This is a genomic window from Spirochaeta isovalerica (assembly GCF_014207565.1).
Lineage (GTDB): Bacteria > Spirochaetota > Spirochaetia > DSM-2461 > DSM-2461 > Spirochaeta_F > Spirochaeta_F isovalerica.
Genome location: NZ_JACHGJ010000003.1, coordinates 284958 through 342628 on the forward strand (window position 1 = coordinate 284958; position 57671 = coordinate 342628).

At 48.0% G+C, this 57671-nt stretch carries 53 protein-coding genes (2 of these 53 cut by a window edge); 30 read left to right on the forward strand and 23 right to left on the reverse strand.

Annotated features, from left to right (window positions below; translation table 11 throughout):
• Positions 1 to 640, reverse strand: the 5' portion of a protein-coding gene (locus HNR50_RS10895) for an ABC transporter ATP-binding protein (RefSeq protein WP_184746796.1). Its footprint begins 350 nt before the window's first position; only the first 640 of its 990 coding nucleotides appear in the window; the start codon lies at positions 638 to 640; the stop codon falls past the left edge of the window.
• Positions 641 to 922: 282 nt separating this feature from the next.
• On the opposite strand from HNR50_RS10895, the gene HNR50_RS10900 reads away from it, so the two are divergent.
• The 3 genes from HNR50_RS10900 (at position 923) to HNR50_RS10910 (ending at position 4250) form a co-directional block, all read left to right on the forward strand.
• Positions 923 to 3139, forward strand: coding sequence for a bacteriohemerythrin (locus HNR50_RS10900; protein ID WP_184746797.1), 2217 nt, complete (start codon positions 923 to 925; stop codon positions 3137 to 3139).
• Between the two features lie 163 nt (positions 3140 to 3302).
• Positions 3303 to 3671 (forward strand): response regulator, encoded by a 369-nt coding sequence (locus HNR50_RS10905; protein ID WP_184746798.1) that lies wholly within the window; start codon positions 3303 to 3305, stop codon positions 3669 to 3671.
• 6 nt (positions 3672 to 3677) lie between these two features.
• Complete coding sequence (locus HNR50_RS10910; protein WP_184746799.1) at positions 3678 to 4250, forward strand: chemotaxis protein CheD; 573 nt, start codon at positions 3678 to 3680, stop codon at positions 4248 to 4250.
• Positions 4251 to 5084: 834 nt separating this feature from the next.
• On the opposite strand, the gene HNR50_RS10915 is transcribed toward HNR50_RS10910, so the two are convergent.
• The 7 genes from HNR50_RS10915 to HNR50_RS10945 form a co-directional block, all read right to left on the reverse strand.
• Complete coding sequence (locus HNR50_RS10915; RefSeq protein WP_184746800.1) at positions 5085 to 6020, reverse strand: sensor domain-containing diguanylate cyclase; 936 nt, start codon at positions 6018 to 6020, stop codon at positions 5085 to 5087.
• On the reverse strand, positions 6020 to 6667 hold the full coding sequence (locus tag HNR50_RS10920) for a hypothetical protein (RefSeq protein WP_184746801.1): 648 nt from the start codon (positions 6665 to 6667) through the stop codon (positions 6020 to 6022). The genes HNR50_RS10915 and HNR50_RS10920 overlap by 1 nt, the downstream gene beginning before the upstream one ends.
• A complete protein-coding gene (locus HNR50_RS10925; protein ID WP_184746802.1) occupies positions 6664 to 7038 on the reverse strand; it encodes a response regulator in 375 nt (124 codons plus the stop codon). The genes HNR50_RS10920 and HNR50_RS10925 overlap by 4 nt, the downstream gene beginning before the upstream one ends.
• A gap of 172 nt (positions 7039 to 7210) precedes the next feature.
• Positions 7211 to 8083 (reverse strand): DUF4340 domain-containing protein, encoded by an 873-nt coding sequence (locus HNR50_RS10930; RefSeq protein WP_184746803.1) that lies wholly within the window; start codon positions 8081 to 8083, stop codon positions 7211 to 7213.
• A gap of 2 nt (positions 8084 to 8085) precedes the next feature.
• Positions 8086 to 10209: a Gldg family protein gene (locus HNR50_RS10935; RefSeq protein WP_184746804.1), complete on the reverse strand. Its 2124-nt coding sequence runs from the start codon at positions 10207 to 10209 to the stop codon at positions 8086 to 8088.
• Positions 10210 to 10218: 9 nt separating this feature from the next.
• On the reverse strand, positions 10219 to 10929 hold the full coding sequence (locus HNR50_RS10940) for an ABC transporter permease subunit (RefSeq protein WP_184746805.1): 711 nt from the start codon (positions 10927 to 10929) through the stop codon (positions 10219 to 10221).
• The gene (locus HNR50_RS10945; RefSeq protein ID WP_184746806.1) at positions 10929 to 11858 is read right to left on the reverse strand and encodes an ABC transporter ATP-binding protein; all 930 of its coding nucleotides are present in this window, start codon (positions 11856 to 11858) and stop codon (positions 10929 to 10931) included. Before HNR50_RS10945 ends, HNR50_RS10940 begins: the two co-directional genes overlap by 1 nt.
• A gap of 193 nt (positions 11859 to 12051) precedes the next feature.
• On the opposite strand from HNR50_RS10945, the gene HNR50_RS22730 reads away from it, so the two are divergent.
• Positions 12052 to 12993 (forward strand): LuxR C-terminal-related transcriptional regulator, encoded by a 942-nt coding sequence (locus tag HNR50_RS22730; RefSeq protein WP_184746807.1) that lies wholly within the window; start codon positions 12052 to 12054, stop codon positions 12991 to 12993.
• A 119-nt stretch (positions 12994 to 13112) separates the two neighbouring features.
• Entirely contained in the window at positions 13113 to 14849 is a 1737-nt protein-coding gene (locus tag HNR50_RS10955) for a serine hydrolase domain-containing protein (RefSeq protein WP_184746808.1), read from the forward strand.
• A 73-nt stretch (positions 14850 to 14922) separates the two neighbouring features.
• Here the strand turns inward: HNR50_RS10955 and HNR50_RS10960 are convergent, their stop codons facing one another.
• Both HNR50_RS10960 and HNR50_RS10965 read right to left on the reverse strand, forming a co-directional pair.
• Positions 14923 to 15258, reverse strand: coding sequence for a thioredoxin family protein (locus tag HNR50_RS10960; RefSeq protein WP_184746809.1), 336 nt, complete (start codon positions 15256 to 15258; stop codon positions 14923 to 14925).
• Positions 15255 to 15611: a P-loop NTPase family protein gene (locus HNR50_RS10965; protein WP_184746810.1), complete on the reverse strand. Its 357-nt coding sequence runs from the start codon at positions 15609 to 15611 to the stop codon at positions 15255 to 15257. Before HNR50_RS10965 ends, HNR50_RS10960 begins: the two co-directional genes overlap by 4 nt.
• A gap of 204 nt (positions 15612 to 15815) precedes the next feature.
• Between HNR50_RS10965 and rimJ the strand changes: the two genes are divergently transcribed.
• Positions 15816 to 16370 carry a ribosomal protein S5-alanine N-acetyltransferase gene (gene rimJ / locus HNR50_RS10970; RefSeq protein ID WP_221439857.1) on the forward strand — a complete coding sequence of 185 codons (555 nt, stop codon included), beginning with the start codon at positions 15816 to 15818 and terminating at the stop codon, positions 16368 to 16370.
• Here rimJ and HNR50_RS10975 read toward each other — a convergent pair.
• Positions 16367 to 17626, reverse strand: a complete 1260-nt coding sequence (locus HNR50_RS10975) for a sugar phosphate nucleotidyltransferase (RefSeq protein ID WP_184746811.1) — start codon at positions 17624 to 17626, stop codon at positions 16367 to 16369. The genes rimJ and HNR50_RS10975 overlap by 4 nt on opposite strands.
• 76 nt (positions 17627 to 17702) lie before the next feature.
• Positions 17703 to 18092 carry a response regulator gene (locus tag HNR50_RS10980; protein WP_184746812.1) on the reverse strand — a complete coding sequence of 130 codons (390 nt, stop codon included), beginning with the start codon at positions 18090 to 18092 and terminating at the stop codon, positions 17703 to 17705.
• 129 nt (positions 18093 to 18221) lie between these two features.
• Here HNR50_RS10980 and HNR50_RS10985 point away from each other — a divergent pair, with 129 nt between their 5' ends.
• Entirely contained in the window at positions 18222 to 18605 is a 384-nt protein-coding gene (locus tag HNR50_RS10985) for a desulfoferrodoxin (RefSeq protein ID WP_184746813.1), read from the forward strand.
• Between the two features lie 57 nt (positions 18606 to 18662).
• Here the strand turns inward: HNR50_RS10985 and HNR50_RS10990 are convergent, their stop codons facing one another.
• Positions 18663 to 20216 (reverse strand): sensor domain-containing diguanylate cyclase, encoded by a 1554-nt coding sequence (locus HNR50_RS10990; RefSeq protein ID WP_184746814.1) that lies wholly within the window; start codon positions 20214 to 20216, stop codon positions 18663 to 18665.
• 68 nt (positions 20217 to 20284) lie between these two features.
• Between HNR50_RS10990 and HNR50_RS10995 the strand changes: the two genes are divergently transcribed.
• Positions 20285 to 21151 carry an aldo/keto reductase gene (locus HNR50_RS10995; protein WP_184746815.1) on the forward strand — a complete coding sequence of 289 codons (867 nt, stop codon included), beginning with the start codon at positions 20285 to 20287 and terminating at the stop codon, positions 21149 to 21151.
• Between the two features lie 13 nt (positions 21152 to 21164).
• The gene (locus HNR50_RS11000; protein ID WP_184746816.1) at positions 21165 to 23267 is read left to right on the forward strand and encodes a methyl-accepting chemotaxis protein; all 2103 of its coding nucleotides are present in this window, start codon (positions 21165 to 21167) and stop codon (positions 23265 to 23267) included.
• Here HNR50_RS11000 and HNR50_RS11005 read toward each other — a convergent pair.
• Positions 23264 to 24058, reverse strand: coding sequence for a hypothetical protein (locus HNR50_RS11005; protein WP_184746817.1), 795 nt, complete (start codon positions 24056 to 24058; stop codon positions 23264 to 23266). The genes HNR50_RS11000 and HNR50_RS11005 overlap by 4 nt on opposite strands.
• Before the next feature lie 72 nt (positions 24059 to 24130).
• Between HNR50_RS11005 and HNR50_RS11010 the strand changes: the two genes are divergently transcribed.
• Positions 24131 to 24736: a Crp/Fnr family transcriptional regulator gene (locus tag HNR50_RS11010; protein WP_184746818.1), complete on the forward strand. Its 606-nt coding sequence runs from the start codon at positions 24131 to 24133 to the stop codon at positions 24734 to 24736.
• A gap of 66 nt (positions 24737 to 24802) precedes the next feature.
• Positions 24803 to 25627, forward strand: coding sequence for a DUF5692 family protein (locus tag HNR50_RS11015; protein ID WP_184746819.1), 825 nt, complete (start codon positions 24803 to 24805; stop codon positions 25625 to 25627).
• Here HNR50_RS11015 and HNR50_RS11020 read toward each other — a convergent pair.
• Positions 25624 to 26937, reverse strand: coding sequence for a two-component system sensor histidine kinase NtrB (locus HNR50_RS11020; protein ID WP_343060174.1), 1314 nt, complete (start codon positions 26935 to 26937; stop codon positions 25624 to 25626). The two genes, HNR50_RS11015 and HNR50_RS11020, sit on opposite strands and share 4 nt — an antisense overlap.
• Positions 26901 to 28061 carry an alcohol dehydrogenase-like regulatory protein ErcA gene (gene ercA, locus HNR50_RS11025; protein ID WP_184746821.1) on the reverse strand — a complete coding sequence of 387 codons (1161 nt, stop codon included), beginning with the start codon at positions 28059 to 28061 and terminating at the stop codon, positions 26901 to 26903. Before ercA ends, HNR50_RS11020 begins: the two co-directional genes overlap by 37 nt.
• Positions 28062 to 28172: 111 nt before the next feature.
• Between ercA and HNR50_RS11030 the strand changes: the two genes are divergently transcribed.
• Positions 28173 to 28931, forward strand: coding sequence for a PilZN3 domain-containing protein (locus HNR50_RS11030; protein WP_184746822.1), 759 nt, complete (start codon positions 28173 to 28175; stop codon positions 28929 to 28931).
• A 44-nt stretch (positions 28932 to 28975) separates the two neighbouring features.
• Positions 28976 to 29299, forward strand: coding sequence for a thioredoxin (trxA, locus tag HNR50_RS11035; RefSeq protein WP_184746823.1), 324 nt, complete (start codon positions 28976 to 28978; stop codon positions 29297 to 29299).
• A 132-nt stretch (positions 29300 to 29431) separates the two neighbouring features.
• On the opposite strand, the gene HNR50_RS11040 is transcribed toward trxA, so the two are convergent.
• The gene (locus HNR50_RS11040) at positions 29432 to 30796 is read right to left on the reverse strand and encodes a family 4 glycosyl hydrolase (protein ID WP_184746824.1); all 1365 of its coding nucleotides are present in this window, start codon (positions 30794 to 30796) and stop codon (positions 29432 to 29434) included.
• Positions 30797 to 30948: 152 nt separating this feature from the next.
• On the opposite strand from HNR50_RS11040, the gene HNR50_RS11045 reads away from it, so the two are divergent.
• Genes HNR50_RS11045 through HNR50_RS11060 form a run of 4 tightly spaced genes read left to right on the forward strand, consistent with a single transcriptional unit; the run spans position 30949 to position 34074 of the window.
• Positions 30949 to 31803: a helix-turn-helix transcriptional regulator gene (locus HNR50_RS11045; protein ID WP_184746825.1), complete on the forward strand. Its 855-nt coding sequence runs from the start codon at positions 30949 to 30951 to the stop codon at positions 31801 to 31803.
• A 33-nt stretch (positions 31804 to 31836) separates the two neighbouring features.
• Positions 31837 to 32418 (forward strand): DNA-3-methyladenine glycosylase I, encoded by a 582-nt coding sequence (locus HNR50_RS11050; RefSeq protein ID WP_184746826.1) that lies wholly within the window; start codon positions 31837 to 31839, stop codon positions 32416 to 32418.
• 55 nt (positions 32419 to 32473) lie between these two features.
• Positions 32474 to 33436 carry an HD-GYP domain-containing protein gene (locus HNR50_RS11055; RefSeq protein ID WP_184746827.1) on the forward strand — a complete coding sequence of 321 codons (963 nt, stop codon included), beginning with the start codon at positions 32474 to 32476 and terminating at the stop codon, positions 33434 to 33436.
• Between the two features lie 23 nt (positions 33437 to 33459).
• On the forward strand, positions 33460 to 34074 hold the full coding sequence (locus tag HNR50_RS11060) for a fumarylacetoacetate hydrolase family protein (protein ID WP_184746828.1): 615 nt from the start codon (positions 33460 to 33462) through the stop codon (positions 34072 to 34074).
• A gap of 52 nt (positions 34075 to 34126) precedes the next feature.
• On the opposite strand, the gene HNR50_RS11065 is transcribed toward HNR50_RS11060, so the two are convergent.
• Genes HNR50_RS11065 through HNR50_RS11080 form a run of 4 tightly spaced genes read right to left on the reverse strand, consistent with a single transcriptional unit; the run spans position 34127 to position 40234 of the window.
• Entirely contained in the window at positions 34127 to 34363 is a 237-nt protein-coding gene (locus tag HNR50_RS11065; RefSeq protein WP_184746829.1) for a hypothetical protein, read from the reverse strand.
• 53 nt (positions 34364 to 34416) lie between these two features.
• Entirely contained in the window at positions 34417 to 36102 is a 1686-nt protein-coding gene (locus HNR50_RS11070; protein WP_184746830.1) for a histidinol-phosphatase HisJ family protein, read from the reverse strand.
• 53 nt (positions 36103 to 36155) lie between these two features.
• Positions 36156 to 39182 carry an efflux RND transporter permease subunit gene (locus tag HNR50_RS11075; RefSeq protein WP_184746831.1) on the reverse strand — a complete coding sequence of 1009 codons (3027 nt, stop codon included), beginning with the start codon at positions 39180 to 39182 and terminating at the stop codon, positions 36156 to 36158.
• Positions 39182 to 40234, reverse strand: coding sequence for an efflux RND transporter periplasmic adaptor subunit (locus tag HNR50_RS11080; protein WP_184746832.1), 1053 nt, complete (start codon positions 40232 to 40234; stop codon positions 39182 to 39184). The genes HNR50_RS11075 and HNR50_RS11080 overlap by 1 nt, the downstream gene beginning before the upstream one ends.
• A 133-nt stretch (positions 40235 to 40367) precedes the next feature.
• On the opposite strand from HNR50_RS11080, the gene HNR50_RS11085 reads away from it, so the two are divergent.
• The 4 genes from HNR50_RS11085 (at position 40368) to HNR50_RS11100 (ending at position 45338) form a co-directional block, all read left to right on the forward strand.
• A complete protein-coding gene (locus HNR50_RS11085) occupies positions 40368 to 41630 on the forward strand; it encodes a sensor histidine kinase (protein WP_184746833.1) in 1263 nt (420 codons plus the stop codon).
• A complete protein-coding gene (locus HNR50_RS11090) occupies positions 41611 to 42264 on the forward strand; it encodes a response regulator transcription factor (RefSeq protein ID WP_184746834.1) in 654 nt (217 codons plus the stop codon). Before HNR50_RS11085 ends, HNR50_RS11090 begins: the two co-directional genes overlap by 20 nt.
• Positions 42265 to 42339: 75 nt before the next feature.
• A complete protein-coding gene (pepD, locus tag HNR50_RS11095; protein ID WP_184746835.1) occupies positions 42340 to 43782 on the forward strand; it encodes a beta-Ala-His dipeptidase in 1443 nt (480 codons plus the stop codon).
• Between the two features lie 11 nt (positions 43783 to 43793).
• Positions 43794 to 45338 carry a dipeptidyl-peptidase 3 family protein gene (locus HNR50_RS11100; RefSeq protein ID WP_184746836.1) on the forward strand — a complete coding sequence of 515 codons (1545 nt, stop codon included), beginning with the start codon at positions 43794 to 43796 and terminating at the stop codon, positions 45336 to 45338.
• Between the two features lie 26 nt (positions 45339 to 45364).
• Here HNR50_RS11100 and HNR50_RS11105 read toward each other — a convergent pair whose 3' ends face one another.
• Both HNR50_RS11105 and HNR50_RS11110 read right to left on the reverse strand, forming a co-directional pair.
• Entirely contained in the window at positions 45365 to 47287 is a 1923-nt protein-coding gene (locus tag HNR50_RS11105; RefSeq protein ID WP_184746837.1) for an ATP-binding protein, read from the reverse strand.
• A 4-nt stretch (positions 47288 to 47291) separates the two neighbouring features.
• Entirely contained in the window at positions 47292 to 48296 is a 1005-nt protein-coding gene (locus HNR50_RS11110; RefSeq protein ID WP_184746838.1) for a hypothetical protein, read from the reverse strand.
• Positions 48297 to 48394: 98 nt separating this feature from the next.
• Between HNR50_RS11110 and HNR50_RS11115 the strand changes: the two genes are divergently transcribed.
• The 9 genes from HNR50_RS11115 to pelF form a co-directional block, all read left to right on the forward strand.
• Positions 48395 to 49141 (forward strand): sulfite exporter TauE/SafE family protein, encoded by a 747-nt coding sequence (locus HNR50_RS11115; RefSeq protein ID WP_184746839.1) that lies wholly within the window; start codon positions 48395 to 48397, stop codon positions 49139 to 49141.
• Between the two features lie 135 nt (positions 49142 to 49276).
• Positions 49277 to 50617 (forward strand): MATE family efflux transporter, encoded by a 1341-nt coding sequence (locus HNR50_RS11120; RefSeq protein ID WP_184746840.1) that lies wholly within the window; start codon positions 49277 to 49279, stop codon positions 50615 to 50617.
• Positions 50618 to 50619: 2 nt separating this feature from the next.
• A complete protein-coding gene (locus HNR50_RS11125) occupies positions 50620 to 52098 on the forward strand; it encodes a glycoside hydrolase family 13 protein (RefSeq protein ID WP_184746841.1) in 1479 nt (492 codons plus the stop codon).
• A 65-nt stretch (positions 52099 to 52163) separates the two neighbouring features.
• On the forward strand, positions 52164 to 52751 hold the full coding sequence (locus tag HNR50_RS11130; protein WP_184746842.1) for an FKBP-type peptidyl-prolyl cis-trans isomerase: 588 nt from the start codon (positions 52164 to 52166) through the stop codon (positions 52749 to 52751).
• Positions 52752 to 53030: 279 nt separating this feature from the next.
• Positions 53031 to 54485, forward strand: a complete 1455-nt coding sequence (locus HNR50_RS11135) for a hypothetical protein (protein ID WP_184746843.1) — start codon at positions 53031 to 53033, stop codon at positions 54483 to 54485.
• Between the two features lie 144 nt (positions 54486 to 54629).
• Positions 54630 to 55493 carry an HDOD domain-containing protein gene (locus HNR50_RS11140; RefSeq protein WP_184746844.1) on the forward strand — a complete coding sequence of 288 codons (864 nt, stop codon included), beginning with the start codon at positions 54630 to 54632 and terminating at the stop codon, positions 55491 to 55493.
• Positions 55490 to 56905: a GAF domain-containing protein gene (locus HNR50_RS11145; RefSeq protein WP_184746845.1), complete on the forward strand. Its 1416-nt coding sequence runs from the start codon at positions 55490 to 55492 to the stop codon at positions 56903 to 56905. Before HNR50_RS11140 ends, HNR50_RS11145 begins: the two co-directional genes overlap by 4 nt.
• Before the next feature lie 3 nt (positions 56906 to 56908).
• Positions 56909 to 57646, forward strand: coding sequence for a hypothetical protein (locus HNR50_RS11150; protein ID WP_184746846.1), 738 nt, complete (start codon positions 56909 to 56911; stop codon positions 57644 to 57646).
• Positions 57646 to 57671, forward strand: the 5' end (the start) of a protein-coding gene (gene pelF / locus HNR50_RS11155; protein WP_184746847.1) for a GT4 family glycosyltransferase PelF. It continues 1369 nt past the right edge of the window; the window shows 26 of its 1395 coding nt (coding positions 1–26); its start codon is at positions 57646 to 57648; its stop codon lies beyond the right edge, outside the window. Before HNR50_RS11150 ends, pelF begins: the two co-directional genes overlap by 1 nt.

Below are 57671 nucleotides of genomic sequence, written 5' to 3' on the forward strand. Positions count from 1 at the left end.
TCGTCAGGATAACCGTGACCCCTCTTTCCCTGTTGATCCGCCGGATAAATTCCCTTATCGCCAGTTTGGACAGGGCGTCGAGGCCGATCGTCGGTTCATCGAGGAAAAGAATCGGCGGACTGTGGAGCAGGGAAGCGGCGATTTCGCAACGCATTCTCTGTCCCAGACTCAGCTGCCTCACGGGGACGGAGAGCAGGGGGGCCAGTTTAAGGAGTTCCGTCAGTTCCGCAACATTGCTGTTGTATGTTTCATCGGGAATCCTGTAAACAGCTTTGAGCAGCTTGAAGGATTCTCCGACAGCCAGATCCCACCACAATTGGGTTCTCTGGCCGAAGACGACGCCTATGCCGGAAACATGGGCGACCCTTTCTTTCCACGGAGTCCTCCCTTCGATCAGGCATTTTCCCGAATCGGGAGTCAGAATCCCCGAGAGGATTTTTATGGTTGTCGACTTTCCGGCACCGTTCGGCCCGATATAGCCGATCATCTCTCCTTTCCCGATGGAGAACGAGATACCGTTCAAAGCGTGGATCTCCCTTTTCTTTCCTGAGAAAAGGCCTTTCAGAGCCCCTTTCAACCCTTCTGATTTTTCGCTGATAAAAAAACTCTTCCGCAGGTTCGTTACTTCAATCTGAGGCATTCGCTCTCCTGAAAAGGGAATGGCTTCCCGAGTCTTTAGACGATGCAACTTGATCCTCAGAGGGGAAACATTGGTTGCGCTGATAGTGAGGTGAGGAGAATTGTAAAGGAACAGGAAAAATGGCGCAAGGGCTTTTTCGTTATCTGGTCTTCAAACCGCTCGGACATATCTGAATGCATTCCCGGTGCTTTGTTTAAGCCAATTGATATTTCGCTCGAAAAATATAGAGAAGAAGTAAAAAAAAATAATAAAATGTATTAAAACTTATATTGAGGAAGTTATATGAAAATATCTATAAGAACAAAAATTCTGGCAATAAATATATTGATTACAGCAGTACTGCTCCTCTTTATCGGATTTTCCTATGAGAGGAGCCGGGCAAACAGTAGAGTTTTTGAAGATTTGATTAAGGTCTCCGCCGATTATAATACGCTAAGAGATATCGAAGTCGAGATAATTAATATCTGGCAATACCTGACTGATGCCAGTCTGACGGGCGACAGTGCTGTTATCTCAAACGAAGCGGCTGCGTCCCGGCGCCGGATAGGTGAAAAACTGTCTGAGCTTAAAAAACAGGAGCCTGAATTCGGATCCGCAATCGAGGCTGTTTCAAAATCACTGGACCAGTTCTGGAAAAGTGGCGTGGACATGCAGAAAGCCTACGGACTATCCCGGGCTGAAGGAAACCGGTCCATGGCAAATTTCGACGGGATGGCCGATCAGATGCTTCTCAGTCTTGAATCCCTGTCGGAACCGCTGCGCACCAAAAGAAATAATGCTATAACCCTCTATTTCGGGAAGCTTACGGCAACGAACATAATACTGGTTGTCGGAGGGGGGGTACTGGCTGTCTTTATCATCCTGTCGGGTATTTTTCTCAGCCTTATTATATCTCGTCCAGTCAGGGCGGCGACTAGTTCCCTGGAGGATCTTGTCTCCAGCAAGGGGAACCTTTCATTTTCACTGGAACTGAAAAATCGTGATGAAATAGGAGATATGGCCTCTCAGTTTAATCTTTTCCTGGGGAAAATAAAGGAAATGATGATTGCCATTTCTGAGATCGTCAACAAAAACAACAAGCTGGGAGCCCATCTCTCCGATGCCTCCAAACAGACGGCGAAATCCGTCTCGGGGATTGTTGAAAGTATTTCCGGTATCCGTTCCAACAGCGAAAGCCTGGACCGGTCGATCCAGCAGGCTTCGGCGGCCATCGAGGAAATCCGCCAGTCCATTTCAAGCCTGAACAATCAGGTGGAACAGCAGTTTTCGGCAATTGAGCAGTCCAGCTCTGCCACAGAGGAGATTATGGCTTCGGTGACCAATGTGGCGACCATTGCGAAAAACAGACTGGCTTCCATGGACTCCATAGTCGCCCTGATCCAGAAAGGCGGGGAAAAAGTCGAGTTTACCAGTGAGATTATTCAGGAAATACAGAAGAACGCCGACGATATGCTCGATATGATCGATATCATCAACAATATCTCCAGCCAGACCAATCTTCTGGCCATGAATGCATCCATCGAAGCGGCTCATGCGGGAGATGCGGGGCGGGGATTCTCCGTCGTCGCCGATGAGATACGAAAACTGGCTGAAGATACGGGAGAACATGCGGGCCGGATAGGCGAGAGTCTGAAATCCACCACGGAAAAAATTGCCGAAGCGACCAAAGCCGGAGAGGAAAGCGAAGAAGCGCTCAATGTCATCAACAATGAAGTCGGTCTTTTTTCCAATGCTCTCCGTGAGGTTTCCTCTTCCATGAATGAGCTTTCGGTAGCCAGTAATGAAATCCTCCACTCAGTAGAGACCCTTATGGATACGAGTGGCATTGTCCGCGACGCTTCCAAGGAAATGGACCTGGGGGCTTCCGATTCTCTCACGTCCATCCTGGAAATCAAGGAAATTTCCGCTCAGTCGCTCCAGAGAATCGCCGAAGTTTCCATTCAGACAGAACATCTCAATTCCGTCTCCCTCCAGGTCGCCTCTTTCGGAAATCAGAATAAGTACAACAATACCCTATTGAGCAATGAGCTCTCACAGCTTGAGACAGGCTTTGTCGCCGATCAGGATACTGAGGTTCAGGTTGGGATCGACTGGTCCGACCTTCTTTCTGTGGGTATTGATAAAATGGATAGTGAGCACAAGGAGCTCTTTGTCCGGATTAACTCATTGCTTAAAGCTCTGATCTCCCGTTCCGGCGACTATAATATCGCGGAACTGGTGGGATTTATCAACGAGTACATCGACTTCCATTTCCGGGATGAGGAAAAGATGCTGGAATCGGTGAACTTCCCCCATCTGGATGCTCACAAAAAACTCCATAAGATATATGAAGATGAGTTTGATCAGATCGAGAAGAAGCTGAGATCCGGGGCTTTCGATGCCTCTCTGCTAATCGAAATTCAGGATAAGGTCGTCAACTGGCTTCTCGATCATATTGCCAAGGTCGACAAGAAGTACGGCGAGTATATCGCTGAGAACGGTTTGAATCCGAAACCCTGAGTTTCATTTCCCTAAATGATTTTAAGACTCTGCTTAAGCTGAAGCTTGCGGAGGAAATCCCCGGTCCGGATTTCCTCCGGACTTCAACAATTCCCGACCACTGTTTGAAGCTCTCATTTTCATTCATTACAATTGTAGATAGTACCGGAAAGGAGAATTGTTTATGACAAAAATATTTGCTGTTGATGATTCCGCATCAATCAGGCTTTATATGGATAAATCTCTCAGGGAAATGGGATATGCCGTTGAACTGGCAGAAGATGGAGATGTAGCTCTCGACAGGCTCAAAGAACACACGGACCCCATTGATGTTTTTGTCATCGATGTGGTTATGAGAAAAATGGACGGAATTACCCTGATCAGGCATATAAGGGAAATAGAGCGTTTTAAAGATACTCCGGTTATCGTATTAACCAATCTGAATGATGAGTCTATGATCGAAACAGCCAAATCATCGGGAGCCAATTGCTGGGTTTCCAAACCTTTTGAAGCCGAAAAAGTCGCCGAAGTGATTGAATCGCTGGTGCAGTAGGGGCATATGCGGAAAATTTTCAACAACCAGTACGGCAGAGATGTCATGACCATTATGCCCGGAGAGTTTTATATCAGTACCGGGAAAGAACTCATTTCTACTTTGCTGGGATCCTGTATCGCCGTCTGTCTGTATGAAAGCGAGGCTGTCATGGGGGGGATGAACCATTTTCTTCTTCCCGAATACTCCGGAAAAGTCAGTGACCTGTACTCTTCGGCCCGGTATGGTGTTTCGGCAATGGAAATTCTCATCATGCAGATGCAGCTTAAAGGGGCTGATAGAGACAGGATTCAGGCCAAGGTTTTCGGCGGAGGGAATGTTTTGTCTCTCTCCCAAAGTCCCGAGAGGGTAGGAGAGCGGAACATACGGTTTATCCATGACTATCTGAAAACCGAAGGTATAAAAATCGTCAGTGAGGATACGGGGGGCTATTTTTCACGGAAGGTTCTGTTCAATACGGAAGATTTTTCTATCCGTCTCAGCAAAGTCCCAGTCGATGCGACAATTGTCCATAACGAAGAGGATTATTTCAAAAGAATTACGAAAATGCAGGAAAAGACGGAAATCGTGTATTTCTGAAAATATTAATTTATTGATGTATGATAGCTTGATGACGACCGGATCGATGCTTGACAGATTGGGAATCAGACTGTGATCGATCAGCTGTAGCATCCCTTCGTAAATCATGGCGGGGACGAAATCCCCTCCCGGGAAAGCCAGGTCATACCGGACTCCGGCTTTGAGTTCGGCCATCATGGTTTCGATGGAATCGTATTCCTCGAAATTGAGTTTGATTCCCCTCTCTTCTGGGAATTCCGCCCGGATATCTTCCGGAAGATAGGTGATCCAGTACATTCACTTCCGGCGGAACGTTCCGCTTCACGGCGCTGAAAATGTATAAGGGACAGGGTATACCAGACGACGTATCGCTCTTTCATCACTCTACCGCCTCTATGATATAGCCGTCATCGGCATCCCAGGACAGGTAGATCGGATCGTTCCATCCGATTTCCGGTCTCCTTTACAGAAAGCTTTCATGCTGTTTGAAAACTTTGAATGACAGATCGGTCTGATCGTCTGGATGAACGAAAAACTTTGACTGAAACCCCGAGTAGATGGATTCGTAAGTCATGCCGCGGAAGACGTTATTTGTGGGCGGCAGATTGGCCGGCTTTTTGTGTTCATGGCCTGGAAATCCCCGAATGCTTTTGCCACATTTTCAATGCGGACCTCGCTACCTTTCAATCACAATCCTTTTCTGAACCTGCCGGATACAAAAGATTGGTATAACGGAGCCTGTCAAAACACCCTGCGGTTGAGGATGCAGATCCTGTCAGACAGGCATTTCTGCACTTCATCAATTAATCGAATAATAAGAAAAGGAAAAACGATATGGGAAACGACGGAGATCGCCTATTTCTGGCTGTAGAGGATAATTCTGTTCCTGCCTTCTTTTTTCGCTCTGTAAAGAGCCACATCGGCGCTGTGAATCAATTCTAGATCATCTTTCATCAGCCCGCTGAACTCGGCGATTCCGAAGCTGGCAGAAATTTTTACACTTCCCTCCCGAGTTTCAATGCTTCCCGAAGATATACAGCTTCTGACTTCATCTATCCATGAGAGAACGTCGTCGAGTGTCTCTCCCTGCAGAATGATCATGAACTCCTCGCCTCCGTACCGTCCGAAAAGCATATCTTTTTTCATCAATGAGGAAACAGTCTGCGAGACGTATTTGAGAACTCTGTCCCCGACGATATGGCCGTAGGTATCGTTTATGTTTTTGAAATGATCAAGATCAAACATGCATAGATATAAAGGCTCTGCGTTATCTCTCGCTTCACTCATCTTATCCTTGAGCGCCTGCAAAATGGATCTTCTGTTGAATACCTCCGTTAAGGCATCGATGTTGGTTATTTCTTCAAGGCTTTTATTAATCTTGATTAACTCATTCAGTTCCATTTTGTTTTTTGCCGATTCGGATACATCTTTGATGATAATGCAGATATAGACTTCATCAGTTCCGGGGTTATTGACGGGAATGAAGTCACAGTCCTGGAGCATAGTTCCGCCGGAAGGGAAATTAAAAAGAACAGGCCTCTGCTCCCACGATACCTTCGATATGTTCCGAAGCTGCCTGACTCCTCTGAATTTGACATTGAGCCAAGTGCGGGGCAGGTCCGGAAAAACTTCAAACAAGTCTTCTCCTCTGACAGAGGCCGGATCTTTCTGGCAGTGTCTTGAAACAAAATCATTCCAGATGACTATTTTGTCGTGATTGTCGATCAGTATCATCCCGAAATCGATCCTGTTGAATATTTCGGATATGAGTCCGAATCCTATCTGAGACATTATAAACTCTCTTCCAGCACTTTCCTGAGAGCCTTTCTCAGGTTGGGCAGAGACGCCGGATCGAAGAGAATGAACATATCGCACTGAAAATTAACTTTATCAATAAGGAAATCGATTTTCGAACAGAGAATGTCCTCGTAATAGCTGTCGCCGGTTTCCATTGCCCTATAGGCGAATTTTCTGAGAGAATCATCTGAGGCGATTATTTCCAGGGGATCATAGGACGTAGGACTCGAGTAGAACTGTTTCAGGAGATTGGAGAGGCAGGATCCCATCAATTGGCCTGAAAGCTCCATGAGAAAATCGGATATCATTTCCGAATCGGCATCCTCTTCGGAGAGCCCCAGAAGCGGCAGAACCGATTCCCGGGTTTTCTTATTGAGCAATATAATCCCCTCTCCTTTGATTATCCCGTTGTTGTTGAACAACTGCCTGATAGCTATGATTTCCTCGTCCTCTGAGAAAATGCTGTTTTTCAAAATGGTTTCCGGAAGTTCCTCGACAGATTCGATATTGATTACCGGAACCTTTAACTTTACAAAATAATTAAACAGGGAAGCCAGTTCCGAAGCGGATAGACCCATGGCAACATTGACCAGTTCCCGAAGGAGATCCAGTTCTTCGGAAGGCAGTTTCGAGTCACTCATATTATTTTTAACTCCTCCATCAGGGAATTCAGGTTTTCCGCGCTTACCGGTTTTCTCATAAAATCCAGCACTCCTCTGTCTTTTACCTTTCTGACGGCTTCGCTCTGGATATCCGCGGAGATGACAACGATCGGGAAATGCATTCCCTCTTTTTCAAGCTCATCGAGAAGTTCATACCCGTCCATCTCCGGCATTGTCAGATCGAGAAACATCAAATCGGGTATCCTCTTTTTCAGAACGCTCAGGGCTTCCTTTCCATTTCCCGCCTGCCTGATTTCGACTTCCTTATCTTTCAGATAGGAGTTCAGAGATTTGATCAGAACCTTTCTGGCGAACTCTGAATCATCTACTATGAGAATATTTGCTGCCATGATTACCTCTTTTCCGTCAACCTGTATCTTAATTATAGTATGACGGAGCTATAGTTCAATATACAATCGGGTTTTGATGAACCTTCGGCGAAGGGAGAGGGGGATGAGGGCAATCAGAGTCAATCTCTGACTTTTGCAACAGCCCCCAGAGGGGCTGTTTAAGTTTTTAAAATTATAAATCCAGTATCATATCTCCGATATAAAAGGGAATGAGAAAGGGATAATCCACATAGGATGACCGGGCTGCGTAACCCTTTTCCTGTTTCTCATAGACTTCCAGAGTATGAATGCCCGACGGCGTCGTCACTTTAACGGTTGCCTGCGGCTCACCATTCGGTTCTACTGCCAGGAAGCCCGTATTTTTCAACATCCCCAGAGTTTTCATATGGTTGTCCATTTCCGGAGAATTTTCCATAACCTCTCCGTCGCGGCTCCATCCGGGTGTTTCCGTTACGGCCGTTTTGGTAAACAGAACCGTTTCACCATCCTTCGTCAGTTCTACAGCACCGGCTTCATCGGCATTGAAATTCATAACCTGGCGATCCCGCCATTTGTCTGTATTCAGGGAGAAAACTGATTGAAGATTTCCCCTGACCGAATAGATTCCCTTGCGGTCGGGAAGGCGGATATAGGTGTATATGGATGTTGATGAGGTTTTGCCGATCATGAAGTCCCGTACTTTTCCGTCCATGGTGGAAACCTGGACAGATATGGCATTTTCATCATCAAGCTTATACCGCGCGTAGTCGTCCCTTGGACTGATCAGGTCGACAATAGCCAGATTGACTGATTCAGAAACGACGCGATCGGCTTCGCTGGCCGAGGCTCTGTATCCCTGAGGCGCAAGAATCCATTGATCCCCCTCTTTCTTAAGTTCGATAGAACCTTCCGGGCCGTTCATGGATATGGCAATAACGGCTTCATTTTCCACCTGTGAGAATTCGGGAATCTCATAGTTCATTCTGGAGTCGCTGCGGAGAAGCAGGTACAGAACAGAAAGAACGATAATTACCGCCGCGGCAATATATTCTTTTTTAATCTTCATTCTTATGCCTCCTCGCTGAACATGGCCGCTATTTTGCGTTTCCGTCCGTTCCAGTAGAACCACATGACCATACCAGTCAGGATAACCAGGACGGGCAGGAATAGGATATTCAAACCTTTCAGGAAAGCTTTGGTCGCATTGTCCACTTCTTCAAGAGGATTGTATCCCTGTCCCTTGGACCGCATGATGGCGTAGTCTTCCCGGCCGTTGAGATAATCCACCATATTCTGAATCATCATGGAGTTGGGAGAAGCTCCCGACGGATCGATGACATTATCGGCCAGCAAAGCGGAACTTCCGGTTACGAAAATGCGGCCGCTCTGAGAAGTGGGAACAAATCCCTGTTCTCCCCTTATATCTGGGCTGCTGATTGACAAGGCAGAACCGTCGGCTTCTTCTCCTTCCTCCGGCATCGGAGGTTCCGGCAGGGCTTTGCCATCGAAATAGCTGGTCAGGCTGCCTTCGAGCAGTACCGCCAGATCTGACTTCTGCCGGTCCGTCATGGCCGGGGGGTAGATGGTCGTGGGATTGTAGAGATTGATATTCTCGCTCACGTTCCATGATTTTTCCGATGAGGTAAACAGAACAGTGGCATTGGCGCCGCTTCCCTCTTCCAGTGTGATGTTAAGCGGAGAGACTCCCAGAACGATGAGGCCCTTGATATTTTTCATAAAGGGCAGATTGTTGTTGATATACTCCATGGCGATTTTCGGTGCAAAATAGATCGGAGTCTCCTGGACTCCGCCGTAATTATCCCGCTGTTGCTGGACAAAACAGTTTTCATCCATAACATAGGATTTATCCACTTCCACGCCGTAATGGCTTAGAAGTTTTTCCAGACCCGTGTCGAGGGGGATGTACTGGGGCATCTGTCCGTACATCATTTCCTGCTGGGAGGGGATGATCTCGTTGTGGCTGTCCAGAAAGAAAGCAACCGAACCGCCTTTCATAATGAACTGATCCAGCTGGAAGAGCTCCCAATCGCTGAAATTCTCTTTCGGCCCGTTGATGACCAGAGTTTTCACGTCGGCGGGTATGCTGTCCAAAGTGACACTCTTTACTGTGTAATCTCCCGATACCAGCTGGTTAAAATTGGCCGCTGCCGTTACCTGCTGCTGGGCATAGGGGTTGGAGTAGAGAGGCGGAGTTCCGTGATCGCTCAGATATCCTATGCTCTGGTTGACGCCGATCAGCCTTTCCACGATACCGCTAATGGAATCTTCCAGATCGTCGACGGCCGTCATGGAATAGCCGAAAAGGCTCTGATTAAGCAGGTTTATACCCACCGCCTCATTTCCGTAACGGATGACAACGCCGGCATAAGCTATTGTCGTGACCGGAGAGTCCTGGCTGCCCGATCTCAGACTGATGGTGTTGAGTCCGTAGCTCTTCAGCTCTCCGGCGGGGAGTCTGGAGGGATCGGTTTCTCCGAATTCCAGCCGTCCGAAATTCTCGCTGTTCATCCGGTTCACAAGGCTCTTCAGCTGATCCCCGTAATTTTCCAGATCACTGCTCAGTCCCAGAAGTGCCGGGGATAGGAGCAGATCGATTTTCACATTCTCCTCCATGCTCAGCATAGTGCTGGTTTTCCGGCTGATTTTATTGATGATCGATGTGATTCTGTATTCCAGATTTGTCTCGTTGGCAAGGGCGGGGATGGTTTCCACCAGGTCGCCCTGAACCAGAACCATTCCCATATAAGCGGTCTGAAGCTTTACCTCGTCCTGTTCCACATTCTGAATCTGAATGGCCGGTATATTGTAGTCCTCCGCCATGGCTCTGAGGTTCTGGCCTTTCTCATTGGTGGCCGTTCCCTCCTGATTCAGCAGGTAGAGGCTGTAGTTGAAGTTCCTGTTCCCCTCAAGGGCGTATTCTTCCAGAAGGTCGCGCATCTGCTGTTCCAGGTTGTTGTAGGGCTGAGGCAGATTTTCAGAAAGAAAGACTCTTATGGTCAGCGGTTCTTCAAGGGAGGAAACCAGGTTTCTGCTGGCAGCCGAAAGGGAATAGGTTTTATTTTCCGTAAGGTCCAGGCGGAAGAAAAGAGTTCCCGAAACGAGGTTGATAAGAACCACTACCGCTGTAAATAAAAGAAATCTGAACCATTTTTCTCTGTTTCCGTATTTCATACTCATCTCCTACTTCTTCTCCATGTTGACCAGATAGCTGCTGTAGAGAGCTATGAAAATAACCGACAGGAAGTAAATGATATCCCGCGAATCGATAACCCCTTTGGCAATGGACTCGAAGTGATATCCCGTTCCCAGGTACTGGAAAAAGCCGACCAGGAAGCCGGGAACCAGGATCAGCATATTGCCGATGACCGTCAGAAAGAAGCTTATGGATACGCTGATGATAAAGGCGACGATCTGATTATGGGTGAGAGAGGAGGCGAAGATGCCGATGGCCGTGAAGGCTCCCGACAGGAGAAAGGCTCCCAGATAACCGCCAAGTACAGGCCCCCAGTCCAGAGCGCCGATTGTGCTGATGGATATGGCGTAGATGAGTGTCGGCGCCATCATAACCAGCGTCAGCAGATGGGCTGCCAGGAATTTTCCCGCGACAATCTCTTTTTTATCGAGAGGGAGAGTGGCCAGAATCTCGAAAGACCCGCTTCTGTACTCCTCTGCGAATACCCTCATGGTAACCGCGGGAATGGTAAAGGCGAGGATGAGAGGGAGGAGATTGAAGAAATCCCGCATGTCCGCCCGTCCCGCCAGGAAAAAGGTGGAAAAGAAAAACCACCCGGTAATAACCAGAAAAATGGTCATGATGATATAAGCGATGGGAGAAAAGAAATAGGACCGGAACTCCCTTTTGAAAACAGTGAGAATCGATTTTGCCGACATTATTTTCCCTCCGAAGTGAGTATTCTGAAGATATTTTCCAGTGATTTTTTCTCCTGGAGCAGTTCCAGCATAACCCAGTCGCGGTTCTTAACCGTCAGGTAAACTTCCGCTCTCAGGTCGCGGACCGCATCGAGGCTGAAATCAAGCTGTCCCTCTCTTTCCGTGCAGTTCACAGCTGTTACGCCTTCGATTTCCGAGAGAGCTTTTTCCGCATCATCACGTTTTGCATCGCGGAGAGAAAGGCTTATCTTCTGTTCCGCCCGGGCCGAGGATTTCAGTTCATCCATGGTGCCGTCGGCGGCGATTTTCCCTTTGTTGACAATGACGATCCTGTCGCATGTCGCTTCGGCTTCCGAAAGAATGTGGGTGGAGAAGATGACAGTCTTCTCTTTCCCGATTTCCTTGATGATGGATCGGATTTCAGCGATCTGGTTCGGATCGAGTCCCGAAGTGGGTTCGTCCAGGACGAGGATTCTCGGATCGCTCATCATGGCGAGCGCCAGACCGACCCTCTGCTTGTATCCTTTGGAAAGACTGGATACGGATTTGTGCATGACATCGCGGATGCCGCAGAGTCCCGAGAGGTCTTTCAGTCTCGCGGTTTTAACGCTTTTATCTATTCCCCGTACCTGGGCGATATAATCCAGATAATCGTAAACGAGCATATCCGGGTAGATGGGGGATGATTCGGGCAGATAGCCGATCAGTTTTTTCGCTTCGATTGGATCTTTGCGGACGTCGATTCCGTTTACAAAAATGGTGCCTTCCGAGGGGGGCAGATATCCCGTCAGTATCCTCAGCGTCGTTGATTTTCCCGCGCCGTTGGGACCCAGAAGGCCCATAATCTGTCCCTCGGGAATATCGAGTGACATGTCCTTAACAGCACAGACGTCATCGTAGTACTTGGTCAGTTCCTGAATGCTGATCATGGGTTCTCCTTTAATATTCCGCGAGCCCTTTTCTCTCTGTCCTCAGATGAAGGCTTCGAAAGAGAAGGGCTCCCGCTTTTTTCAGGTGATTTTTCATTATGATAACAAAAAAAACGGGGTATTGTTACAAAAAAAAACTTAAGGGATCAAATAAGATTTCCTTATCCGTTGTATAATTCCTATGAGGTTTTCAGTGGCTGTAATAATGTGGATTCTCAATCTCTTTTCTCTCTTCTCCTGTTTCGGAGCTATCATCGTGCTCATTTTTCTGGCGGTTAGGAGCCGGGAAGCGAAGTTCTGGATGCTGCTTGCCATTATCGCCATTTATGTCATCAGTTACGCTTCGGGCATGGCAGCCCTGATTATCCGGTACGGATTTACCATTCCGGAAGTCTTTATCGGGGATGTCATTCCCGAAAATCCTCACTGGGGTTATTATCTTTCTTCTGTGCTCAGTCTTATTCAGGCGGGGCTGATTATTGCCGCAACCGCGCGATTCTTTTCGATTCCTCTGAAACTGTCGCTTTTCGTTTTCATCCCTTTTTCTCTTGCCGCTTATTTCATTCCCGATTTTCTTCTGCTCATTAATCCGGGTTTTGTTACAAGGCATGGCTATTCCTTTATTATAATAAGACTCTTTTTCGGGTACAGCCTGATGGAACACGCCGTCATCGTAGCTCTGGTGCGTCATAGAATCTGGAAAACTTCGCGGTGGAACTGGCTTTTTGTTCTCTTACTGTTTTTTGCTTTCCTTGTAATCCCCTCCATGTTCGTTGAAGACTTGATGATGATTTTCCGGGGAATGCTCGTCTATAACATTTTCGAAGCCACAGGGTTTTTTCTGCTTATGACAACGGTGATGATCGGCGGTATTCTCGGACTTTCCGGTGCTGCGAAAATCGGCGGTGAAAAAATGTCTCTTCTCGATATTTCCCGCACATACGGTTTAACGGAAAGAGAAATGGAAGTCCTGAAGGAACTGGTTGCCTCATCGAGTGCCAGCTATAAGGATATTGCCGCGAAACTGAACATCTCTCCCGAAACAGTTAAGACCCATGTCTCCCGGATTTACAGAAAGCTCGGCGTCTCGGCCAAACAGGAATTGAAGTACAAAATCAGCGATATTCAGGGCTGAAACAGCCTCATCCCCCGAAAATCCCCCGATAAAGGGCCTCTATATCCCCCGACAGGTGATTTCTTCCGCCTCATTTTCCCTCTATCTTTTCAGTATCGATACCTGAGAAGGAGTGAAAAATGAAAAAAATATCAATGAGAATACTAATGGCAGCACTGGTAATTGTGTTGTTTATATCCTGCGGAAAAACACAAATACCTGAAGGATTGTCTATGAATGAGTGGACCGGGGCTTATCTTGAGCAGACTGTAAAAGAGAAGAAGATGAAAGGCGGTATCAGCGCCATGATCTATAAAGAGGGGGAAATCCTTTTCAGCAGCGGTTCGGGCTGGGCGGACAGCAGCACCGGTTGGATCGTCGATGGACGGACACCTATGCCTGTCGGCTCCATATCCAAGATTTTCACATCGGTTGCCCTGATGACTCTGGTGGAGGAAGGCCGTGTCAATCTGGACGATCCCGTCGGGACCTATCTGCCGAGACTCAAACTGGAAGGGGGACGTGAAATGGATGTGACCGTCCGCGATCTGCTGACCCATCACAGCGGTATTCCCGGCGATCTGTTCGCTGACTGGTTTGACAAGCCGATCGATCATATTTATGAGCTGATGAACGGACGGCCGCTCATGGCGGAACCGGGAACTCTGTTCTCCTATGCGAATACGGGATTCACATTACTGGGGCTGATCATTGAAGAGGTTACAGGGCTGTCTTTCGAGAGCTATGTCGGGCAGGCTGTTTTCGGGCCTGCGGAAATGGAGCATAGTTATGTTCACAGCGCAGATGCGGCCCTTGCCGGAGAGAGACTTCCCGCGGGTTATTTCCGGAAGAGCGAAATCCCTGTACCGAAACTGCGCGATTACCCCGCCGGAGGTTTTATCGTACCTGCAGATGATATGGGGAAATTCATAAGGGCTTTGTACCGGGATCACAGCCTCGTGAGCCGGGAAACTCTTTCGCTCATGCTGACGCCGCAGAATGAGGCTAATCCGGTAGACCGCGATTTCAATATCGGTCTGGGGTTCTGGCTTATCGATCCCATGGGAACGGGAGAGTTGATGGCATCCCACGGAGGGGATCTTCCTCCCTATCACGCTTTACTGGTTACTCTGCCGGAAAAAGAACTGGCCGTATTTGTGGCTTCCAATGATAACGGCAGCGGAGGAACTATCGCCATGGAAGCGGGACTGGCTATCGCAAAAGAGCTTGTCTCCAGAGAAAATTTGGGGGATAACAGGATAAATCCCTCTGAAACCGTCGCTCTCTCAGAAGAGGACATGGCCCCCTATGAAGGCCTTTACGGGACTATGGCCGGGCTGATCGAACTCAAGCCGGGCCATGGTTATATGAAAATGAAACTGGGAAACATCCCCCTTGTCCTCAGAAAGCTGGAGAGCGGATACTACAGCGCAGAGCTGCGGCCTCTCAATCTCTTTACCATTCCCGTGCCCCAGCTTGCGGGACTGCAGATCGATCTCTATGAAGCGGAAGGAAAGCCGTGGCTGGGGTTATGGATGCATGGCGTTTATATGGGGGCGGGAAGCATGCTGGAACCGGTCGCCTACGGCGATGAGTACAGGAAGCTTGTCGGCGATTATGCCGATCCCCAGGGAACGAATATCCTCGCAGACGGGTCTTATGTGATAAGCGGAATCTCCATAGCTGAAAAGAGCGGCAGGTATGTTATGCGGGTCACCCTTCTCGGGCAGAAAATTGAAATGGCCCTGAGGCCCGACGGGGAAGGCCGGGCCGTGACCGATGGCGCGGGAAGGGGAATGGGGGATCTCGTTCTCTACCGGTTTAATGATGAGGGGAATCCCGTTCTGTCCTGGAGCGGATTTGAACTTAAACGCTGAATTCAGGCGGGTACTCTACAGGGGTAAAACCCATTCGATAGGCTGACCAATTTTGCCATCAGCTATGGCTTGGTCAGTCGAAAATCATATGGTAAAAACGGTCGATCTGAGCTTCCAGTTGTTCGATGGAAACATATCTCGCTTCCCGGATGGATTCCTTTCCGTCTATATAGAGGATGATTCCGGGAATGGTGAAGATGGAGAATTCTCCCGCTGATTCGGGGATGATATCCATGTTGACATAAGTTCCTTCAAGCTCGGGGTATTTACCGATTATCTCAAGCACTTTGATTTTGATAGCCGAACAAACACCGCAGGCGGGACGTGAGAGGTAAACCAGCCTCATTCTACCGGACTTGATGAATTCCTTAACATCCTCAAGATTATCAAATTCATGGAAACTGTTCATAGTTCTGCCCCCTGGCGGAAATTGGATAAAAAGAGTTCCCGACCCACATAGTTTGAATCCCCGGCAAATTCACCGTTAACATAGTAGCGGACATAGGGAACCTGATCGTTGTTGAAAATCGACTCTTTCACGTTCATAAAATCATGGAAATAAGGCTTTCTGTTATAAGATAAATAGTAGACTTTTACGCCTTCCTTTTCCATTTCCGCAAGCCACCGTTTCATAAAAAGCCACTGAGGACACCAGTCCTGGGTGAGGACTACGGCGACGAATTTTCCGCTGCTTATCAATTGAGCAGGTATTTCTCTATTCTGAATCAGGCTCATGGCCTGGGCATCGGTGATTTCTGTCATATGTCGTTAATATAAACACTATATAGATAAAAGGCAATGTTGTGTTTTCACTCCCCCGATGAAGCTGTTGAAATGGGGATGCCCCTCATATATAGTTAAATAAACGGAGCTTTACAAAGATGAAACATATGATTTTCAGCCCTCTCCTTAAAATCTCACACTATTTTTATTGTAACATCATCCAAGCGCTTAAGAGGTACGAATGTGCTTTTAAATGAACCTATCCTCAATTCAGAAAGAACTGAGATCTATATTCAGAATCCCTCGTTAATCAATCCGGTTTCCGAATACTACAGAGTTAATGCCGATTTTCTTCGCCCCTGGGAACCGGCCAGAGAGGAAAGTTACTTCACCCGCGAGGCTTTCTGTGAAAGGCTGGAGCTGGCTGAGAAGAATTTTCATTCGGGTATGTCTGTACAGCTGGCCGCTTTTGACAGAATGAGCGGAAATCTGGCGGGAATCGTCAATTTCACCGGAATAATCAGAGGTCCTTTTCAGGCCTGTTTCCTCGGATATTCTCTCTCCGAATCATTTCAGGGCAGGGGGTATATGCATGAAATCCTTACTACAGCCATCGCCTATATGTTTAATGAGAAAAGGCTTCACAGGATAATGGCTAATTATATGCCCCGCAACGGGAGAAGCGGAAGGCTTCTGGAAAAGCTGGGATTCGAAAGAGAGGGTCTGGCCAGGGATTATCTGCTGATTAACGGGAAATGGGAGGATCACATCCTCACATCACTCATCAGAAAGGACTAGCTGAGCGGGGAACCGGAGTATCCCTTCGGAACCACCCGGATTCCCGAATCGCCGTCAATGTATATTCCCGCCGCGCGGTCGGCCTCATCATTAAAGCCGATTTCCATATTGTTCAGGACCACATGTTTGTCGATTATGGCACGCTGTATCCGGCAGTTTGTGATTTTCGTATTGTTAAAGACGATAACCTGTGAAAGAGAAGATTTTTCAATAAAGACCAATGAGGATATGACCAGATTGCTGCCCGTAACGTCGGAAAGGAAAGAGCCTTCGCATATGACGGCGCTTTCGACACCGCTTCTGTTTTCCGGATTAATGATTTTTGCAGGACCGAAATTGTTGTGTATTGAAAAAAAAGGCCATTCCTTGCCATAAAGATTGAATTTGGGCGTGATAGAGACCAGATCCATATTCGCTTCAAAATACTCCTCTATGGTGCCGACGTCGCGCCAGTACAGGGAATCGGGGCTGGAATCGACGAATTCCTCGAACATCCTGTTCCCGTCTCTCTTGATAATGATTTCCGGAATATGATTGTTGCTGTGGTAATCGTAACCCAGTATTTTCTTGTCTTTCAGTATCTTCGGTATGATATCTCTGCCGAAGAGATTTCCTTCTTCCTCGAGAGCGCTTGTCAGTACGGGTGTTTTAAAAGCGTATATTCCCATTGAGGCGAAGAAAGTGTCATCGCTTGACGCTCTGAGAGGCGTTTCTCTGTCTTTCTCTCTGAATTCGGTTATGAGGGATTTTTCATCGATGGCAATGGAGCCGAAGCTTCCGGCTTTGTGAAGAGGCTGGGGTATAATGCTTATGGCCGCATCGCCTTTGTTCCGCACAAGGAAGTCGGTGAAATTCCGGTAATCCATCTTGACCAGATGATCGCCTGGAACGATAAGGACAATATCCGGATCGTAATATTCTATTTCGTTGATCACATGGCGAACAGCATCGGCATCGCCGTTGTCGAAGGCCCCGATTTGCTGGGGACTGAGGAAATTGATGAAGCTGTCCGATTTTTCATCAGATGCCCAGGCGTCCTTGATGTGTCTTGTCAGGGATTTATCCATACCCTGAGCCAGAACGAGAATTTTTCTGAACTCGGAATGATAGGCGTTGCTCAGGGGGATATCGATAAGGCGGAACTTTCCCCCGATCAGAACGGCGGGCTTCAATCGCGATGCCGTAAGCGGCATCAGTCTTGTGCCCAGACCGCCGGTGAGAATCAGGACAAGAACTTCGGTTTTCCTGCGTTTCATCATTTAAATTGTAAGAATCTAAACTTAATAATCAAGGAATCGCGATCAACTTTTTTTAAGATTTACCATTGCCGTCTCAGGCTATGGTCAGAGGAGTCAGAAACTTATCCAGCGTGGCGTTCAGTTTCAACAGGGAAAATGGTTTATTCAGATACGCCGATGCTCCGGACTGAGCGGCTTTTTTCCCGATTCTGCCGTCGCCCATCCCTGAAGTCAGAACTATGGGAATTCCTTCCGTCCTTTCCTCTGCCTTCAGAATTGAGCAAACTTCAAAACCATCAGGGGACGGCATGATGATGTCCATCAGAATCAGGTCCGGCTGAGGATCGGTTCTGGCCATCCTGAGTGCCTGGTTTCCATTGAATGCGCTGATTATATCGTAATTATCTAATAGCATTTCCGTCAGCATATCCTGCTGTTCCATCGAATCATCTACAATAAGTATGCGGGGCTTTTTCGTTCTCACAATCAATGATTTTACCACGTTACCCCGGGTTTTTCACTTTTTCTTTTTACTTCGGGGCAACAATATATTACTTTTAAAATATGATCTTTGAACTTTGATCATAAACCATAAATCAAAGAGGTACTTATAATGTCAAAAAGAGAGAGACTGGAAATTTATCGCTGCGAAGTCTGCGGAAATATCGTTGAAGTGACCCACGGATCTGCGGGAACTCTTACCTGTTGTAATCAGCCCATGACTCTTCAGGAGGAGCATACCGCCGACTTCTCTACTGAAAAGCATGTTCCTATAATCGAAGCCACCGACAAGGGCGTAAAAGTAACAGTCGGTTCAACTCTTCACCCTATGACAGAAGACCACTATATTCAGTGGATCGAAGTTATCAATGGGGATTACATTCAGAGAAAATATCTCAAGCCGGGTGATCAGCCTGTCGCCGAGTTTTTCGTTCCCTACAGCGATAAGCTTGTAGCTCGAGAGTATTGTAACAAACACGGCAACTGGAAAAGCTGATTATCTTTACAGATATATCATATGGAAAAGCGCTTTCCTGCGGGGAGGCGCTTTTTTTTATTCGCGGTAAAGGGTAATGCGGTTTCTGCCCGCTTCTTTAGACTCGTAAAGAGCCGAATCCGCCTGTTCTATTAGCTGATCAAGATTGTTATCACTGTTGGGAAACCCCGATGAAATACCCAGGCTCATGGTCACTCTGCGGTATATTTCCGAGCTTTTATGTTCCAGAGACTTTTTCTCGAGCCGTTCCTGAATCTTATTGGCTATCATCAGGCCGCCGCTTATGGGAGTCGCAGGGAGTATGAGGAGAAATTCCTCTCCTCCATAACGGATCACCATATCTGATGAGCGCCTGATCGATGACTTGAGAATGGCCCCCACTTCCTTAAGGCAACGGTCTCCCGCCTGATGTCCGTATGTGTCGTTATATTTTTTAAAATAATCTATATCCATGAGAATGATCGTTATTTCCGAACGGTCCCGTGACATAATATTCCAGATGCCGGGCATCAGCGTGTCCATTAAATGCCTGTTGTTAAGTCCTGTTAGGGAGTCGGTTGTCGCCAGCTCCCGGAGTTCATTTGAAAAACTGTTTATACCTCTGGACAGGGTACCTATTTCATCGACTCTGTTCATATCGAGAGAGACAGGCGAACCGCTCTCCTTCTTCCAGGATTGGAGGAAGAGTGTGATCTTATGAAGGGGATTGATATATATCACTCTTATAAGAATGAGGATGATGACCGTGAACAGAATAATCAGTAGAAGGATAAAAGTGATGAAAATACTGGTAACTCTTTGACCGTACTGCCAGATATTCCTTTCAGTACGCGATTCGACAACCAGAGTCTTTCTCCCTTCCAGATCTTCAATCGCCTTATACAGGAGAATCCGGTTTTCATCTTTTTCCATTAAATAGGACTGTTCGCTTCTGTTCAGCTCCCAGAGAATATCCTCCCGGTTTTCACTATAGAGGGAAAACTCTCCCTGGACAACTTCCTTCATTTTCTCTATAAATCTTTCATCGATCAGCTTCCCTATTATCAATGTCCCTTCCGCGGGACCGGATCGGTCTGATTTGAACACCGGCCCCGCCGCCATGAAAAGAAGTCCCATGGCAGTATCGATAAGTCCTGATCTGCTGTAATCTTCGTCACCGTTGAAAAGTAGATCTCTCTGCTGGATAAATGTCGTGGAAAAGCCGCCGCAGGGAACCTTTTCCCATTTGTCAAAATCGTAAAATTCTCCCCATATGAGATCTCCGCCCCGGTTGTAGAAAAACATGAAATTCAGGGAAATATTGTAGAGGGAATCAATGGAAAGATTGGATTCGATGTATTCCCGATTTCCTGTCAGGACAAAATCGTAGGTATCATCCCAGATGCTCCAGTCCAGTAGCAGCCGGCCGATATACGAGGCATCCCGTTCGATCGCCTGGGTCAGGCGGTTCAGGTTTTTGAGACTCAGTTCCTCCTCCAGCTCTATATAGCTTTTTTTCAGGACGGCTTCCTGCAGTCCTATAATGGAGAGAATCGTCACAGTTGCTGTCAGAATCATAGTGAGAAGAATTTTACCGTATAGGGTTTCCCTGAGAAAATTCTTAACTCTCATAATTTGATTATGGAACAACTTCCCGGCCAATTCTTGAAAAATACCGTATTACGATGGAAACTTGATATATGATAGACAAAAAAGAATTCGGAAAAACAGGACATTTAAGCAGCCGTACCATTTTCGGAGCGGCCGCGCTGGGATGGATAAGTCAGGAGGAAGCAGACCCCGCTCTGGATCTACTCCTCCATTACGATGTGAATCACATTGATGTGGCAGCCAGTTACGGAGATGCGGAAATCAGGCTTAAACCCTGGCTCAGAAAGCACAGAGACCGTTTCTTTCTGGCTACGAAAACCGGAGAAAGAACGCGCGATGGCGCCTGGAGGGAGCTGATGAATTCCCTCGAAAGAATGGGCGTGGATCATATCGATCTCTGGCAGTTCCACTGCCTGATCGATGAGAAGGAATGGGATACAGTCATGTCTTCCGGCGGAGCTCTTGAGGCTGCCATGGAAGCCCGTGATAAGGGGATTATCGATTATATCGGCGTTACAGGACATGAATACATCGCGCCGGTTATGCACAAAAAAAGCCTGGAGCGTTTCGATTTCGATTCGATCCTCCTTCCTTTCAATTATTTCATGATGAAAGATGAAACCTATAAAAAAGATTTTGAAGAGCTTATGACCCTCTGCAGAAGCAGGGGAACGGCTGTTCAGACAATTAAATCCCTGGCCCGTTCCTACTGGGCCGAAGGTGAAAAACGAGGCAGCACCTGGTACAAACCTCTGACCGAACAGTCCGATATCGACAAGGCGGTTCACTGGGTTCTGGGACAGGGGGACTATTTCCTCAATACGACAGGTGACGTGAAATTGCTTCCTTCAGTCCTCAGGGCCGCTTCGGAATTCAAAGAAGCCCCATCATCCTCTGATATGGACAGACTTATTTCGGAACGGAATATTTCAAAAATTTTCCCATTCCCGGAATGATAAAGGAGAGTCTATGAAAAAAAGAAGATTCGTCAGCATGAGAGTCAGGCTCTCACTCTGGTTTTCTCTGGTCGCTTTCGTTCTGGTATCAGCCTTCGGCTCTGTAAATCTCCTTCGCGAACGGGATAATGCGCGAAACAGCCTTTCCCGGGGACTGGATCTGGAGTCGGAAATTACGGCTCAGAAGATCGACGGGTGGATCCGTCTGCGAATCGCCGCTCTGGAATCGAGGAAGTCCATTCTCGAAGAGCCGGGAGCCGTCGATGTGGTCAGAACCGGCGGGCACGGCAGTAACGGCTATCTCCGCGGTGATGCGGAAATCTACGGCGTCGAATTTCTGTATATCGGAACACCTGACGGAAAATTTTATTACGGAGGAGACTGGATAGCCCCTCCGGAATTCGATCCGACATCCCGTCCCTGGTACACAGCAGCTGTAGCTAAAAGGGGCACGATTTTTACAGATTACTATGTCGACGCCAATACGGGACAGCTGAACATCTCCATAGCCACGCCTGTTTACGGAGAAGGTAATCGGCTGCTCGGGGTTCTGGGAATCGACCTTTATCTGGATGAGCTTCTCGGGCTGCTCGAAAGTAACAATCAGGAAGGTGTTTCCTCTGCTCTTATTGATAACAAAGGCATTACTGTCGCCCATCCCGTGGCCGATCTGATCGGCGGTAATGTTCTGGATTTATTGGACGATTCCGGTCAGCCCTTCATGAAGCCGGTCGTCGAGGACTCAACAGGAATTCAGGAATACACATTCAAAGGCGAACGGAAAACCATGGTTTTCCGGGAAATTCCCAGTCTCGGCTGGAAAATCGTGTTTTTCGTAACCGAAGATTATATGTTTAAGCCCATAAATCAGCTGATTCTCCTGTCGATTATTTTCATAAGCAGCACGATTGTGGTTTTTATCATTATCACGATTCTCATATCTTCCGTATTCGTTAAGAGAATCCAGGCCGTTTCCGATTCGCTTAATGATGTGGCGGAAGGGGAAGGTGACCTGACAAGATCCTTAGAGACAACCACCAATGATGAACTCGCCGTACTGACCGATAATTTCAATAAATTTATCGACCTCATGCGCCGCATGATTTCCAATATAAAAAGCAGTGCTGAATCCACTATGACAGCCAAAGACTCTCTCGTAGCCAATACGGAGGAAACGGCGGCGGCCATTAACCAGATCAGCGCCAATATGAACTCCATGGAGGGACAGATCCAGCGGCTGGATGAGAGCATTTCCATCTCGTCCCGTTCTGTGGAGAGTATTACCCGTTCCGTTTCGGGATTCAACAGCATCCGGGAAGAGCAGGCAGCCATAGTCGAAGAAACGGCGGCGTCGATTGCCGAAATGATTCATTCTCTCGAGCAGGTGGCCAAAATCAGCCGGGAGAAAAAGGAAGTGGCGTCTGCTCTGACGGAAACATCCCGCAAAGGCGGCGAACAGCTCGATACGCTCAGCCGGGCATTCGATGAGAAGGTCGTTACAAGGCTCAGCGCTATTGAGGACATGACCGATATTATCAGAGGCATAGCCAGCCAGATCAATCTTCTATCCATGAATGCCGCGATCGAAGCCGCCCATGCCGGGGATACCGGCAAGGGGTTCGCTGTCGTCGCAGATGAAATCCGGAAGCTGGCCGAGAGCTCTTCGGACAGTGTCAAAACCATCGATACGGTTATCCGGGAAATCCGCGAAGGGGTTAACGAAACGGTGGAAAATACCGGTGAAACGGCACAGATTTTCAAGGAAATGGACCAGGTCGTCACAGATTTCGTTGCAGCTCTTAATCAGATTGCCAACAATACGAACGAACTGATGACCGGGAGCCAGGAAATCGGCCAGACAGCGCAGAGGCTGAATGAGATTACTGTCTCAATTAAAGACAGCGCCGATTCCATGAAGCTGGGCACGGAGGAGCTTTCAAGAGAAATGCTCAATATTGAAGATGTTTCCCGCACAGTCCTGGGAGGCATTCAGGAAGCTGTTGTCGGAGCCGGTCAGATTGTCTCCGCCATGGATCAGGTCTCTGGTCTCTCCGGGGAGCTGGCCCGCAACAGCGAGCAGCTGAAAAGTGAAATAGACCGGTTTAAAACCGACTAGTCTATTTTATTTCTATCGGCCAGTGCTGATTTCTGCTGTTTGACCGCAAAACTGATGGCGTAAACCAGAGCGAATGGCCAGAGAGGTGTCAGAAAGAGGAAGATGAAGAGGATAAAGTTGAACTTCTTTGCTCCCTCTTTCCCGGACGCCCCGAATCCTTTAAAAGAAGCGGCCAGGTTTTGAAGCTCTTTTTTTCTTTCCTCGTCCGACAGATCGGGATCTCTGGCTTTTTTTAAAGCTTCTTTAAAATCGGTATCAAATGAATTTTCCTGCTGTCCTTCCGACGCTTCCGATTCCGGGAATACATTTTCAGGGCGGGGTTTTTCATATACCTGAGCGCTACTGTAGGAACTGTAACCCGCCGGTTCGGCTTGAGCCGCTCCTATGGAAACCTGATCCCCTGAGACCGTTATTCCCAATGAGCCAATGCGCGACATTTTATTAACCAGCCTGGTCACTTTCGATTCGCTGAGATCCAGCTGGGAAGAGAGCTGGGTGACTGTTGTGTTTTTATAGAATTGCAGTGTATCGAGTATCTCCAGGCTCTGCCGTTCCCCGTGACGGATAACCCGCCCGATAATCTGTGCGGATATGGCAGCGGAACCGTAGATGGCCAGCGCTGTAAGCCTGGGTCCCAGAATAAGGGGAGCCGAGGCGAAATAATCTGTCAGGGAATCGAACTCTCCGTAGGTCCGGAGCCATGGCCAGGCAATAACTCCCAGCGGAATAATCATTATATAGGATATGATTATGAGAAAGTCGTCGGTTTTGTAGATGTTTCTGTTTTCCATAAGATAAGAATAGATACGGAGCAGCGTGCTGTCAAATTTACAATTGCTTCTGTTTTCTGTATAGTATTGTTTATGATTAAAGCATCAGTCCGGGATTACTGTTTTGAACAATTAAAGATCGATCTTATCTCGCGGGACGCTTATGATACGAGGCAGTGGGAAGATATCAGAAGCCGGGGCAGAGTCATATCGCTCAAACGCAATGATTTTGCCTTGAAGGCGGGAGAGGAAAAGCGGAAGGGTTTTTTCATTGTCAGCGGCAGCCTGATCCATCTCTATCTGAAAGAAAACGGAGAACAGATCGTCATGAGTTTCTCCGATGATCAGACCTTCCGGTTCATCTGTCCCGGTTCCTATTTTACGGGAGAAGAGGATTCCTGGGAGATCCTCGCCGTGGAAGAGAGTCTGCTCATATCCCTGAATCAGGATGATATGGAGTACCTCTCGGCAAAATATCATTCTTTCAGCATATATTACAGAAATATCATCTCCGACGGCCTGGCAAAGTTCTACCGCTTCAATGCCCTGCGTTTCTCCCGCACCTCTGAAGAATTCCTGAAGGAGCTGGTGGAGTCCTATCCCCGGATCAACCGCACCGTTCCCGATAAGTATCTCGCTTCTTTTATGGGCATATCCAGAGAATGGTTCTGTAAAATCAAAAAGAAAATTTATAATTGAACTAATTCAATTATAAGTACAATATTGCCCGGTATAATGAGGACAAAATCTGTTTTGGGAGTTCTCATGCTGTCTATTATCCATCTCGTTCTTGTCTTTGTGGTTCTTGTTCTGCTCAATGAGCTTTTCCGTTTGAGCAAATGGTTTACCTTATCGGTCTTTATCATTCTTCCCGTTGCGCTGTCTATCGCCGTCTGGCCTTCTACAACCGGCACAGGGACAAGTGTTGATACGTGGTTTCACTGGGCGAAAGTGTACTCTGTTGTGGTCGCCGCTGCGGGTTTCACTTTTATGCGCTTTACAGCTCTCGGGGAAAAGGGATACGCCAAAGCCTTCCCTCCGCTGATTCTGGCTTTGAACATTCTCGAAGCGGTCGTCCGTGATTTCGAGCTGGGAATGGCAGCCGGAGGAGCCTGGCACTTTATGAACGGCCTGGCCGGACTTTTCTCCATTATCGCCATTTCCGGTTGGACCGGTATATTCAGTGAAAAAAAGGGGAAACGCGATCTCCTATGGCCCGATATGACTGTTCTGTGGATTATCGCTTACGATGTTTGGAATCTCTCTTATATCTATTTCTGCGTTCCCGAGCACGCTACTTATGGAATTTCGGTTCTGCTCGCCTGCACCGTACCTTCGCTCTTTATAAAAAAGGGAACATGGATTCAGGCAAGGGCTTACACTCTCGGGCTGTGGATGATGTACATCATGACATTCAACAGTTTCGTCGATACGCCCGGCGTCACTCTCATGCTGCCTGAGAGTTCGCTCCTTAAATACATTTTCGCTGTTCTCAGTCTGGGACTGAACGGATGGCTGGTGATCGTTCATTTGCTGAAAATCCGCCGGCGGAAAGATTTTCGCATAGGAGAGGAACTCTACTCAGTTTAAATATGCAGGGGGAGTCCTATGGTAAAACAGACTCCCTCTCCCGGCCTCGAGTGAACCTCCATCGTGCCTTTGTGGTTATTTGTTATTATGAAGTAGGAGACCGATAACCCCAGACCTGTGCCGGATCCAACGGGTTTCGTAGTGAAAAATGGCTCGAAAATGTGTTTCTTCTCTTCGGAGCTTAATCCGGGGCCGTTATCTTCCACATCGATATACAATTTGTCTTCATCCCTTCGCAGGCGAAGGATAAATCGGGGAGAATAGCCTTTATCCCGGATTTCGCACATGGCTTCCGCTCCATTCTTCAACAGATTGAGCATGACCTGCTGTATCTGGGATCTGGAACAGGGAATAACCGGAATATTCGCTTCATATTCCCGTATTATTTCAATTTCCCTGAAATCATAATGGGATTTCAGATCAAAATCCGATGAAGCCAGTTCAATGATGTTGTCGAGCATTTCCACAGGATCGTGAGTGGAGAAGGGACCATGGTCCAGTCTGGAAAAGCTGAGCATATTGTGGATGATTGAAGAGGCTCTCTGTCCCCCTTCCCATATGGCTTTCAGCATACGGGGGATTCCCCGTTTTTCAAGGTAGATCCTGAAAGTCTCCAGATCGATACCTGCGTCATCCGCCGCTTTCCGGTTAGCGTCCAGGCTCATATCTGTCAGGCGCTTCGTCATCACTTCAGCCGTCTGAATAATTCCCGCCAGAGGATTATTTATTTCATGAGCCATACCCGCAGCCAGTCCTCCGATCGAGAGCATTTTTTCCGATTGAACCAGGGCTTCCTGAAAGCGCACTTTTTCTGTAATATCGTCAATCCTTAACACGGAATCACCTTCCAGGGAGTCCGAAAGAGGGTATAGGGAAATCTCTTCATGGATAATTCTCTTACCGGATTGTCTCGTTTTCCTGACAGTCATGACAGAGTCCGACGGGGCTCCTTTTCTGAAATAGCCATCCAGGTCTGAACTTATGTAATCGAGAATATCCCTCACCGATTGTCCGAGGGCTTCCTCTGCTTTCAGATTAAAACTCTTTTCCGCCCTTTGGTTCCATCTGGTTATTTCTCCTTCTTTATTGAGTCCTATGATGATGGAAGGCATGGAATTTATAATATCGCTTATATAATTCTTTTCCTTATTGAGTTCTTCGATCTTTTTCTGCAGCTCCGGATAATAGCTTTTCCTTGATGAAGAGCTTCCCAGTCCGATGAGGTGCTCAAGGTCTCTCTGCCGCTTGCTGTCTTCGTTGATGTTTTCGTCCTTTACATGGCTTCCCGGTAGATAGCGGCCAGTTCCGATGAATCTGCATTACGGGGATTGGTAATGAGACAGGGGTCTTTTGCCGCTTTCTCTGCAAGAACGGGAATATCCGAATCGGAAACGCCTCTTGTTTTAAGAGTATCCACAATACCCACTTCTTTTTTCAGGTTTACAATTCTTTCAGTCAATTCTTTCTGCACGATTTTATCTGATAAGCCTTCTGTTCTGATGTCCATAGCTTCGGCGATATGACGGTATCGCGAAGCGGCCGCGGAATAATTAAAGTTGACCACGTGCTCCAGTAACATAGCGTTGCACTCGCCATGAGGCATGTCGAGGTAGCCTCCCAGGCTGTGCGCCATGGCATGAACGGCTCCCAGAATGGCATTGGAGAACGCCAGGCCGGCTTTCATGCTGGCAAGCATTATGCTTTCCCTTAACCGGCTGTTTTGCGAATCGTTCATGAGAGGAGGAAGATCTTTGTTGATCAGCCGGATCGCTTCCAGGGCGTACATATCTGTCAGCACTCCGCTGCCCGTCGAGACATAGGCTTCAAAGGCATGAACCAGTGCATCAATCCCCGTGCAGGCGGTCAGATAGGAATCCATTGTGTAAGTCGTATCGGGATCAATCAGAGCCACATCGGGTACAACAGATTTGCTTATTATGGCAATTTTGACTCTTTCCTCTTCGTTATTTATTATGGCAAATTGCGAGACATCCGCGGAAGTTCCCGCCGTTGTAGGGATGAAAATCAGCGGCGGTACGGGAAAGTCGATTTTATCAACTCCTTCAAAATCCAGGATATGACTGTCATTGGACACGACGATGCCGATGCCCTTGGCGCAATCCATGGGGCTGCCTCCGCCGACCGATATGATGAGATTGCAATTCTGTTCCCTGTATTCCCGGGCGCCGCGCATGACCTCTCCGGACCGGGGGTTCGCGCTGACGGCGCTGAACACATGAAAGGGGATATTCTCTTCAGCAAGTGTCTCCGCCACTTCTTTCAGCCAACCGGCGGCTATAACGCCGGAATCGGTTACGATGAGTACTTTCCTGGCGGAAAAACGGGAAGCATAGTTTCCCGCAAGTTTTCTGGCTCCGGAACCGAAAATGATCTCCGGGGCAACGAATTTACGTAAGTTTAAAATCTCCGACATCTTAAACTCTCCTGCTATTTATTATAGGTCATGTAACCTTTTTGTTCGAATTTTCCGAATATTAATGGTTTCTATTTGGAAAAAAATGGTTTAGTCTCATAATCGGGTTAAATGATGATCTATCAGCAGGAAATCAGGGAAATAAACGATTTTTACGATCGTTACAAAGACAGCAAAATAGTCTATTCTCAAGGAGTCGTCCGGGACATAGGGCTCGTCCAGAGGGATACGTCCATAAAGGTGGGTGAACAGGTACTCAAAAGCGTTCTCATCTCTTCAACCATGGAGGACTTTGTCTTTATGGCCAGTCTGAACGATTCGGTCAGGGAAACTTTTTACGATTTGGGAGGCTCTTTGAAAGTCCAGCTGAAGTTTCTGGATCCCGAATCATCAAAAAGCATTCTCTTCACATTGGATACCAAATTCCTGAACTTCAATAATCAGGGCCTGACCAGAGATGATCTGGTTTTCATTGCCATGAAAATAAGAAGAAAAATACCCAATGACCTTATCCGCCTATTCGGTCTATACCACACAGTCCAGGAACAGAAACTCAGAGACAAGAAGAAGAAAGTGGAATGTCTCCTTCTCACAAATGACAGAAAAAACGATTGCCTGACAGAAAAAATAACCAAGACAGAGCTGGTCCTGAGAGTTGAGGAAGAAGAAAAGATAGCCCCTCGCCAGAAGGCTCTGGCCATTTTAAAAGTTGTGAAAACCGGAGAGGTTATAGAGATTATCGGGACTGTCGCCTCCCGGACCATAGAACCTGACGGTTCCCAGTCCCTCACCATTTCCTACGCTATGGACGATCAGAGTCCCCGCTTCGGCTACAGCATTCATGTTCTGAGAAATCTCATTAATTCCTGACCCCGGACTTGCCTCTGCGAAAGGTCTCTCATTATATTTGTGCCATGGAAGATTTAAGCAAACTCAGATCCTTTAACGAATTGATAAATAATAATGAAAAGCCCGTTCTTGTCGACTTCTACGCCGACTGGTGCGGTCCCTGTAAAATGGTTTCCCCTGTTATAAAACGAATTGCCGGTGAATACAAAGGGAAGCTGATAACTGTAAAAGTGGATACGGACAGAAAGCCGGCCATCGCCGGTCAGTACCAGATCAGCAGCATTCCCACGATAATTATGTTCTTCAAGGGACAGCCGGTTATGCGGTTGCAGGGGGCTCATCCTTACGAGTCGATCAAGCAATCCATTGATTCAAACTGGCCCCTATGAGATAAGCTCCCGAAAAACGGGAGCGAACAAAGACCGGGAGCCGGCGAACGGTCGACCTTCTCCGGTCTCTGCGTCAGGAGATGAAAAAACAGGATTTTCCATCTCCCTTCACCTGCCTGTGCGGCCTGACCGCTACTTGATATACTCCAGCCATTTCGCCTGCTGGCTGATCATCAGATCGACCATTTCGTTAACTCTGGTAATGGTTGTCATGCCGGGATTGGCGAGAACAGCCTGGACAACCAGATCGCGGCTTCCCCTCAGGATCGCCTCGGCTGTGAGATCGTAAACACCCATGTAATTGCGCAGCAGGGCGGCGAAGCCTTTCGGGTAGTTTTCAATTTTAATCCCTTCAATTCCCTTTGCTGATACAATAGCCGGGACTTCAACGGCGACGAAACCGGGGAGGGAATCTATCAGTCCGTCGTTCATGACGTTGACAGCGCTTTCCTCATATCCCAGATTTCCGACAATCCCTTCCATAATGGGAACGACTCTTTCATGCAGCTCTGAATCATCAATTTCCATCCGGCTTTCTTCAGAGAGGGCGTAGCGGTAGAAATTGTAGAAATCCAGTATCCCCCGATGATCCGCCGCATCCTGGGCCCAGGGAATATATTCGCCCAGGTGACTGTCCACGGTTATGGGCAGAAGGTGATATTTCTCAAAGATTTCTTTGAAAAGTGTCCTGTCCGCCCAGGGGTAGGACGATTCCTCTCTGTCGAGTACGTGGCGGTGCACCGCTCCTTCCGTCTCGGGGATTTTGCCGGTTTTTCTGGTGAAGTTCCATATGTCGGTGTAACCCGGTTCCTTTTCGAAGAAGGCCGGAGCTTTGGACAGAATGTCCGGGTAGGCGTCTTTTCCCGTATCTTTAAATTTCGCTTCCAGAAGAACGCTGAAATGGTTCAACCCGGCCGCCCGAAGTTCCAGATTTTCAAAAGGTGTATCCAGAATGGAGGGAAGGTATCTCTCCAGAGAGGCAATTTCATGGCACAGGCCTATAAATTTCAGCTCGGGATATTTGCGCAGAACAGTCGTGGTTATTGCCGTCATCGGGTTGGAGTAACAGAAAACATAGGCATCGGGGCTGTATTTGACCACATCATCGCAGATTTCCAGTATGGGAGAAACGATCCGGAGGGCATGGAATATACCTCCGGGTCCGCCGTTTTCTCCATAAATCTGTTTGACTCCATACTGGAGCGGTGTGTTCCAGTCCTGATCCCACAGGGCGAATCGGTCTCCCACTTCAATGGATATAATGATGAAATCGGCATCCTTTACAGCTTCTTTCCTGTCCGTTGTGGCGGTCAGTTTGAAATCGGCTTTTTTCCCGGACAGATAGTCCTGTCCGACTCTGTAAACTTTATCGAGAGCTTCTCCATTGATATCCATCAGGCATACTTCTGAGCCTGCGAGTATTTTGCTATTGAAAATATCTCCCATGGAACCGCAGCCGAACTGGGCGCTTCCCGCTCCTATCAATACAATCTTCATAAGTACTCCTTTCTAACTTTGTATTTATCTTATATATTTACTCATCTTATAGTTCGATCTTAGCTCCCCGGGAAGCGAAAATCCAGAGAAATCTCTTATCGAAAACTTTTAATACTTGTACTTTTCCTGGATTTTTTTTCATAATGAGATTCATGGATTATATAGGGGATATGAAAGAGATACTCGATCAGGCTGTAGGCAGACTCAGCGATGAAACTGTTCCCTGTCACATCGCTCCGAGAAAAGGACTGCGAAAAATGTTAGACGGTCATATTTTTCACGATTACCCGGAGGTCTTCCTGCAGACCAAAGGGCAGACCTATTTTTCCTTTCCCGGAAGCAGACTCACTCTAAGGGCGGGCAGTTTTCTCATTGTTCCTCCCGAAGTTCCTCATGGAGAGGAGATCGGGAGGATCGAAGGCGAATTCGAGACGCTTGTTATCACGCCGGCTACCGGTTATCTCCAATGTCATCTCTCCCGTGAAAGCCGGGGCAATAAACCAGTTATTCTCCATTACGAGACATTTGAGCAGGCGGAACAGGTCAGCATTCGCCAGCTTACCGATCTGATTGTGGAAAAAAACGGCCTGTCAGAAACATACAGTCCCCATATCATCCGCGGTCTTCTACTGTCCCTTTTAGCTTCCGTCCGGATTCTTCTCGAAGGTTCGGCGAAGGAGGAGGCGGGGAATATGAAAATACGCCATATCAAAAACGCTGTGTTATCCTCCTTCCATGAGAGCTCGCTCAAAGTCTCCTCACTGGCCGGGCAAATGAACTGCACGCCCGATTATCTGTCCTGGTTGTTCCACCGGGAAACGGGAATGACATTGAATCGCTATATTAATAATCTCAGGTTGAAAAGGGCTTCGGATCTCCTGAAAAATACCGATTATGCCGTATCGGAAATTGCCTGGATATGCGGTTTCAGAAGCCCGGCTTATTTTTCCCGGATCTTTTCCCGGGAGTTTGGCATGGCTCCCGGAAAATTCCGGCGTATCCGATAGAATTTCATCTCCCTGAAGTGTATACTTGCAGGTATGGAAAAATGCCGATGCATCTGGTGCGGAAACGATCCTCTCTACCGTGAGTATCACGACAGGGAGTGGGGCGTCCCCGTTTATGATAACGAAAAAAAGCATTTTGAAAATCTTGTTCTGGAATCGGCACAGGCCGGTCTCAGTTGGATAACCATCCTCAGGCGGCGGGAGAATTACCGCAAAGCCTATGAAGGGTTCGATCCGGAGAATATTGCCCGTTGGGGCGAAGTGGATGTTCAGAGGCTTATGGCCGATGCGGGGGTCATCCGGAACAGGAGAAAAATAGAATCATCCATAAACAACGCCAGGCGCTTTCTTGAAGTCAAAGATGAGTTCGGCAGTTTTTCCCATTATTATTGGCATTTTCAGGATGGTATTCCCATTGTCAATCACTGGGTAAGACAGGAAGAGGTTCCCGCGAAAACCGAACTGGCGGAAATTATAGCCAAAGATATGAAAAAGAGGGGATTCTCTTTTCTTGGTCCTGTTGTCACCTATGCCAACATGCAGTCTGTCGGAATGGTAAATGATCATCTGGTTTCCTGTTTCCGTTTCGATGAAATTGAGAAAATGAAAAGATAAAAAAGTAGACAGGGACAGAAATCCGACCTATTTTATCTTTCGGAGAGGAATAATAATGGTTCTGCTTGACAATAACGAGTGGATAGAAGTCAGAAAGACGAATTTGAAATATTACAACGATATAGATCTCTACTACCGGAGTCCCGCCGGGGAAATCCTGCTCTACAAGCAGGCCGGACTCACCTACGACAAATCCTATCAGGACAAATATCCCTATAAAGGGAAGCTCTATATAACTCCGGAAGACAAGCTGAAGAGCCTGGATATCATTCAGAAGGAGTTCAGCCGCAATCTCACGACCAATCTGAAGAGAAAGAAAACCAGCGAAGTGAAAAGGGAACTGGTCAGTATTGTGGGCGAGACTCTTTCCCAGCCCAGAAGCGGCAGCCTCAGGGTTGTTCCCAATACGGTCAATGCCATTGTGGAGAGTTATTCCGATCAGCCTCATATCGTTAAAAATCTGGCAATCATGTCCCATATCGATTATTCCACTACGATTCACTCCATCAATGTCATGGCGCTGATGATCAACTACTGTTTCTATACCAGAATGCCTGAGCAGGTTACGAGGGATTACGGCCTCGCGGCTCTGCTTCACGATGTCGGGAAAGCTGATGATTCTTTTCCCGATTCGATTCTGAGGGAAAACCGCAAACTGACGGATAAAGAATTCGAAATCGTCAAAACCCACCCGAAACTGGGCGCCGATATTCTTAAAGAATACGGGAAGGAACTGAAAGTGGCTATTCCCGGAGCCTTGGAGCATCATGAGAAACTGGACGGAAGCGGTTATCCCGAAGGTAGAACAGACATCTCCGAGTGCGGAAAAATCCTGGGTATTATAGACTGCTATGAAGCCATAACCAATGATGAGCGCCCTTATCGAAGTGCCATGCTTCCGATAAAAGCGCTCACTCTTCTCAAAGATGAGGTCGACAAAGGACATTTTGACAAGGATATTTTTAAAAGCTTCGCCTACAGCCTTGTCGACAAAGATGCTGCGAAACTGCACGATTGACAAATGGTCTATAGGGAGCTGATATGACAATCGAAGAGGGAAACCGGAAAATCAAACCGGGTAAAATCGTCTGCGTGGGCCGCAATTATGTGGAACACATCCGGGAACTGGGGAACGAGATTCCCGGGGAAATGGTTCTGTTTATGAAACCTTCCACTTCAATTACCGGTGAACTGGTAAGCGTCCATTGCGGCGAACCGCTCCATTATGAGTGCGAGATCTGCTTTCTTTTCGAAAAGGGCGGATTTTCCCGGGCTGCAATCGGTCTGGATCTGACCAAACGGGGGCTGCAGAGCCGTCTGAAAGAAAAAGGTCTCCCCTGGGAACGGGCCAAAGGTTTCGACGGGGCTGCTCTTTTTTCTCCTTTTGTTCCTTTCGACGGTGATTATTCCAGGCTCTCCCTGGTATTGGAAATAGACGGAAATACGGTGCAATCCGCTTCTACAGACCTGATGATGTATAAACCTGATGAAATCCAGAAAGAAATAACCTCATTTATAACTCTGGAAGATGGCGATATCGTTATGACAGGAACTCCGGCCGGCGTCGGTACGGTCGAGAAAGGAAAAGTATTCAGAGGCATTCTTCTGGAAGGGGGAACCATTCTCTCCGAAAAATCCTGGACTGTTTCAAACTGAAAAAAAAGACTTTTTTAAATAAACTTTTTTACCTCTGGTCCCGACCCTTTCGTCAGGAGAGTTGAGGATACCTTGACCGGATTTTATTCAAGTTGTTCTCCGTGCTGTGCTCCAGTTTTAATTCCCTCAGGATCTGGCTGTCTCTTCCTGCCACTTCGGCTCTGAGATTCCAGATCCTCCGATCGACGACGAGTCCTTTTGCGGGGCATAGCCCGCTGACGCACGCCACATCGTTCTCCGACAGCAAAAGGGGTTTGGAACCGCATAAAGGACAATCCTTCAGTTCCATATTCAGTCCCCTCCGTCACTGAGAATTATAACCCGGTTTATTTAAAAATCAAATCATTTTCCCGTAAAATCACTTAAGGATATGCACGAGGCTTCATGGAAGGATGAACCGAGACGGGATAAGACATCTTTTATCTCTTTCTCCTCTCCTTCCACTCCCAGAACGGCATAGGCTTTGTTCCCCCGTTTCCCCAGCTGGAGATTCTTGACATTCACATTGACCGAGGCCAGAGCCGACAGAAGAATCAACAGCACGCCTTTTGAGTTTTTATGGCTTGTGATGATCATACAGGAGCTGATGGGAATATTCATCTCGATTCCGTCGATCTCCAGAATTGTCGGATTATCTTTCTTGGAACTGCGAAGTGGAAACATATCCCGCTCTTCAAGGGTCAGAAAGCTCCCGGGACGGGTGCTGGAAGCGAATTCCAGGGCATCATTCAGTCTGTCTTCCTGCCCGCTGAGAGTGAGGAAGGCCGTAGCTGTTCTATCATTGCTGTAATCGAGCCAGGCTGTTTCCACATTGATGCTTTCCGAAGCCAGTGCGTTGAAGAGCAGGGACAGAACACCCACGTCATCCCGGTGATGAGAATAGAGGCCTTTCATCATAACCTGGTTCTTGACTGCGCTGTTCTTATCGGAAACAGTGATGGATTTCTCGCCGGTTCTCGCCCTGATAATCGACGTGTCTCCCGAAGCGGTCGAACCGGGGAAATCGGAAAGGAGATCCCGGAATTTTCCTCCGAAGGAGAGATTGGGCAGACGAAGAGGTACGGACCGGGAAAAACGTCTTTTCAAAAGCTCGATGGCCAGGTTCAGGTAGTTATAGTGCTCTTCCGAGTATTCCCGTTCTTTTACGGGATGCTTTATGGGAATTCCGTTCCGGTAGCTCAAATACCAGGTGTATCCCGCTTCGGCGATGTAATCCAGAGCCATCTTGTAGTTCCGGCCGTAATCTTCGGCATGATGGCAGTCCGTTCCGATCGTGACGGGAATGTTCAGAGCTCTGGCCCGCTTTAAAACAGGCAGCTGGGGGTAGATGCCGCAGCCTTTGACATGACCGGCCATATTGACATCCAGAGAGAGATTGTACTCGCTTATCTTTTCCAGCAGGAGGCGCATTTTGACCGCCTCCGGTTCATCGGAATCATCGAGTTCCGCAAAGCATTCGGGGAGTCCCGTATAGAGTTTGGGGAGATCGATATGACCGACGACATCGATGATTTTGTAGGTTGTGTCGACCATTTCCATCATCTCCTCCAGGTATTCGACCCAGAGCCGGCTTTTGTCACCCCTTCTCTCCAGCAATCTTTCCGTCTCGGCGATTGAACCGTCGTAAGCGATTTTCTCTTTGGAAAAGTGGATAGATCCGATGACAAAGTCGATTCCGTCGGCCTGGAATATTTTGGATTTGTTCCATTGAAGACCCAGATCCGTGCCGAGCCACTCCAGCTCTATTCCGTGAATTATCGTTATCCGGTCACCGTATTTTTTTTTGAGTTCTTTTATATTGTTTCCATACCGGAAGTAAGCGGCATCGCCGCGGATGAATTTAATATCGGTGCGCCGTTCCGCGTCATAGCGGTAACCGGTCAGCCGCGGCGTGTGGACGATGAATGTGACTGAAGGGTGCCCCATATCAATGGCTTTCCGGACAATCTCTTCCAGATTGTCGATGCCGTGCTTCAGATGGTCTTTGCCGGTTCCGGCGTGTATTCCGTGAGTTTCATAGACAAACATGGTCTATAATAGAATTCTTTTGAAAATACTGTATATAGAAACAGATGATTTTTTTAAGAACTCGTTTTTTTCCTTTCCAGAAATTCATAGAGCGCCGGGATAAAAAAGAGGGTGATAAATGTCGATGTGAACATACCCCCCAGAATCACCTGTCCCAGAGGCGCGTACATCTCCGCTCCATTACCCCGGCCCAGCGCCATGGGAAGGACCCCTAGCATGGTTGTGAGCGTTGTCATCAGGATGGGCTGGAGCCGTGATCCGGCGCTTTCCAGCAGAGCTTCCCTTATGGTCATTTCCTTTTCCCTGCGGAGAAGGTTGGTATAGTCCACCAGAATAATCGCATTGTTGACTACGACGCCGGACAGGGCGATCAGTCCCAGAAAGGCTATGAAAGACAGCACGGAACCGAACAGGTTGAGTCCGAATACCAGCCCGATGAGGCTGAAGGGATAGGCCGCTATGATGATAAAGGGCTGGCGGAATTTTTCGAACTGAATGACCATGACGGCGTAGACCAGGAAAAGGGCGATCAGCAGTACGGTTATCATGCCGGGCAATTCGTCTTCCAGCATTCCCGCCGTTCCACCGGTACCCCTCGTAATAGTCGACGGAAAGGCTATTTCCTCCAGTTTGCTGTTCATCCGCTTGTCTATGGCCGTTACGTCTTCACCGAAGTAGTAGCCTGTAATGGAGGCATGGTATAGTCTGTTCTCACGGCTTACCGCTTCGGGCGTTCTTTCCATTTCCATTTCCGAGAAGGAGCTGTAGCTTATATTGCTCCCCATACTGTTGAGCAGGTGCATCCTGTTCATTGTGTCGGAAGTCAGCGGTTGCTCATGCAGGTCTGATATAAGGGTAATGTCCCTTATGACCTCGCCGTCGCGGTAGGTGCCTACCGTGTCGCCCAGGTAGAGAACGGTTCCCGTCGCCGCCGCTTCATAGGTGCTGAGTCCCAGCTGGCCGATTCTATAGGGGTCTATGACAAATTTGAGTTTCATATTATCGGCCCCGGCGCTGTTATCCGCATAATAAACCGAGGGGTCCTGCCTGATTATGTTTTCCACTGTTTCCGATGCCAGTTCAAGCTCTTCGAAATCGGGACTGTAGAGATCGACGATGTAGCCGCGGCCTCCTGTGGCATAGGTTATCAGCGTATCGAGGCCCCCGTTGAAGAAAAGGGCTTTGACATCAGTCACGCTGCTGTTGATTTCCGCCGTCAGGATTTTATTGATCTCATGGGTGCTCTTCTCTCTCCGGTCAGCCTGGACGAGGAGAACCGAGCCCGTGGCTCTGCCCGGGGAAATCTCGAAAAACATGGTTTCTATCCCTTCGACACGGTCCCGTATGATTTTTTCGATCTCATCTGTTTTTTCTCTGCTTTTTCCCAAAGTGTATCCCGCGGGATATTCCAGATGGATTTCTATCTCTCCCGTATCCAGAGAGGGGAAGACATTCATGCCCAGAGTCTGAAGGGATAAGCCGCTGATGATCAGGACCGCCGCGGCGAAGGTGAAAATAAAACTCTTTTTATCGAGCATTTTTTCCAGTCCGCTTTTGTAGAGATCCGACAGCTTATCCAGCCAGTTGTGTTCTTTCTCCCCGGACGTTCCGGGCAGGTGAGCCGAAAGGAAAGGGACGACTATAAGCGAAACGATGAGGGACGCGGTGAGGCTGAGGATAATGGTTATGGCGATATTCCCGAAGAAAATTCCGACTATTCCTTTGAGGAAGAGCATGGGAATGAAAACGCTTATGGTTGTCAGAGCCGACGCGAGAACGGCGTTGCCCATTTCCATCGCTCCCTTGATGGATGCCGTTTTTTTATCCAGCCCTTCACTCATGTGCTTGTGAATATTTTCCATAATGACGATGGAGGCGTCGACCACCATGCCTATGGCAACTGTCAGGCCCGCCAGGCTGAGAAGGTTGAGCGAGAGACCGGCCAGCTTTAATCCGATCATGGAAAAGAGAATGCTCAAGGGGAGAGACACGGAAATATACAGGGCGAAGCGGATATTTTTCAGAAACAGAAAAATGACGACAAAGGCGAGAACGATCCCCAGCAAAAGAGATTTGCTTATGGACCAGACGGCGTTGAAGGTCACACGGCTTTCATCCTGGATATAGTTGAAAGCATCCACATCGGTCCGTTCATCGGCCAGGCCCGACAGGATTTCTTTCGCTTCCCTGATGATTTTCAGGACATCTTCGCCATCGCGGCGATACAATTTGATAAGGATCGTCTCTTCACCGTCGGCAATGAGAAGCGAATCTTCAACGGGAGGAAGGAGCTCTATGTCCGCAACGTCTCCCAGATAGATCGGACTTCCCGCCCGGGATCCCACAATCAGCCGTTTCAGATCATCGAGAGATTGAAAGTTACCGGCTGTTTCCACGACCAGGCTCTTTCCGCGGTATTCGACGGATCCCGCCGGGAGCGAGCGGTTATTGCTGCCGATTATCCGGCTGACTCCCAGAACCGAGAGATCCAGGGCTTCCATTCTGCCGGAATCGAGAGTAATGCGCACTTCATTTTTGCGGCCGCCGATCACTTCCGCGTTAGCCACGCCCTTTATGGAAGACAGCGCGGGAACCACCATGTCCTCAGCAAAAAGCGTCTGCTGGTCTTCGGTCATGGGGCTGTCCATAATAAAGCTGAGTATGGGAGAGGCGTTTGAAGCTTCCATTAACAGAATAAACGGTTCGCCGGAAAGACCTTCGGGAAGATCGGATTTGATTCTGTTGATTTTTTCCCTTATGGAAGGGAGAACGGTATCGGCATTCACGTCATCGGAAAACTCCAGTTCGATAATCGAAAGGGAATCCGATGACTTGCAGCTGATGGAATCGAGCCCCGACAGCGTCGCCAGCTGTTTTTCAAGAAGTATGGACACTTCGTCGTTGACCCGGTCCGCATCGGCTCCGGGATAGACGGTAATGACATGATACATGGGCATATTCACGTCGGGAATAAAGGCAATGGGGGTACTCATAAAAGAGAGGACGCTGAATATGAGAAGGGATATCATCGATATGATGACAATGGCCGGATGCTTAACGGCGAAGCGGGAAATTTTCATCAGTTCGCGCTCCCGCCGATTACCCTGACTTCCTGGCCCTCACTTAAAAAATGCTGCCCCTCCACAATAAAAGCCTTGTCGGCCAGGTCGCCGGAAATGGCGAACCACTCGTCTCCGTTGAAAATTTCTCCGGGAGTGAGGGAGTGTACCAGATTCTCATCATCCACATACCACAATTGTCCCTTTCTGGTTAGGGCGCTATAGGGAAGGGATATCTGATCATCTCTTTTGTCGAGGATGAAACTCACTTCCATATACATTCCGGGAACAAGTTGTCCGCTGTCTTCAAGCTTGACTGTCACCTGAAATTTCATGGTGCCCGGAGATATGAAGGGAGACACATATTCTATTTTTCCCCGATAGATTTTCTCTTTGTCGCCCGATCTGTACACTTCCACGGCGAGGTTTCCCTTCTTCTGAAAATACTCATAATACTTTTCCGGTATGTCAGCCTTGATTATCTTTGAGTCCCGGGTGGCAATGGACATAAGATTGACCTGAGAGGATACCAGGATGCCCGGCTCCACATTGACGCGCTGAACGATTCCTTCAATGGGAGATTTAACGCGGCTGTATTCGTACTGGACTCTGGCCAGTTCATACCGGGATTCCGTCGCCTTGTAATTGGTTTCCACTGTCTGGAACTGCTGTTCGCTGATCAGGCTCTTTTCATACATGGTTTTGTAGCGGTTCATATCATCTCTGGCCAGATTAAGGGCCGACTGGGCCTGCTGGAGATTCAGAAGGAGGCTTTCGTTTTCCAGAACGGCGATCAGCTGTCCCGCTTCAACTCTCTGCCCCTCTTCTACGGGAACCGATTGAAGGACCCCTACGGCCTGAGGATATACGGCAACAGTATGGTCGCTTTCCACAAAACTCCGGAAACTGATTCTTTTTTCCAGAGTTCCGCTGCGGGGATTCATGGTGACGACCGGGACTTTAATCTCCTCAATCATCTGCTCCTGTTCGCGGTTTCCGCTTTTCCAGGTGAAAAAGATGATACCGGTCAGAACCAGGACCATTACAATAGATAACTGAATCCGAATACGCATATGAGCCTCCGCTTCTATACTATTAAATTGCCGGGAGGCTCCCCAGAGCCGTTTGTCACTGTTTTTGTCACCTCTTTGTCATATTCGGGGAAAATCTGTTTTATCAGAGGTTAGGTGATGCTAGAATCGGTATATGAAGACAATCAAACTGGAGCCGGGATGGCTGAAAATATACGGAGCCATCCACGGGTTGAAGGTTCTCTACTACATGATAACTCTTCTTTCTTTTTTTACGGAGAGCTTCACGCTCTGGACCAAATCCTTCCCCTTTCATGTAGCCCTGATTCTGCTTCTGATCAATATTTTCCTTCTTGCCCTGCCCATGCTCCGGCCCTTTTTCAGAGGGAACAGGCTCCGGTTTTATCTGGCTTTTCTGCTGGCCTGGGATTTCTTTCTTATTCTGGCTGAATATTATTACCATCTGGCTTATCTCTACAGCGACAGGTATTTCCTCTCGGCTATCGGCATTATGCCGCCCTATCTGTCAGCGCTGGTTCTTCTTATGCTCGTCGCATGGCAGTATCGCCGGCGGATGTTTATTCTTATAGTCGTACTCCGCATGGTTCTGTCGATATACATCATCTCCCTTTTAAACGAACTTGAAGGATTGAAATGGATTATCTGGACTCTCTTTGAAACGGCAAGCCTTTTTATAATGGGCGGAATTGTCTTTTTTCTGGTCAGCCAGCTGAAAAAACAGCGGGAGGATCTGAAGTCCATGAACAGGCAGATCACGCGGCACGCCGCCACGGCGGAGGAATTGGCCGTCAGCTGGGAGAGAAACCGGCTGGCCCGGGAGCTTCACGATACGCTGGCCCACAGCTTCAGCGCCCTGGCTGTCCAGCTCGAAGCGTGCCGCAGGTTTTTGGAACAGGATAGGGATAAAGCTAAAAAATTCCTGGAGGAAGCCCATAAGATTACGGTTGGCGGTTTAAATGATACCCGTGCTGCTCTGAAGGAGCTGCGTTCCGCTCCTCTGGAAGAAATGGGACTTGTTCTGGCTTTACGAGAGGCTGCCGTGAAAGCGGCGGATCGTTGCGGAGCGGAACTTGAGCTGGATCTCCCCGAAGCCGCCTTATGTACCATCCCGGAAAGAGAGGAGCAGATGATCTACCGCATTGCCCTTGAAGCTCTGGAGAATGCTGTCCGCCATTCCGGGGCTTCTCATCTTTCGTTCAAATTCAGTTTCTCCTCCGGTTCCTTCTGTCTGAAGATTTCCGACAGGGGGCAAGGTTTTGATGCGGGGGAGCCGCATGAGGGAAAATGGGGGCTGATCGGCATGGCAGAACGCGCCGGACTGATAGGAGCGGTATTTACTGTTAAGTCTCGCTCGGGGCAGGGGACGGAAATTATTCTGGAAAAGTCAGGGAGCGATTATGAAAATTCTCATTATTGATGATCAGCAGGTCGTCTGCCAGGGGCTGGCAGCCATTCTCGGCAGCGAAGAGGATATGGAAATCGCCGCACTGGGCGCCAACGGCAGGGAAGCCCTGGAACTGGCTGATGAAACCGGTCCCGATCTCATCCTTATGGATCTCAATATGCCGGTCATGAACGGAGTTCTGGCAACTAAGGAAATTAAATCCCGGCACCCGTCCATTCCCGTTCTCATTTTGACCACATATGCTACGGACCAGTGGCTTTTCGACGCTCTGCGGGCAGGCGCTGACGGCTATCTTCTCAAGGATATCAGCAGTGAGCTCCTCATCGAGGCGGTCCGCCGGACAGTAAAAGGAGATTCCTTTCTCGATCCCCAGGTGACGGGGCGGGTTATGAAGGCTTTCGCCTGCGCCGGTTTCCCCATGGAAAAAAGCATCCCCGATGATTTTACTGATAGAGAGATGGATGTGCTGGAGCTACTGGTCAGGGGGCTATCCAATTCCCAGATTGCCGAAAGGGCCAATCTGGCGCCGGGAACGGTTCGCAATTACATAAGCCGGATTCTGCAGAAACTGGGAGCGGAAGACCGGATACAGGCAGCTCTTCTCGCCGTTAAAAGAGGACTGGTCTCCTCCGAAAGGCCTTTTTGAGAAATCCCGACCCGACGGGTGCTCAAATCCTCATTTTCAGTCCATAATGGAGTTATTAAAAAAAGAGGAGCCTTTATGAGCAAAAACTATACGCAGCAGCTGCTCGATCAGCTGGAAGATATAAACCGGATCCCCCGGAAGTCGGGAAACCGGGGGCCTATTACTGAATATTTTAAAAAATGGGCAGCGAAACAGGGCTTCGCCTGCCGGGAAGACCATGTCCAGAATCTGGTTATCGAAGTTCCGGGAACAAAAGGGTATGAAAACTCTCCCGTCGTCGTCCTTCAGGGCCATACCGATATGGTCTGTGAGAAAACGCCCGAATCCGCTCATGATTTTTCGAAAGATCCCATCGAACATGTTATCGAGGGAGACTGGCTGACCGCTAAAGACACCAGTCTCGGCGCCGATAACGGAATCGGTCTGGCCATGGCCATGGTCGCAGCTACCGATGACGCTATTGCCCATCCTCCTCTGGAGCTGTTGTTCACCACTGACGAAGAAGTTGGACTGTGGGGAGCCGATGAAATAAAACCGGATTTTTTCAAAGGGCGGATCATGATTAATCTCGATTCGGAAGAGTTGGGGATTTTTACATTGGGTTGCGCCGGCTCAGTCGTCAGCCATATCGATTACAAAATGGAGACTACAGGCTGTGCGAGGACTCTGACAGGCCTGACTCTCAAAGTCGGGGGATTTCGCGGCGGACATTCCGGCCAGGATATTCATAAAGAGAGAGCTAATGCCACTGCGGAACTGATTCGCGGGCTGGAATGGCTCAGCCGGGAAACGCCTATCCGTATTGCTTCCCTTTCAGGCGGCTCGGCTATGAATGCCATTTCCCGTTCCGCCGAAGCCTTGATTGTTGTTCCCGGAGAAAAAAAGAACGCCGTTGAAACAGCATGGTCCCAGTTCGGCTCGATGATAGCTGCAGAAAACAATGTGGTGGAGACAAGCGCCTTCGGGGTCGCCAAGGAAAGCGCTGTTCCCGAAAAAGCTTTTTCAGAAGATGACAGCCGCTCGCTGGTGGAGAAGCTGAGGCTCGTTCCTCATGGCGTCCTCCATATGAATGCCGAATTGCCGGAACAGCTTGAAACCTCGCTCAATTTCGGAGTTCTCCTGACAACGGAAAAGGGAATCCGCATCACAACCATGCAGCGGAGCGCCGTAAAGTCGAGACTCCAGGAGATTACCGACCGAGTTGAGACTTTTGCCCGCATCACCGGTGGAAAGTACACTCTGGAAATCTTCTCCGATCCCTGGCAGCCCGACTGGAAGAGCCCTCTGGTCGCCAAGAGCTGTCAGATCTGGGAAGATATGTTCAAGAAAAAACCGCTACTGGAAGTGACCCACGGCGGTCTGGAATGCGGTGTCATCGGTAATCTGATCGGCGGAATGGATATGATCTCTTTCGGACCGGATATCGAGGATCCCCATTCTCCTGACGAGAAACTGCGAATATCTTCTGTGGAGCCGGTATTCGGCTTTCTGATAAAACTGCTCGAAGAGCTTAAGTGAGGCAAAGCTATATGAATCCTATTGAAGAAATATTGAATCAATTTAAAGAAGTTCCACTGGAAGCGGACCTGGAATCGCTTCCGGAAGATGTCCGCTCCGCATTGCCTTACATCCGTCAGGCTATGGACCTGGTTACACGAATCTTTCTGAGACAGCAGCACGAACACCTTCCCGAACACTACGATTCAGTCATGAAAGGCGAAGATGAGTGGAGAAAGCGTTTCTACGAGCTCTTTAAAGGACCGTGGAATCAGTTGACCGACTTTAAATCGGAATATCCCGATGTGAACAACAGAAGCGCCGGCTGCGCCTTCTACCCCGAAGACTGGGCTAACGCGAAGATTAAGAAAACCGTTGAGGCCATGAGCGGCCCTGAAAAAGAAGCGGCCATGGATACATACACCGTGCTGCGTGATAATAAGGGCAAACTTGAGGCTATCCCCTATCATGTCTATTATGCCGAAGAGCTGGGTGAAGTCTTTGATCTGCTCGAAAAAGCCGCTGATATGGTGGAACACGAAGGTCTCAGCTCCTATCTTATCAACAGGGCGGAAGCGCTGGTAAGCGGTAATTACAGGGAAAGCGATGCCGAGTGGGTCCGGCTCACCGACAGCCCTGTTGATCTGGTTATCGGGCCCTATGAAGTATATGCCGATGCCCTTTTAGGTGTGAAAGCCACCTATGAGAGCATGCTTATGGTTGTAGACCGGGAAAAGGGAAATGCCCTGAAAGAGATCGAAAGTAATCTGGAGAATCTGGCCGCGGTTTTTCCTGTTCAGTCGGGAGCGAAAGCCGCTGTGGGCGGTGTGGCTCCCATCGTCGTCGTAGACCAGATATACTCCGGGGGAGAAGCGGCTCAGGGCGTTATGGCTGCCGCATTCAATCTCCCTAACGATGCCTGGGTCCGCGGTAATGTGGGCTGGAAGCAGGTGATGCTCCACAATGTCATGAAAGCGAAATTTACAGTCGGCACAAAAGAGATCGCAAAAAAGGTTATGCACGGAGGAGAAAATGTCGATTTCGACCCCATGTTCACCTTTGTCCTGCTCCATGAAATCAGTCACGGTCTGGGACCGGCTTATAGGGCTGACGGCAGAGAGACCGCCAAATGCATCGGTTCATCCTACGTGGCGATCGAAGAGACGAAAGCCGATACGGGAGCACTTTATCTCATTCTGAAACTGGGCGGGCAGTACGGCATAAACCGGTATGACAGCGAAGTCCTGCTTAAAACCTACCTGGCCGGCCTGTTCCGGTCCATGCGCTTCGGCGTTCACGAGGCCCACGGGAAAGCCAATGTCATTCAGTTCAACTGGTTGAAGGAGAAAGGTGTTATTACCAGAGACGGCGACCGCTTCGCCATCAATGCGGAAAACATACAGAATGTGGCGGAGGAACTGCTGGTGAAGGTCTGTACCATCGAAGCAGCCGCAACACCGGAAGAAGCCGAGGATTTCCTCAGGGAATACGGCACTCCGGGAGAAGATATTCTCAATGCCATCGGGAAGCTGAGCGATATTCCGACTGATATCAAACCTGTCTTTCCCGAGTTCTAAATTATCCGTTCAGAGGGGGAACCGCTTCACCGTTGAATCGGCAGATTTATGGTAAAAACGGTTCCTTCTCCCAAACGGGATTTGACGAACAATTCACCATTATGCGTTTCGGTAACGATAAAATAAGAGACACTCAGTCCCAATCCCGTTCCGAGACCTTCAGCTTTAGTCGTAAAAAAGGGTTCGAAAACTTTTTTACGGATTTCCTCACTCATTCCCGGACCGTTATCCTCTATTTCGATGGAAATCATATTTCTGTCTTTAAGTAAGGCCGTCCGAATGATGAATCTATGGGTCTTTTCCGGTTCTCCCTGCATGGCCTGGGCACCATTCCTGAGCAGGTTGAGAATGACCTGCTGGATTTTGCTGCTTTCGCAAACGAGAGGAGGAAGATTCCCGCAGTAGTCTCTTTGAATTTCGATCTGCCGGAAATCATAATCTTTCTTCAGATCGTAATCCGTTACAGCGAGCTTGATGGTTTTGTCTATCAGTTCTTCCATATCCTGGCTTGATGCCCTGTCATTTCCCTTGCGGGAAAAACTCAACATATTATCGACTATTTCCGTTATCTGTCTGCCCGATGCAGCAATGGATTCAAACATTCTGGGAATGTCGCGGAGTTTCATGTAGTTTGACATTTTTTCGAGATCGATTCCCGCTTCTTCCGCCTTAGTTGCATTGGCCGCGACAGAAGTTCCGCCCATCAGTCTTTTTTTCAATACCGAGATGGTCTGGATTATTCCGGCCAGAGGATTATTTATCTCATGGGCCATCCCGGCGGCCAGGCCGCCGACCGAAAGCATTTTTTCACTCTGTATCATGACATCGTGCATCATCACTTCATCGGTAATGTCACGAATAAGAATGACAGCGCCTTTAAGGTGCATATGTCTCTGGGGATAAATGGAATAGTTGTAGTAGCGTTCCCTGCCGTCATAAAGAACGCTTCTTTTCTCGATCTGCAGAGTTTTCTTTTCTTCCAGCACCGGTATGACCATATCGCTGGATAGTATTTCCGGGGGAAAGACATCGGAAAAAGCCGCTCCGGTCGCTTTGTCTGCCGTAACATCGGTAAACTGGGCTGTACTCCGGTTCCAGTGGGTAACGAGCCTGTTTTCATCTACAGCAATTACCATGGAACTGACCGAATCGAGTATACTCTGCAGAAGCGACTGAAGATAGTTCATTTTCCTGAATCGCGTATCTAGCTCCGAAGACATGCTATTGACCGCTTTGGCCATTCTGCCTATTTCATCATCTCCTTCGATATCGGAATGAACCTGAAAAATGCCCTTCTCAACGAGACTGAGGTTTTCCGTCAGTATATTGATAGGGCGGGCTATAGACCGTGACAGGATATAGGCGACAGCAAAGGCAACAAAAAAACCGGTAAGAACCAGGACCAGGGCGAACAGGAGAAACTCCATCGTGTGCCGGTTTATTTCTTCGAAACTGGTGATAAAACCTTTCTGATAGTGGGCGGCAATAGAATCAAAGAGATCGAAAAGACGGTTTTTCCGCTCCAGAAATGTATTCAAAGCGTCCGGGTGATCGGCCAGGTTCCTGTTTCCGCCGATCTGAGCCACCCATTTAGCATGGAGAAGGAATTCCTGAAAACGATTTCTCAAGTTTTGCGAGTCTTCGGGAGATTCGCTGTGCAGTCTGGATAGAGACTCCAGTTCGTCATAAAAGACGAGTGCATGACCATCGATTGCACTTTCATCGATCCGGTCGGATCTGTTGAGAAGATCCGTGAGAATTTCGCTGTAAATCAGATTGATTTCCAATCTGATCGTATTGATATGACGCTGGCTGCTGAAGATCTTTCCGGAAAGATCGTTGAGGTTCCTGTTGGAGTTTATGGAGTAAATCGTACCCGCCAGACCAACTGACATGAGAAATAAAAGATACAAACTGAAAGCGGCCAGAAGGCGGTTTTGAATTTTCATATTTCTATTCTAATAGAAAAAGATACCAACGAGGACCTTCTATGACTTTTTTATAGACTTTCTCCGGCTTTCCCGATATCGATATAACAAAATCCTCTGCTTCCCTTCCCTTGAGCCATAATTCTTTCATATGGGGCGAATTGGTTTTTTCCAGAACAAGATTGTCCGGCATTACCTGTTCATAAATATTGCTGTTATCTATCATATTGAGATACCGGAACGCTTCGGCATTCTCTACTCCCAGGAGATCGACAGCCCCGGAAGATATGGCGATAATCTGGGACGTCATTTCATCGACCAGCAGGTAGTTCTCTTCCGAATCGTCAAAAAACTTCTCCTTGATTGTGGATATTATTATATCTATTCCCAGGAACGCCTCCATAATATCCCCGTTATCTACGGGCAGCATCAGATCCACCATGAAACCTTTTCCCGTCGTGTCCACATAGGGCGGCGTCCATTTCCATCGCCTATCGGGATTGTTTTCCCTGTTCAGCGTTTTCCAGCCCCCTCTGTCCATGATGTTCCGCCTGGGCGGGATGAAGGAGATAAGATCCGACCAGGGGTAGAATACAATCAGCGTGTCATAGGTTATAAGATAAGTCTGGGTTATATAATCTGAATACTCGGCTTCGTTGACGAGCCATTGAAGGTGGGGTATGACGTTTTCCATGACTTTGACTTTGGTCATTTCTTTTTCACCAACGGGAAAATAACCGGAATAGAGAAATTTCCCGTGCCCCTGATCCACTGGATTATGATAGATCACATTCTCATAGAACTCATAAACGGCGTCGTCGTACAATCCCTTTTCATAATCTTCGGGATTTTCGAAATAAGGTCTGACTTTATCAGCAGTCTCCACAGCATAGCTTTCCATAGCTTTGATCATTAACGTTATCCGTTCAGCCATTTCATCGGCCCGGACCTTTTTTTTATCAAAGGAACCGCAGCTGCTCAAAAGAAGCAGAATGGATATAAATACAGATACGTTTCTCAATCCTTTCATACTACAAATCTAGACCAAAAGTACCCCGGATGCAAAAAATAGTCCCCTTTTCATTGTTTCCCCGGCAAAATCGGGTTTTAATAGCGGAAGGGGGCTTTATGGAAATATCGATTATACTCAAATACGGTCTGGTTCTCGTTGCCGGAGTGGCAGCGGGCTTCTTCAATGTTGTGGCCGGAGGCGGATCTCTCATAACTGTTCCCGCCATGATTTTTCTCGGTCTTCCTCCGGTCATGGCAAACGGCACCAACCGGATCGCCATCCTCAGCCAGAACATAACATCGGTCAACAGTTTTCGCAGAAAAGGGTATTTCGATTTGAAAACCGGACTTATTCTGGGCGCCACGGCATCGGCCGGAGCTTTTCTCGGATCATCCATTGCTGTCGAGCTGCCTGGCGAAATCTTTAACCGGATCCTCTCTGTTGTAATGATTCTCGTCCTTCTTTTCACTCTCTTTTCCAGGAAAAGGGAAGGGGATTCGGACCGTATCGTCAAAGTTCCTCTGCTGGCTGTCGCTTTTTTCTTTGTGGGGATTTACGGCGGCTTCATTCAGGCCGGAACGGGTTTTATCGTTATTGCTGTCTTTTCTCTTATCAGCGGAACCAGCCTTGTAAGAATTAACAGCCTTAAGGTCTTTGTAGTCATGATTTATACCATTCCTTCTCTGCTTGTTTTTATTCTCAACGGACAGGTCGAGTGGATCACCGGCATTTTTCTGGCGGTTGGAAACAGTCTGGGAGCCCTTTTCGGAACCAGTTTCACCATATCCAAAGGGGAGAAATGGATTAAAATCGTTCTGACTGTCACCGTGTCAGCCATGGCTGTCAAACTGTTCTTCTTTTAAATCCATCGGACCGGTTTCCCGACGCATTCCTCTAAAGATATAGTCACTGATTTCTGTATCGGAGAATCGACTGTCTGCCTTTGGGCCGAGTAGATCCTCCTTGACAAAAAGTTAATGTTGTACATAATGTACTACATGAGTGATTTCAGGAAATCAATATTTGCCATAGCCCTTCCCGTATCTTTTCAGAGTCTCATTCAGGCTTCTCTCAGTATGATCGATCAGTTTATGATCGGACAGCTCGGAACGAACGCCATCGCTTCTGTGGGATTGGGCGCCAAAGGGCTGTTTATACTCCTCTTTGTCCTATCGGGAATAGGAGGGGGAGCGTCGGTTTTTATATCCCAGTACCAGGGAAAGGGGGAGGAGAATAAGATCGCTCAGGTTATGTGTGTGACTCTCTTAAGCGGCGGGATAATAACGGCTGTTTTCTTTTTTGTTTCAATAGTAACTCCCGGAGCTTTTATCAGCCTGTTTACCGGCGATCCCGCAGTGCGGACCGGGGGGGCTTCCTATCTCCGATATATCTCTGCGGGGTATCTTCCCCTGCTGGCCGTCATTACCTGGTCTGCCGTTCTCAGGTCTACAGGCCATACAAAACTGCCGATGTATGCCGGTCTGGTTTCGGTAGCCGTCAATACATTCCTTAATTATTTACTGATCTTCGGACACGGTCCTTTTCCTCCGATGGGGCTGGAAGGGGCGGCTCTGGCCACGACAGCGTCCCGTTTTATCGAAGCAGCGTTTCTTCTCACAGTTGTATTCAGCCGAAGGCTTCCCGGTTCATTTCCTCCGCGGGAATGGCTGAGAATCTCTCCCGATTTCATCAGACCCTTTGCTGTAACGACGGTACCCCTGGTTCTTACAGAGCTGCTATGGGTTCTCGGCGATTCGGCTTTTTCCGCGATTTACGGACGGATCGGCACAATAGAGCTTGCCGCCATGACCTTGACCGGACCTGTACAGATGATCACTATCGGCCTCCTGACAGGTATCAGTACGGCGGCTGCGGTCATTCTGGGAAATGAACTTGGCAGCGATAACAGTGAAAGAGCGGGACAGTATGCCGGTAAATTTCTTATAATAGGGATAGCCGGCACGGCTTTTCTGGGACTGATTGTTGTGCTGCTGTCACCTGTATATGTTTCAGCCTTCCGTATTTCTCCGGAATCGGCTGATATGGCTCTGAAGATCCTCCGGCTTTTCGCTCTTGTCCTCTGGATAAAAGTGAGCAACATGATAATGGGCAACGGAATCCTCAGAAGCGGCGGTGATACGCGGTTTGTAATGATGATGGATACCATAGGAATGTGGTTAATCGGCGTCCCGATGGGAATTCTGGCGGCTTTTGTCTGGAAGCTGCCTTTTCCACTGGTTTATATGGCTGTTACAGTTGAAGAAGTGATAAGAATGATATTCATGCTGAATCGCACCCGATCGGGCAAGTGGCTGAATAACCTCGTTAAGGAGCTGTAGATATGAGTGAAAAAGACTGGAAAAAAAGCGCGGTAATCTACCAGATCATGGCGGATCGGTTTTTTATTGGAAATGGAAAAACGGTAGAGGATAAAGTGAAAGAGGGACTCTATGGGGAAAAAGCCGTGCCCGTAAGCTGGAACAGTCTTCCCGAAGCCGGACCTGAAGCTCCCTATCAGTTTTTCGGCGGAGATTTTCAGGGTATCATTGAGAAGCTCGATTACATTAAAGATCTCGGTGCCGACACGCTCTATATAACTCCCTTCTTCGATTCTCCCAGTTATCACAAATACGATGCCCTTGATTTCAGAAGCATTGATAAGGCATACGGAACATTCGAACTGTACGGCCGCCTGAGGGAAGAACTGAAAAAGCGCGGTATGCATCTGATTATCGATCTGGCCATCAACCATCTCTCCGACAGCCATCCTCTCTTTGTCAAAGCGCTGGAGGATGAGAACTCCGAGGAGGCAAAGATGTTCCGCTTCTTCGATCATCCGGGGGAATACGAATGCTGGTGGGGCATTAAAAGCATGCCCGAAATCAATTACGATGACCGGGGCGCTCTGGAAGAATTTATTACCGGAGAGAACAGCGTCGTCAATTTCTGGATGGATAAAGGAGCCGATGCTATCCGCTTCGATTGCGGGAACGACCTGGGCATGGAAATCTGCGAGCTGATCTACAGGCAGATGAAAGCGAAAGATCCCTCGGTGGCCGTTATCGGCGAAGTGACCAACTACGCCGCCGACTGGATGAAATGCTATGACGGGATCCAGGATTATTTCTATACCAAAAGCCTGTTCTCCCTTCTCGATGGGAAAATAACATCCCGTCAGTTCGGTATGAATATGAAAAAGCGCTACGAGGCCTACGGGCATGAGAAAGCCCTTTCCAGTTTTCTCATGGTATCCTCCCACGATTTTCCCAGGCTGATGCATTCCTGCAAAGGCGATATGACAAAATATTTCCAGGCGCTCACTCTGCAATTCACTCTGCCGGGAATCCCCATGATCTACTACGGCGAGGAAATCGGCATGGAAGGGGCATGGGATCCGTTGAACCGGGCTCCCATGATCTGGGACGAGGAGAAATGGAACCGCCAAGTCTACGATTTCCACAAAAAGATGATAGCTTTCCGCAGAACCAGACCGGAACTGGAAGGGGGAAGCTTTGAAGATCTTTCGGAATGGCTCGATAACGGTGTTGTGGCTTTTCTGAGGGTGGGGGAGGCTCCGGAAGATTATTCGGTCACCCTGATCAATACCACCGATGAAGATCTGTATTTCGATCTGTTCGTTCCCAGCTCCCATATGTACGGCGAGGTGAAGATGTGCGATTATTTCGGTGAGGGCGTGGCCCTGTCCGAGGATTCCTGTCTCTATATCTCCATGAGGGCGGGGCAGTGTTCCGTTTATGTGCCCGATTATCTCTATAAGCCGAATTACACTTATTACAAAAAAAGGTCACTGAAATTGTGAAGAATTGATTGCAAATAGTGTTTCCGCAATTCCCCCTGTCTATGGACACTTGATATACTGGAATCATGAAAATTGAAAAGAATACAACAGTGGCATTGAATTATGTACTGAAAAAGAAAGACGGAACAGTTCTCGAATCAACAGGTCAGCAGGGACCGGTCACCATACTGTTCGGTCATGATATGCTTCCGAAAACCGTTGAAGACGCCATCGAAGGGAAGGAACCGGGCGACTCGGTCAATATTGAAGTTGAATCTCAGGACGCTTTTGGCGAACCTTCCGGGAATCTGGTTTACGTTCTCCCCCTTAACATGTTTGACAATTGTGAGAATCTGAATGTCGGTGATGACGTTATGGCAAATAATGGAGCCGGAGAAATCATCGTCAAAATAACTGCCATCGAAGGCGACAAGGTAACGGTTGATGCCAATCATCCTTATGCCGGTATGGATGTGGTTTTTGAGATAGGAGTGATGGATGTAAGGGAAACAACCCCTGAAGACCTCTCCTTTTTTTATCAGGGCCACGGACATAATCATGATCATTCATGCGGAGGCGGAGGTTGCGGCTGCGGGGGCGATAGCGGATGTGATACCGAAGCGTGCGGATGCGAAGGCAGCTGTGACAGCAGCTCCTGCGGATGCGGCCACTAGGATAACTCCCCGTTTCCCCGGAGAATGTCCCCGGGAATGCAAACTCTCTTGATTTCAAACAATCGGCTTCCCCGTTCCAGTGTGCCCAGACTCATGTTGCAGGTGAGGCATCGGGTCAGGAGACGGATATCTCCAATATAACCGATACGTCGACAAGGCAGTCGATTTTGCCAATCTCTTCGCCCGAAGAGTCGAATCTATTGGTTGAATTATCGAATTAACGCCTTTATAGCTATTTGGCATATTTATTGCATTCTGTATTCCCGAATAGGAGATAAAATGAAAAATAAATATTCCTTACTGATATTAACCATTTCAATTCTGGCCTTCGCATCCTGTCAGATGCAGGGTGAACTGCTGGATCCGGAATCAACTGCTGAAAGCCTGATCGGTATGAGATCCATACTGTCCGGTATGGAAACCATGATGGCCCTGGCCGTCGAGTCCGACGAATCGATCGATTATGCCAGAACGATAGATCCATACAGCGAAAATGCTGATATTGCGGAACATCTGCAGGACGGTTCTGGAAATCCCCTTTCTCCTTCAACCGTATACGCCAATTTCGGCGGAACCGGAAGCAATGAAGTCCGGGTTCCTTCGACAGGATATTTTGATGATTACTACACATCCGGCATTCAGGCTTATTTCTCTATCTCCCGGGAAACAGCCGACCATTACAGAATCAGACTCTTTGTCTTCCCCCGGACTGATTTCTCAGTCAAATACGATTATGAAGAATATCTGGTAGATGAAAGCACGGCACTCACATCCTGGGAGTGGGAAAATATGAATGATGATAATGAAGCCGGCAAACTGACAACCTATAAAACCTTTTTTGCCGACGGGACAGTAGCAGACCGTACTGTAGAGTGGAATTCTGTCGATACCAATGGTAATGATTTCGCCGACGAAGGTTACGATGCCTTCACTGTCTCTTCGGATATTACGGGAAGCGGAGACTATTCCTATCCCGACACTGTTGCTGAACCGTCAAAACTTTCTGATGATGATACCGTAACCTGGTCGTCTCATACGGTTTCAGAAATTTCTGCCAACAACACTAAGGTTGAGGAGTTTTATACTGAATCCGGTTCTGATTTCTCAGGTATCGTTTACTCATCCAAAGAGAGATGGGGCACTGACAAACTGACAGTAACACGATATGAGGGGAACTCGGCCGCGGGAACTCTCATTTCCAGAAGCCTTTCCACTACAGGAAATGCCTGGGATACATGGGAAACGGAAACCGAAGTTATCGAGAAAGGGCTTTCAGGAGACAGGACGACTTATTCAAGCACTTACGATGTCTGGTGGGCTGATCCTTCGGAAATAAGCGGAAACAGCAGCTACAGACAGGTTCTTAATCTGACTGAAACAAATGTCGATTCCAACAGTTACAGCGGGACCATGACAGAATACTGGGGCTCTATCGGCGGTTCATTCAATATTTACCTGATCAACAATGATAACGGAACCTATACGCTGAACCGCAGCGGCTGGGCGTTCGCCTCCAGAAGCGCTGCGGATTCCGATCTGTCCGTTGTTGTGGATCAGAGAGACGATCTTTCCTTTACAGTGAATGTCGGCGCCGGTACTTTTTCCGGGAATTACATTCAGGGCGCGCTTGCGGGAACATATTCGGAAGGCGGATCCTCTCTGGAGGTGACCATCGATTCTTCGGGTATCACAGCCGGCGGAGTTAACTACAAATACAGCGAATTAGCGGATTAATTCATTTTCTCCTTTTTATTAGATAATTTCCTTTTTGCGGCTGCCCGGACGGGCAGCCCTTTTTGTTTCAGGCCGCCCCCTTAAAAACCGATATAATTATAATGGGTGTGTTAATTTATAAATATGTCTCAAGTGGAGTGGGTAATGGAAAATTTTGAAAAATACGCCAGTAAACTCCCTGTTATTCCGGAAGTGGCTTCCCGTATTCTCTCAATAGGAGAAGATAATCAGGATTTCTCATTCAAAAAACTGGAAGAGATAATATCTCTCGATCCCATGCTTACTTCCCGTATTCTGAAAGTCGCCAACTCGGCTCTATACGCCAGGCAGAAGGAAATTACGACTCTTCAAATGGCTATCGGGCTTCTGGGATTCAAGAATATCAAGAGTCTCGTTCTTCTGATTTCGGCTTCGCAGTTTTCAAGGCAGTTTGAAAGCGATCCATTTTACAATGATTTCTGGACTCATTCCATAGTTACGGCTTTTATTGCCAGAGAAATCTATTACCGCAACAAGGACCGGGTGAATCAGGATCTCGCCTTTACGCTGGCTCTTCTGCATGATATAGGAAAAGTGGCTCTCTTCAATTTTGACCCGGCGGCGTACCGGAAAGTCCTGGAAGAAGCGGAAAATGGAAAGGAAAGTTATCCTGCCATCGAAAGAAAACACATGGGAACCGATCATCATGAAGCGGGTGCGCAAATCATGCGAATCTGGAATCTTCCGGATATCTTTGCCCAATCGGTGGAGCTGCATGGGAAAAATGATATCGATTCACCCGATGCGGATTTGATCCGGAACATTTCCATTGCCGACTATATCGCCGGTAAACTGGGATTCGGCACGGTTGAAGAGAACATAGCAGGCGATTGGGCTTTTCTTCTCAAAGGAACCGATGTGGGGCCTGATGATCTGACGTTCTTTCTTCAGGAATACGAAGCCCTCATGGTGGAGGACCCGCTTTTTCTGGAATGTGAGAAACTGTTTCCCGGGAAAAAAGCTGTATGATAAAATTTGAAAAATCCAATTTGAGGAAACTTCTGGAAATCCTCGTTCTTGTGCTTTTTTTATACCTCATAAATCTTTTCTTTTTTCAGAACAACCCGGGATTTTTTCAGGGACAATTTAATCCTTACAGCGCTCTGGCTTTACTGGCCGCCGCATATTACGGGAAGTTCTATGGATTTCTCACTTTCTTCCTCTCTCTTGTTGTGTCCATGATTCCCTTGAGCAGAGATCTGGATATTATGGCCTATTGGCAGAATGTCTGGGAAAACAACAATATAAGTCTGACCATACAGCTTGTGGGAGTCTACATCTTCGGATTGATCCGCGATTCCTATACGTTACAGGTCAGCAATTATCGCAGAACCGCCCGCAAGGAAGTTTCCGATAAATTCAAATTCAAAAAAGAGGCTGAAGCGTTGGCCGCTGTCAATCAGGAACTGGAGGAAAGAGTCCTCCGGCAGACTGAGGCGGTGACTTCCCTGTATACGCAGATCAAGGCCCTTCATTCCCAGAATCTCACTGAGACCCTCAATGTTCTCCTTCAGACAGTCCGGAAATTTTCCTGGGCGGATAAAGCTTCTATCTGGCGTTTTGATCAATCGAGTCTCAAGCTGGTTATGATGGCCAATATCGGATGGGGCCCTGATGATTTTGAAAATTCAATCGTCGATATCGATGAATCTATCGAGGGGTGGTCTTTCCGTAATAATAAGATTTTCTCCGTCAGGATGCTGCTTGAATTCGAGAATCTGGTGAAACTGGACAAAAAAAGGAATATTTTCACTTTTCCCATCAGTTTCGCCGGTCATGTCTGGGGCATTCTCAATATAGAAAATATGCCTTTCACGAAATACAATCTCTATGTGGAGAAAATCCTCTCCATACTCATCGATCTGTCGGCTCCGGAAATAGAGCGGGCTGTTGAATACGAGTCGCTTATTTCCTTTGAGGAGATCAATCCCCATACGGGTCTGCCTGCCTACACCCAGTTTTACAATCTTGTGGAAATGAATATCGCCAAAGGAGAGAAAGGCAAACACAATTTCAGTATCGTCCTGATCGAGATCCTCAATTTCTCCGAGCTGGCCGATCAGTATGCCGAATCGGACCTTTGGAATATGCTCAAGTTGCTGATGGAGGATTTAAGTGATATCGCTGATAACAAAATCGATTTTTTCCACTATAAAGAATCGAATCAGCTCGCTATTTATTACCCCGATATCGATTACGACGGCGTTTCCATGTTCTGTCTGGAAATGGTCGGACTCATCAACAGCAGCAAGTGGAAGATCCGTAATGAAAAGGTCAATATGGAAGCCATATTGGGTTTCTCCTCTTTCGGCAGCCAGCCCGTTCCCGTACAGGAGCTGTTTTCCGTAGCGGAGCATCTGCTGGAAATGCAAAAGGTTTAATCTATGGACGAGTATGAGATTTTCCGCGGCGGCGGAGACTATTTCAACCCGAAGACCCCTGTCGCGGCCTTGAAAGCCTATGAAAGCGGATTTATTCCCATTACGGCTTTCATCAACAGGTCCAACTCGACAAAACCGCTCGATGAGGAGCCCTATGATATCGAAGCTATCGAGAGGCTTCTCTCCCGGGAGAACCTGACGCTGAAAAGCAATCTCATGCTTATGGGAATATTCGAGAAGCTCATTTTTCACAGGGATCAGGAGATTGCCCTCTTTGCTGCGGAAAGCATCAACATTATTGAAAACCGGTACAACAATAAAATCCAGGAAATTAAAGACAAGCAAGAGGTGGATAAAACTTCCGATGACTTGAGTACTCTGGGAACTCTCTTTTACGAGCTGGCCATACTCAACGGCAAACGGGCGGCAATCAAGGACTTTTATCTGAAGGAATCCCTATCCTGTTTCACCGCCCTCGAAGAAATCCGGAATTTTTCCGACCGGGAACTGAATCTTTATATTCGTCTATTGCTGGAGCTCAAGCTCGATGAAGAAGCGGCGAAAACATTGGAGAATGACGATCGGAAAAATAGAAAGCTGATTCTTTTTCTCCAGGCGGAGACGGAGTTTTCCCGGAAGAGATTTCAGAAAGTAAAAGAGATCTGTCAGGAGCTCACTTTGCATATTGAAGAACTGACCGAAAGGGAATTTGTCATGGTTTCCTACTGGCTGGGGGCTTGATGAAGAGTCGGCTGCGCGTGTGTTT

Bases quoted from the DNA above. Each gene is read 5' to 3' on its own strand.
- HNR50_RS11140 (WP_184746844.1), top strand. From the start codon at position 54,630: ATGGAAAATTTTGAAAAATACGCCAGTAAACTCCCTGTTATTCCGGAA.
- HNR50_RS11090 (WP_184746834.1), top strand. From the start codon at position 41,611: ATGAAAATTCTCATTATTGATGATCAGCAGGTCGTCTGCCAGGGGCTG.
- HNR50_RS11080 (WP_184746832.1), bottom strand. From the start codon at position 40,234: ATGCGTATTCGGATTCAGTTATCTATTGTAATGGTCCTGGTTCTGACC.
- HNR50_RS11060 (WP_184746828.1), top strand. From the start codon at position 33,460: ATGACAATCGAAGAGGGAAACCGGAAAATCAAACCGGGTAAAATCGTC.
- ercA (WP_184746821.1), bottom strand. From the start codon at position 28,061: ATGTCGGAGATTTTAAACTTACGTAAATTCGTTGCCCCGGAGATCATT.
- HNR50_RS10955 (WP_184746808.1), top strand. From the start codon at position 13,113: ATGAAAAAAATATCAATGAGAATACTAATGGCAGCACTGGTAATTGTG.
- HNR50_RS11125 (WP_184746841.1), top strand. From the start codon at position 50,620: ATGAGTGAAAAAGACTGGAAAAAAAGCGCGGTAATCTACCAGATCATG.
- HNR50_RS11120 (WP_184746840.1), top strand. From the start codon at position 49,277: ATGAGTGATTTCAGGAAATCAATATTTGCCATAGCCCTTCCCGTATCT.
- HNR50_RS11130 (WP_184746842.1), top strand. From the start codon at position 52,164: ATGAAAATTGAAAAGAATACAACAGTGGCATTGAATTATGTACTGAAA.
- HNR50_RS11105 (WP_184746837.1), bottom strand. From the start codon at position 47,287: ATGAAAATTCAAAACCGCCTTCTGGCCGCTTTCAGTTTGTATCTTTTA.
- HNR50_RS10910 (WP_184746799.1), top strand. From the start codon at position 3,678: ATGCGGAAAATTTTCAACAACCAGTACGGCAGAGATGTCATGACCATT.
- HNR50_RS11100 (WP_184746836.1), top strand. From the start codon at position 43,794: ATGAATCCTATTGAAGAAATATTGAATCAATTTAAAGAAGTTCCACTG.
- HNR50_RS11070 (WP_184746830.1), bottom strand. From the start codon at position 36,102: ATGTTTGTCTATGAAACTCACGGAATACACGCCGGAACCGGCAAAGAC.
- HNR50_RS10900 (WP_184746797.1), top strand. From the start codon at position 923: ATGAAAATATCTATAAGAACAAAAATTCTGGCAATAAATATATTGATT.
- HNR50_RS11000 (WP_184746816.1), top strand. From the start codon at position 21,165: ATGAAAAAAAGAAGATTCGTCAGCATGAGAGTCAGGCTCTCACTCTGG.
- HNR50_RS11030 (WP_184746822.1), top strand. From the start codon at position 28,173: ATGATGATCTATCAGCAGGAAATCAGGGAAATAAACGATTTTTACGAT.
- HNR50_RS10985 (WP_184746813.1), top strand. From the start codon at position 18,222: ATGTCAAAAAGAGAGAGACTGGAAATTTATCGCTGCGAAGTCTGCGGA.
- HNR50_RS10925 (WP_184746802.1), bottom strand. From the start codon at position 7,038: ATGGCAGCAAATATTCTCATAGTAGATGATTCAGAGTTCGCCAGAAAG.
- HNR50_RS10995 (WP_184746815.1), top strand. From the start codon at position 20,285: ATGATAGACAAAAAAGAATTCGGAAAAACAGGACATTTAAGCAGCCGT.
- HNR50_RS10920 (WP_184746801.1), bottom strand. From the start codon at position 6,667: ATGAGTGACTCGAAACTGCCTTCCGAAGAACTGGATCTCCTTCGGGAA.
- HNR50_RS11005 (WP_184746817.1), bottom strand. From the start codon at position 24,058: ATGGAAAACAGAAACATCTACAAAACCGACGACTTTCTCATAATCATA.
- HNR50_RS10940 (WP_184746805.1), bottom strand. From the start codon at position 10,929: ATGTCGGCAAAATCGATTCTCACTGTTTTCAAAAGGGAGTTCCGGTCC.
- HNR50_RS10945 (WP_184746806.1), bottom strand. From the start codon at position 11,858: ATGATCAGCATTCAGGAACTGACCAAGTACTACGATGACGTCTGTGCT.
- HNR50_RS11010 (WP_184746818.1), top strand. From the start codon at position 24,131: ATGATTAAAGCATCAGTCCGGGATTACTGTTTTGAACAATTAAAGATC.
- HNR50_RS11040 (WP_184746824.1), bottom strand. From the start codon at position 30,796: ATGAAGATTGTATTGATAGGAGCGGGAAGCGCCCAGTTCGGCTGCGGT.
- HNR50_RS11145 (WP_184746845.1), top strand. From the start codon at position 55,490: ATGATAAAATTTGAAAAATCCAATTTGAGGAAACTTCTGGAAATCCTC.
- trxA (WP_184746823.1), top strand. From the start codon at position 28,976: ATGGAAGATTTAAGCAAACTCAGATCCTTTAACGAATTGATAAATAAT.
- HNR50_RS11110 (WP_184746838.1), bottom strand. From the start codon at position 48,296: ATGAAAGGATTGAGAAACGTATCTGTATTTATATCCATTCTGCTTCTT.
- HNR50_RS11015 (WP_184746819.1), top strand. From the start codon at position 24,803: ATGCTGTCTATTATCCATCTCGTTCTTGTCTTTGTGGTTCTTGTTCTG.
- HNR50_RS10990 (WP_184746814.1), bottom strand. From the start codon at position 20,216: ATGAGAGTTAAGAATTTTCTCAGGGAAACCCTATACGGTAAAATTCTT.
- HNR50_RS10975 (WP_184746811.1), bottom strand. From the start codon at position 17,626: ATGAAACGCAGGAAAACCGAAGTTCTTGTCCTGATTCTCACCGGCGGT.
- HNR50_RS11115 (WP_184746839.1), top strand. From the start codon at position 48,395: ATGGAAATATCGATTATACTCAAATACGGTCTGGTTCTCGTTGCCGGA.
- HNR50_RS10935 (WP_184746804.1), bottom strand. From the start codon at position 10,209: ATGAAATACGGAAACAGAGAAAAATGGTTCAGATTTCTTTTATTTACA.
- HNR50_RS11135 (WP_184746843.1), top strand. From the start codon at position 53,031: ATGAAAAATAAATATTCCTTACTGATATTAACCATTTCAATTCTGGCC.
- HNR50_RS11065 (WP_184746829.1), bottom strand. From the start codon at position 34,363: ATGGAACTGAAGGATTGTCCTTTATGCGGTTCCAAACCCCTTTTGCTG.
- HNR50_RS10905 (WP_184746798.1), top strand. From the start codon at position 3,303: ATGACAAAAATATTTGCTGTTGATGATTCCGCATCAATCAGGCTTTAT.
- HNR50_RS10930 (WP_184746803.1), bottom strand. From the start codon at position 8,083: ATGAAGATTAAAAAAGAATATATTGCCGCGGCGGTAATTATCGTTCTT.
- HNR50_RS11075 (WP_184746831.1), bottom strand. From the start codon at position 39,182: ATGAAAATTTCCCGCTTCGCCGTTAAGCATCCGGCCATTGTCATCATA.
- HNR50_RS11085 (WP_184746833.1), top strand. From the start codon at position 40,368: ATGAAGACAATCAAACTGGAGCCGGGATGGCTGAAAATATACGGAGCC.
- HNR50_RS11045 (WP_184746825.1), top strand. From the start codon at position 30,949: ATGGATTATATAGGGGATATGAAAGAGATACTCGATCAGGCTGTAGGC.
- HNR50_RS11050 (WP_184746826.1), top strand. From the start codon at position 31,837: ATGGAAAAATGCCGATGCATCTGGTGCGGAAACGATCCTCTCTACCGT.
- HNR50_RS10960 (WP_184746809.1), bottom strand. From the start codon at position 15,258: ATGAACAGTTTCCATGAATTTGATAATCTTGAGGATGTTAAGGAATTC.
- HNR50_RS10965 (WP_184746810.1), bottom strand. From the start codon at position 15,611: ATGACAGAAATCACCGATGCCCAGGCCATGAGCCTGATTCAGAATAGA.
- pepD (WP_184746835.1), top strand. From the start codon at position 42,340: ATGAGCAAAAACTATACGCAGCAGCTGCTCGATCAGCTGGAAGATATA.
- HNR50_RS10915 (WP_184746800.1), bottom strand. From the start codon at position 6,020: ATGTCTCAGATAGGATTCGGACTCATATCCGAAATATTCAACAGGATC.
- HNR50_RS11150 (WP_184746846.1), top strand. From the start codon at position 56,909: ATGGACGAGTATGAGATTTTCCGCGGCGGCGGAGACTATTTCAACCCG.
- HNR50_RS11055 (WP_184746827.1), top strand. From the start codon at position 32,474: ATGGTTCTGCTTGACAATAACGAGTGGATAGAAGTCAGAAAGACGAAT.